We start from the raw sequence: 57671 nt of genomic DNA on the forward strand, positions 1-57671 counted from the left end.
CTTCGAACCGGCTTCGCCGGATGATCCCGAAGGCGAGGATGAGCCGCCGTCCGCGCCGGGCTTGCCGCAAGCGGTCATGACGGTAACGAACATAAGTATCAAAGCGGCGAGGACCAAGACCGACTTCTTTTGTCGTTTCATTTTCTGAACCCCTCTCGATTACATCCTTGAATTCATAGCTGCAGTCTATGATGACTTGATTATAGATTCTAAGGCAGCGCTTACATAACCCGAAGGTCTTTGGAATGGTGGACTAATTTTGGGGATGCAGCGGAAGCCGAATCAAGACGCTTGTCCCCGACCCCGGCGCAGAGCTGATCGAGATGCCGTACTCCCCGCCATACATCAATTGGATTCGGGCAATCATGTTCTTGATACCGATCGAGGAGGATTCCTGATACAGAATGGCATGCACCGTATCCTCGCTCATTCCCCGCCCATTGTCGGCAATTTGGTAATGTCTGGTGTCGCCTTCGATCCAGCCGCGGATGTGAATAACGCCCCCTGTCTCCATCTGATCGAAGCCGTGCAGGATCGCATTTTCAACAAAGGGCTGAAACAGCAGGCGCGGAACCTTATATTCATACAGCTGCGGATCAATCTCATAGCTCACCGTAAACTTATCCTCAAACCGGGCCCCCATAATGTAAAAATAATTGCTCATCCACTCCGTCTCCTCCGACAAATGAACGGCTCCCCAGTCCTTACGTGAGGTGTAATGCAGCATATTGGATAAGCAGACGAGCATTTTGCTGAGCTCCTTCTGCCCGTTCTCGATGGCTGTCCAGTTCATGACGTTCAGCGTGTTGTACAGGAAATGCGGGTTCATCTGCATGCTGAGCGCCTGAATCTCCGCCTCCTGCTCCCTCAGCTTAATCTCGTAATTTTCCGTCACCAGGAGCCGGATCTGTTCGTTCATGCGGTTGAAGCGGTGCAGCAAAATGCCGAATTCGTCATTACTGTGATAAGCGACCTGGGTCTGAAAGTCGCCTCCCCCTACAGAGCGCATAGCGCCTAGCAGCTTCTTGATCGGATTTGTAATCCGGTCCGCCATAAAATAAGCAAACACCATGGCCAGGATACCCATAACGACGACCATCAGCAGGCTCGACGTCCGGATGACCGGCACCAGGCTGCTCACCAGCGTCGATTCGGGTGTCCACACTACCGAGATCCAGCCGGTAACCGACGAGCGATCGAAGCAGACAATGACCGCCTCTCCATCGAGCGTCATTCTCAGCGTGCCGCTATTTTCCAGCTGCACCTGCTCCAGCCAGGGTTCTTTATATTGCTTCGCGACCTTCCCGGGATCACTGCTTGCAACGACTTGATAATCCTCATTCATCACCAAATAGCGGGAATTTTCAGGAAAGCTCTCCTCATAGAGAGACCTTAAGGCTTCCAATTTGAAGCTGATCGTGAGGACAGGACGCTCTACCCCGGGGGGCATCTTTTCGAGTGTCGTATTATCCAGATAAGAGAAGTCCAGATACCGCGTCGCAGAGAATAAATGGCGGAAATCCAGCTTACCCTCCTGCAAATAGGGCTGATCAAACATGTCTACGAAATCATAGGTGGGATACCAGACAATTTTGCCTCCGGCCTCCTGTGCCTTGCGATAGACATCGGATCGGGTCGGATCCCCCTGCGGCAGCATCTGCCCAAAGGTGAAATAGGATGTCCATAACTGATAAGCATAGACATCCTCGTTCAACGTGAAATATTTGCTCAGCACCGAAGAGACCTGGCGGTCCGCGTCGAAAATATCCGCTTCATTGGAGGGATCCAGCTTGCTGAATACACGGAACAAGTCCTTATCTACGAAGAGGGCCAAGCTATTCTGCTCTATGATTCCCAGCTTCGTATCCATGAGCGCATTATTCTTCTTGACGATCTCATACACGTTTCGCTGCGCCTGCTCTGTCACCACTTGCAGACTCGTCCGATAATACACAACTCCGAGCAGGATGAGCGGAACCGCGATCAGAAAAATATAGCTTGCCAAAATTCGCGAACGGAAGGTTGTCTTCATTCCTTACGCTTCCTTTCCGGAAGTGAAGTATGCTTGTAAGCTTCTGGCGATATGCCGTGATGCTTCTTGAACACGCGGCAGAAATACTTTGTATCCTGATATCCGCATTCTGCGGAGATTTCGTAAATTCGGAGCTTATTCTCCGCGAGCAATTCCTTGGCCCGGCCCATTCGGATCGCCGTGACATGCTCGGAGAAGGTTCTTCCCGTCTTGCTCTTGATGAATGTGCTGAAATAAGACGGGTTAAAGAAAAAGTGCGCCGCAGCCCGCTCGAGCGTTAAATCCTCTTTTATATGCTCCCGAATCCATCTCAAGCAATTGGTGATGATGATCTCGTTCTTGTCCTGTTGGGACTGCCTTAGCGCCTGATGAACCTCCCGCAGGCTGAGCTCCAGCCGATCCATGAGCTCCTCATACGACCCGCAGGCCTGAACAAGCGCCGCTGCCGTCTGCGTAAGCTGCCTGCTTACCTTCCGGTCCACAAGCTCGTGTATTCTGCTCTTGAGCTTAACGAGCAGCAGAGAAGCCTGTTCCTTGATCAGCGCAGGCTGTGCATGACCGGCATCCGATAACCGCGCGAAGGCTGTCCTGCAGCGATTGATCGCAATCTCGGGCTCATTGTCCAGCAGCGCTTCGAATAGCCTCTCCGAATCCACCGGGATCGGTTGATGCGAGCTGCGAGGCTGATCATACAGAAACAGTCCCTCCCAGCAGGCAAAGAAGTTATGCTCATTGGCTTCCCGGGCCGCCCGGTACGCTTGAGGTCCTTCGCTCACGATTGACTCGCAATACGAGCTGACTCCATGCGTTAGCCGGCCGTTTCTTGACAGCTCCGCGGAAAGGGATAAGGCGATTGAACGGATCAACGACTCCAGAGACGGAGCAGCAAGCGGAAGCGTTCGCACAATCGTTACCGCGCGGAGTGTCTGATCCTGAAAGCCGCTCCGGGGAATCGTCAACGCCTTTCCCAGCTTCGACCAGCCTTGCTCCAGACATTGCAAATAGGCGAGCTCGCCGATATTCTGTTCTTCGGCCCTGGCGGTCTTTAGCTCGGAATAGATGATCAGCCCCCCACCCTGCAGCCAGTCCATCTCGTCTATCTCCTCTTGCTCGGACGGTGTCAAGCTCCCGCTCAGCCAGGACAGATAGAGCCTGCTGCGGTAAGCCGAGGAAGCAAGGGTCAGCCGTTGCTTCAATTCCTCCGCCTCCCTGCGCTGGAGCGACTCGATACTGAGTTGAAGCTCGATCCGGTCGAGTAACCGCTCCACATTCTCGACCTCCACCGGCTTCAATAAATAATCATAAGCGCCATGGCGGATCGCCTTCTGCGCGTATTCAAACAGATTGTAAGCGGATACCATAACAACTTTAGTAAAGATCCTTTCTTCTTTAAGCTTCTCCAGAAAGGCCAATCCATCCATGCGGGGCATCCGGATATCGGTCAGGATTACCTGGGGGCAGTCCTCTCGGGCCTGCTCCAGCGCAGCGATGCCGTCCTTCGCAGCCGTGACCTCAGCATCCGGCCGCAATTGTTGAATCAGACTCATCATTCCTCTCAGATGCCTTGGCTCATCATCTACGATCAGTATTTTCAACCGCATAACCCCCAGTCTGAATTATCTGTTCGGCGTTATTATATAAGTTAAACTATTGACTGTACGCTGGAGGCAACATGTGAGAGTCTCCTAATTTAGCTTATATAAAAAAAACGCCATCACATAAGTGAGGCGTATAGGATCATTATATAATGCTGCATCCGGAATTCAACAGAGTATTAAAGTTAGAAAGGTGGATTATTTTTGTTTGATACTCCTCTATCTTGCCTTCAAAGAGCAATCGGCAGTCGGCGAAATACGGCAGCTCGCCCGGTTCGATCAGAGAAGGATCCTTGACATGATCCATCACCTTGCCTTCGATGAAGACAGAGGCTACAAACTGCGAACAGAAGAAAGCATGCTCTCTCTTGGTCGGTGTATTAAGCATGACGCCAAATAAGCCTATAAAATTGTAGCGGTACCGCTCTTGTTGAGCGGCAATGCGCTGGACATACCGATACATCCTTTGATACTGATCAGGGGTAACAGAGAGCGCGTAGACGGCACATGCCGCCTCCTTAAATAGCTCCGAATGAAGATCTTCCCGGACGAAGCCTCCTATAAAAGGATTGTATGCGACTTTCCGGCCAAAACTGTATACCTCGGTCATTTCGACATCAAAAGCGATGGAAGCATGATTATAAGGCTGTCCCGTGTAGCACTTAATCAGTCTGTTCAACACCGTCCCCGTATCCGAGAGAAGAAGATATATGGTTCGTTCCTTAGTCATCATACCCGCTACTCCTCATCCTGATATTCCAAAATATCTCCGGGCTGGCATTCCAGCGCCTGACAAATCGCCTCCAGCGTAGAGAAACGGATCGCCTTCGCCTTGCCGTTCTTCAGAATAGAAAGGTTCGCCATGGTGATTCCAACCCGCTCCGACAGCTCTGTCACGCTCATCTTCCGCTTTGCCAACATGACATCAAGATTAATTATGATCGCCATTGTCTTCACCTCAGACCGTTAAATCATTTTCGGATTTGATATCGATGGCGTTTTTCAGGAGCTTCTCAAGCACCGCCGCAAAGACCGCAATTACAAATGAGGCAAAAATGACGATCATCCCCATGAGAATAAGTCCCGGAGCATCGTCACGCTCGGCAATCAAATAGAGGAAGGGTTCGCTTGCCGCATACAAGATACTGATGGCAGCGCCGCAATACTTGATCCATCTTAAAGCCCGTACCGACAATTCCGAGAAGGCCTCGTTCTTGTCAATATAGCTTAATAGTCTATAGGCTTGAACCAGCGCCCAGAAATATGGAATGGCCGAGAGGTACATGATGACTAAAAGGGAAAATACCCAAGCGGCAGGATAAGTATCTGTCGCTTCCTTGATGATCGAAGGCAGCCCCCATGCGCACAAGGCAAGCACCGGGAGCGCAATCAAAATAATAACGGCCTTCAAAAATAGCGTTTCGCGTTTCACACAAAGCACCTCGCTTGGTTATCGTTATCTGTATAAGTTTAACTAAAGATTGTACACTAGGGGCAACGTGTGAAGTGTTCTTACGATCGCTGTTGTTCACGGATTTCTTTGACTGAACTAAGCCATCATAGAGTAGAAATCCGCTCACAAAGGCGAACGCTATCGCTTCTACAGAACACTTCTCACTTATGCCCTTTCTGTGTACTGTTCTAGTTGAACCTATATAGATTATACTTATTAGTTATCGTTTTTCAATAAATAATTATTCACTATCAATATGTATTAACTGGCAACATGTTTGGTTATTTTTCACAAATAAAGGTTTTACAGTTTTGAAAACTATCTTATGATTAGATTGGGTTGGCAACCTTCATCTTTTTGTGAACGCGCGTTTATTGCCCTGCCTATCATCCACTTTATTAGGAGGAATGGTCATGCAATACGGTTACTTTGACGAGAAAAACAAGGAATATCTCATTACAAAACCGAATACGCCTGCCCCTTGGGCGAACTACCTCGGCTCGCCGGAATACGGCGCGATTATTTCAGGCAATGCCGGAGGATACAGCTTTGTGAAGTCCGGCGCGAACGGACGGCATATCCGCTATCATTTCAATTCCAAGGATGAGCCTGGACGCTATATTTATGTGCGGGATTTGGAGAACGGCGATTATTGGTCAGGCTCCTGGCAGCCGGTAGGCAAGGATCTGGAGCAGTACAAATCGGTATGCCATCATGGAACCGGATACACGAACATCGTTGCGGAATATGACAGCATCCGGACGGAGACCTTGTATTATGTGCCCATGAACAAAACCTATGAGGTATGGCGCATGAAGGTGCGCAATGACGGCTCCAAGCCCCGGAAGCTTGCGCTCTTTGGATTCGTCGAATTCACCAACAGCAACAACTACGAACAGGACACTGTAAATCTTCAATACACATTGTTCACTTCGCGCACCTATTACAAGAACAATAAGATTCTGCAAGTCATCAATGAAAATACGCCTGAGGAGCAAAGCTGGAGATTCTTCGGTGCCGCCGGTGCAGAGGTAACGGGCTACGATGGCGATCGGGATACCTTCCTCGGCGATTACCGCGGCTATGGCAACCCGGCCTCCGTGGAGAACGGCCAATGCGCCAATTCGCTGAACTATAACACCAACTCCTGCGGGGTGCTGCAGATTAATGTAGATTTGCAGCCGGGAGAAGAGAAGGAGGTTGCCTTCCTCCTCGGTCAGTACGAAGAGCAGGGGGCATCTGAAGTTCTTAGCCATTACAAGGATTTGGCTGTGGTGGATAAGGAGCTTGAAGAGCTGAAGACCTTCTGGCACAGCAAGCTTAACCGCTTCCAGGTTCAGACGCCAAGCGATAATTTGAATAACATGATCAATACCTGGAATGCTTACCAGTGCTTCATTACCTTCATCTGGTCCCGTGCGGCTTCCTTCCAATACTGCGGCCTGCGCAACGGACTTGGCTATCGGGATACCGTGCAGGATATTCAAGGCATCATTCATCTGGATCATGAGATGGCCCTCGAACGGCTGCGCCTGATGATCTCGGCTCAGGTCTCCAACGGCGGCGGTCTGCCGCTCGTGAAATTCGACCATAATCCGGGACATGAGGGCACACCGGACGATCCGGAATATGTGCGGGAGACAGGACATCCTCATTACCGGGCCGATGATGCCCTATGGCTGTTCCCAACCGTCATCAAGTATTTAAATGAAAGCGGCAACTGGGACTTCACGGACGAAGTAATTCCTTATTCGGATCGAGGCGAAGCTACGGTGTATGAGCATTTGCGCCAGGCGCTTCAATTCAGCCTCGATCGAATGGGCGCGCACGGCATGCCTGTCGGACTTCATGCGGATTGGAACGATTGCCTGCGGCTTGGAGCTAAGGGAGAATCGCTGTTCGTTGCCTTCCAGCTGTACATGGCCTTTAAAGTGTTCATCGATATCGCGCAGAACAAGAACAAGCCTGAGGATGCTGCGTGGGCCCAGACTCTGCTCGAGGAGCTGGATGAGAACATTCAGAAGCATGCTTGGGAGAAGGATCAATTTGTCCGCGGCTTTACAGAGGATAACTATACGATCGGCTCCTGGGAGAACGATGAGGCAAAAATCTGGCTGAATCCGCAAAGCTGGGCCGTACTAAGCGGCGCTGCCCGTCCGGATCAAGCAAAGCTCGCCATGGACAAAGTCTATGAGAATCTGCGCACGGATTACGGAACCATGCTATTCTACCCGCCGTTCCGGAAATACGGCTTGCCTGTTGCGCTGATGGCCCTGTTCAATGCCTCTACCAAGGAAAATGCCGGCATTTTCAGCCAGCCGCAAGGGTGGCTCATTCTAGCGGAGACCATGATCGGCAACGGGGATCGTGCATTTGAATACTTCCTGGACTGCAGTCCGGCCAGCATGAATGATAAAGCTGAAATCCGCAAGCTGGAGCCTTATGTGCACGGACAGTTCGTCGAGTCCAAGGACAGCCCTTATCAAGGCCGGGCCCATGTCCACTGGCTCACCGGCACCGCTTCAACGGTGATGGTCTCCCTGGTCGAAGGCATCATGGGGATTCAGCCGCAATTTGACGGCTTGCGCATCAACCCGTGCGTTCCTTCGGACTGGAAGACGTTCTCCATGGTACGGGAATTCCGCGGCAAGAAGCTGAACATTCAGGTAGAGAACCAGAACGGTGTTGAGAAGGGCGTCTCCCGCCTCATCATTAACGGTAAAGAAATTCAGGGTAATCTGATTCCAGTTGCCGAAATGAAAGACGACAATCAAGTGCAGGTCTTTATGGGATAATAGGATATCTTCCCGATTAGACATCATTGCTCGCATTGAGCAGGGAAGTCACAATGCCCTGCTCGTGCGAGCTTTTCATAATGAAGCATCGCTGCTAATCCCCGATAAGGTTGCTTTCTCTGAGAAATCGGATTAACTCACTATCGTTGCTTGCTCTATTAATAATATCCGTAATAAAATCTGCTTTACCCTGCGTATAAGCTACTCTGTCATGCTTGAATTCCTGTTCCAGCTTCTTCTTTAAATGATAATACTCATTCATTGCTTCAGGATTTCTCTTCAAGTACTCCCTGAACAACACATTCTCGTTCCAATTACGACCGTGATATTTATAGATGTGTAAATGATGCGTTCCTGCTCGCCACAGACCTCTTCTGAAAAATAATCTCTCCGGAAATTCCGGCTTATAAACATATTCATAGCCGATGTCGTCCAGGCTTTTAATATAGGATTCATTCATTGAATTCAGGCTGGGTATGCCCGCCATAATATCAATCGTCGGTTTTGATCCCAAGCCCGCAACAGATGTGCTGCCGATATGCTCAATGACGACCTGAAGATCTCCTAGAGCAATTCTTATTTTATTTTTTTCTTCTTCAAATTCATTAATCCAATCCGAAGTGTATTCTGAAATAATGACTTCTTCCATGCTCACATCTCCTGTCTGCCTTATTGCCTTATTTAAAAGCTCCTCTGCCATTCGACTGGTAGGCAGCTATGATCCGTTCGGACTGATCGAGTCATCTACTTGCACAGACAACTCTCTTTGTACCTCCTCTTCAAACAGGCTGTCCGTTAATAGCTTCGCAAGAAACAAATGTGTTTTCTTCCTCAACCAGATTTGTTCCAGCTCGGATTCTTCATGAATAAACAGGGCTAGTTGAATTTGGTTTTCCTTTATATCCGTACAATAAAAAGCCTCTGTCAGAATAGAAATGGATGACCCGCCTTTATTCCCGAATTCTTTCATTTTAGTAGCATCCACAGGCTGCTCTAGCAGGCTTTTGAGCACTCCATTGATCGCATGGGGGAGCAGGGTTTCATTTTGAATGGCCCTCATCAAATTGGCGTAATCTCTTGCCGTGCCCCGAGGTTGTTTGCGGGACTCCATGAGCTGTAGCTCCCTGGCATAGCTCTTGCGTGTGTTCCATCGCTTGATTGCAGAGGAATCCTTTCCGTTGCCTAATATGTCATGAATGTTCATAGCATGGGCCATGTATTCTTCGCGGCTCATACCTTCTATGCTTAGCAGTGCTTCTTCGAAGCTAATCTTCTCCTGCTCCTGAACAAAAGAACAAATAAGTCCGGCAGACGAAAAAGGAAACAACCTGTCATGAGAGGTCATTGACAGATGCTGCAGGTTGGCATTGATAGCATCCAGCCCCAGTCTCTGCATTAAAAATTCCATATTGGCATTTGAACTTTGGATTAGCATCCCTCGTGCAATTTCAAACAGGGTGACCCTGTTCTCGATGATTTTATTTTGAGCTTTGACAGACTCCATCCATTTTTCATGGGCGCCGCCATCGGATCCCGGAATATAAAAGCGCTGAAGTTCCTCCAAGGGTATCTCTTCATCCTGATCCAGAGACTTATTCACAAGCTGGCGCGCAAATTCAACAGCTACGATTAATTTTGCCGTACTCGCCAGAGGTCTTTGTACCTCTGCATGATAGCTAATCATCTCGACTCCATTTTTGAGCATATACAACGAGGCTTTATCCGGATTGTTCTTGAGATAACTCAGAACATCATATTCTGTCTTCATCTGATTCTGACGTTTTGCTATAACCAACATAACAACAGCCAATAGAGCAATGATCATAAATGCAGCAACCACAATAACTATGAGCAATTTTTACTACTCCCCCTCTTGTCAATGGCATAATCGCCGAGTTCAATATGCAGCCCGTCCGTAAAGCCACCCTTCAATCCACGGATTTCAAAGAAGACACCATGTCGATCTTCCTTAGCTTGCCGCTCATCATTATTTTTACGGTCAACAAGCACAATAGTGTCAAACTGACCGCAATGAGATAGCTCGTGAGCTTGATATCGGGGATAATCATAACGCCTGATCCATCCGCCTAGCAAATTGAGCAAGGTGCTCTTGCTCGACCCCGAAGGACCGGGAATCACGACAAACTCTCCTTAAAGAGCTCATATGGGTTCCTCGCTTCTCCTGCCCCGTAGTCATCTACAAGTAAGTGCAAATATGCTTTTTACTTGTCAATATCCAGGGTCTATATGCAAAAAAAGCAACCCCTATCCATCTACAATGGACAAAGGTTGCTTCCCGTCTTGCTAATAAAGCTGTATCCGTGATCAGGACTGCAAATCCTCAATCGAATTTACATCCTTCATGTACGTTGGTACGGCTAATCCGGATTTCACATTAATCATGTTCGCCCCGAGGTCATCCAGGCTGTCACCATACTTGTCCCAATAATCTGCATGGGTTACCGGGAGCCAGGCCGCTACTATGGCATCCACATCCCCGTTGGAGACGCCGATCCACATCGGTCCAATCTCCACCTGCAGGGCTTGTGCCTCATATCCAAGCTTCTCATCAAGCACGTATCGAACCACGTTGGTGCTCGCAATTTCGGAATCCCATGCAACATAGCTTAGGGTAATAGCATCTCCATCCACGGGCTCCAAGCCATCCGTCCATTCCTGAACCTCGGCTTCATGCTCATCCACCCATTTCTTGGCTGCTGCTCCCGGGTCCATGCCTCCCTGAATATCGATCATCACTTCCCCCATGTCCTCAGCTGTCCAGTGGAACCGATCCAAAAACTCATAGGCTACAGGGTGATCCTCCTGTAATCCAAGTCTTGCAATCGTACGAATCTCCTCCGGCTCGCCATAAGTCAGTTTGGGGTCTTCTAGATATTTAAGGTCATAGGTATTAAACATCCAGTGCGGCGACCAAGCCACAATGACAATAGGCTCTTTGTTCTTATACGCTCTATCCAGTTCTGCAGTCATCCCGGCTGCCGAGCTCTCCAGCAGCGTCCAATCCGACAGCTCGTAATCCTGCATGGCCTGTGCCGTCAGTCTCATGAGTCCCGAGCCTGCGTCCGTTCCCGTAATCTTATAATCAACCTGCTCTCCGACAGGCTTATTCCCTTCACTCTTAGCATTATTTGCATTATTTGCAGTATTTGCATTATTCGCTGAACATGCTCCTAACAGGAACAATGCAACCAGACTAGTAAAGATCAACCACTTTCTCGTTTTCTTCATGCTGTGTTCTCCCCTTTTGTACGGTTGTTCAGATGCCAGTATTACATTCTGCAGAATTGTAAAACAACATTTGACGAGACGCGACAGTCGCTTGCCGATACAACAACGCTATGATAGCAAACAATCAAATTGATCACAAATCAAAAACAGCGTTCATTGCGTACGTACAGAAAATACTGTATAAAGTGTACTCTCATATGCTTGCTAATCCTCTTTTATCCTCTTTTTTTCTGGAAATCTACTTCAAAGATCATCGGCCGACAATTTTTTTATTTTTTTTCTGCTTTGCCTTTGTTAAAACGGTTTCATTTTATGACAGGCGTCTCCAGTCATGACCTAGTTCCCCTCTCTTCGACAACCAATAAAACATAGAAAGACCACCCTATAAGGTGGCCTCGCTTAGTCTAAATATTACTTGCCCCAATACTGCTTGGCGATTCGTTGCCCTTGGTTGATTTTTGCCCATTGCTCAGCCTCTGTCAATTCATTGCCGCCATCACAGGAGGCAAAGCCGCATTGATGAGACAGCAGCAGACGATCCTTGTCGATAATACTCGAGGCCTCATCCAGCAAACGGAGAACACGCTCTTCATCATCCAGCGTATTCGTTTTGGAGGACAGCAGACCCAATACAATTTCCGTTTCCGGCTTGTCCTTGAACACCGCCAGCGCTTCTAGCGATCCAGCACGCTCGTCGTCCCATTCCAGGAAGAATCGGTCATATTTAAGCTGCTTCAGGAACAAGTTCGCAATTTTCACATAGGAGCCGCCGCCCATATTGCGGGAATCATAGTTGCCGCGGCAGTTGTGTGTCCACATTTTCAAGCCCAGGCTATGTCCATAATCGATGACGGCATTGTTAATATCTATAAACTCAGAAGCCAAGGCCTGTACTTCCTCTTGATTGATATTCTCCCCTGTATACGGAGAGTTCGGGTTATCGTCGGCAAACAGCTCCCACAGACAGTCGTCGAATTGCAGGATTTGACCTCCGGCGGCGGCAAACTCCTCCACAAACTCCTTGTAAGCCTTGACAAGACCCGCTTTAAGCTCCTGTCTGTCCTTGTACACGGCATCCTTGCCGCCGATATTGTCCGACCAGGACAGTTCGCCGAAAATATGCGATGGAGAAGGTACACACAGCTTGGTTTCACGATCACCGGCAAGCGTTGTAAGCTTCTTGAATATCTCAATGAAATGATGGTTCTTCCCGCTCAATTCACCGGTAATCCGCAGACCAATATCCTTCCGGGTCTCATATTTCGAGCTGCCGTCCACATCACGGAAAAAGTACCCATGATCAGCAATGTAACGGCTAACCCCTTGAAATCCCCAAACAAAATCAAGATGCCACATGGATTTGGAATATTCCCCGTCCGTAATGACAGGCAAATCATGCTCAATTTGCTGTTGGACCACGTTCTCAATCGTCTTGGTCTCACACTCTTGATAGCCTTCAAATTCCTTGTAGAAAGGATAGCTGATATCATCACGATGCTCGATTTGCGTCTTATATTTCAATAGCTCAGCTGGCCGCAGCAAGCTGCCGACGGTCTGGAATTTTTTACTCATCTGGATAGCCTCCCCGATCGATATTATATGTTGTGTAAAATAATAGTCTGATTGTAGCACTGAAGTGAAGGCACCGCATAATACCCAAAAGACATATCCAGCTATAACCTGAAGCTATAGTTGAATATGTCTTTTATTAATATTGCTATAGCTCAAGTTGCAATATAATGATCTACCTCTTGCCAGCAATCCGATCAGCAAGCGCCGTTGCGGCGGTGTGGCCGGAGCTCCAGGCCCATTGCAAATTATAGCCTCCGCAGTCTCCATCCACATCCATGACCTCGCCGGCAAAATAAAGCCCGGGCACGAGCTTGGATTCCAGCGTTCCTTCCTGGAGGTCTCTCGTATCGATCCCGCCGGCTGTCGTCTGAGCGTTCGGGAAGCCGTTGGTATCGGTCACGATGAAATTCCAGCGCTTCATGAGGCCGCACAAGGCCTTCCTGGTTTTCCACGACATATCCTGACACAACAGGTTCTGATCCTCATCCATTCCCGCCTCTTTCAAAAGAACGGGGATCAGCTTCTTGTTCACGATGCCGATTAGAGAATTCGCTACCGTCCGGTGTCCGAACATTCCCCAATGCGTATCCAGAAAATCAACGACCTCTTCCTCTGTGCGGTCCGGCATCATATCAAGCGATAAGATCACCCTTTTCCCTTGTCCCAGTTGATACGCCGCCTTCCGGCTTAACTGGAGAATCGGCGGGCCAGAGGCACCATAGTTCGTAAACAATACCTCTCCATATTCACTGCGAATGACTTCACCATTTACAAGGATATGTCCCCAGCCCTCGAATTTCACACCGGACAGCTCCGCCAGATACGGGCTGTCCAGCTTCAATTGAACAATTCCAGGGACAGGATCGATCAGGGTGTGTCCAAGACGCTGAGCCAGTGTATAACCGGAGCCATCCGTTCCAGTCTTTGGAGCGGTAAGGCCGCCTGTGCAAAGGAATAGATAATCGCTCGTATAGGTGACCTCTCCCTCGTTCTCTGTCTGGCATTGGATCGAGAATCGCGGATGTCCCTCCGATACGATCACGTCCAGTACCTTGGTCTTGAAGTATATGGGAACATTCCGATCCTCCAGCGCAATCTGAAAAATATTCAGTACCGACGCAGCCTGCAGCGACATGGGATACATTCGGCCATTCTCAATGGCGATCAGCGGAAGGCCGAGCGTGTTGAAGAAATCAACGGTTTGGCGGACACCGAATTGCCGCAGCACTGGCAGCGGAAATTCCGCTTGATTGCTATGATATTTGCTCGACAAATTAAGCGCTTCGTCGGTGCCCGTCGCCGTAGATTTGTTCGTAATGTTGCAGCGCCCGTTCCCGGTGGTCAGCACCTTTTTCCCGAGTCGGTCGTTGCTTTCAATGATTGCCGTATCGATCCCCAGATCTCGCGCGGTAACGGCGGCCATAAGACCTGAAGCGCCTGCACCGATAATAAGCAGCGTATGGTGCTTGGAAGATTGAGATTTATTCATAGGTGGTGAATACATTCCTTTGTTCAATATTTTTATCTGAAAATGTGTTTCCCCAGCGCCATCGCGGCCGAATAGCCGGAGCTCCAGGCCCATTGCAGATTGTAGCCGCCGAAGTCGCCGTCGACATCCATCACCTCGCCAGCCAAATAGAGCCCCGGCACGAGCTTGGATTCCAGCGTATTCGCGTCGAGCTCCTTCGTAGCAATGCCGCCGGCTGTCGCTTGCGCAAGCTCGAAGCTTTGAGTTTCGGTTACTTTAAACTCCCAGCATTTCAATAGCTTATAAAAAATCTTTTTGGTCTTCCCTGAGAGCTCCTGGCAAAGCAGGCCCGGCTCTTGATCGATCTTCGCTTCCTTCAGCAGGACGGAGGTCAGCTTCTTGTGTAAAAAGCCGGTGAAGGATTCCGCGACCGTCCGGTGTGCGAAGGTTGCCCAGTTCGTGTCTAGAAATTCGACCACCTCTTCCTCCGTGCGGTTCGGCATCAGATCAATCTGCACGGTCACGGAGTCCCCCTTCGCCAGATGAACGGCTGCCTTCCGGCCGAGCTGTAGAATCGGCGGACCGGAGAAGCCGTAATCCGTAAAATGGATTTCGCCAGTCTCGCTGCGGACGATTTTGCCGTTCACGAGAATGTGAGCTCGTCCTTGGAGCTTGATGCCGGACAGCGACTTCTGATATGGGTATTTCACCTTCAACTGCACGATGGCTGGCACAGGCTTGACCAGGGAGTGTCCCATTTTTTGAGCAAGCGTATACCCTGACCCATCCGTTCCCGCATTCTGGCCGGTAAGGCCGCCCGTACACAGAAACAGATAATCACTGGTATAGACAACCTGTTCCTCTGTCTCGGTTCGGCATATCATCTTGAAGCGCGGATGATCCGCCGATACGGTGACGTCCAGCACCTTCCTGTTCAGGTATACCGGAATGCTCCGCTCCTCTAGAGCCAGCTCGAAAATATCCACTACCGATGCAGCCTGCATTGACATCGGATACATAAAGCCCTCTTTCAAGCTTGTAAGCGGCAGCCCGAGCACATGAAAGAAATCAATCGTCTGACGGATGCCGAATTGCTGCAGCACGGGCCGCGGAAATTCCGGCTGACTGCCATAATATTTGCGTGCTAAAGCAACCCCTGCGTCGGCCGTCCCCGTCGTAGTGGAATCGTTTGTAATGTTGCAGCGACCGTCGCCTGTCATGGAAATCTTCTTGCCTATCCTGTCGTTACCCTCCAATATGGCGGTATCGATACCCAGGTCCCGCGCAGTAACGGCGGCCATGAGTCCTGATGCTCCTGCACCGATAATAATTAGCGTGTGGTGCACGGAGTCCTGATAATCGTACATAGTTATTCAATGCATCCTTTGTCTATATAAGTTGAACTACTGAATTTTACGTTCTGAGGGCAACATGTGAAGTGTGCTTACGATCGCTGTTGTTCGCGGATTTCTCTAATTGAACTAAGTTATTATAAGGTAGAAATCCACTCACAAAGGCGAACGCTTTCGCTTCTTCAGCACACTTCACACTTATGCCCTTTCTACGTAACTTTTATAGTTCAACTTATATAATTGATTTATAAGCAAGTGTGAATTTTCTGATAATAATAATGCGCTATTTCTAATTATAGCATAAGTGCAAGCCCCGCTTGTTCCTGATCAAGGGCACCTGAACACGCTTCGTTAACAAGTAATCCCCCAAACAGCAAAAATCCACAACCTCATGCGGTTATGGATTTACACGACTCTTATCATGTGACGGTTCCCTTTGCTGTGCTTTATTTAGAGCTTCTTCTGATCAGAGCAAGTATTGGCTAAAATAGGCAGCATTTTCTCGCCTTTTTCCATAAGGGAATTACACTGGCTGCATATCGGCTGAATCAAAAAAACGAAATTGTCTCTCACCCATCCATTACACTTATCATTGGTGCATGACCATATCGTTGTCATTTCCTCCGGAAGATCCATCATCGGTCTTTTTCGTGAATAGTACAAGCAGCGTCCCTCTTTCCTATATGGAGTAATGAAGCTTAAAAAAAAGACCCCAAACACGATGTTCGGGGCCTTTTTAACGGCAATCTTACAGCTTAACAACATTCTCGGCTTGTGGGCCGCGGTTGCCTTGTACTACGTTAAATTCAACGTGTTGACCTTCGTCTAACGATTTGAAGCCTTCGCCAGTAATCGCGCTGAAATGCACGAATACGTCGTCTCCACCCTCAACCTCGATAAAACCAAAGCCTTTGTCTGCGTTAAACCATTTTACTGTACCTTTTTGCATGATCATTACCTCCATATTTTCATATTTATATGATGTTCAAAATTTCAAAAAAAATCACATATTGTACAAGGTTAAAAATCAAAATCATAACCCTCTACAATATGTGAGTTCAGATCGAAATTCCAACAATCTGATTGTAACACAACCGACACTGAATTACCAGTATTCATTTTTTGTTTTTTTCTGGAGCTGCTTGCGATTAGGATATCTTTACTTCTCCAATTGCAATTTGCCAGGCTCCAAGGACTGCTCCCGGTCAGCGATTTCTTCCAATACTTCCCGCAGACCCAGTATCATTTGATCCGTGCTTGGAGGAGCAATCCTTTTGCGGGTTCGCACCTCCATAGGATAAATCTCCTGTCAAAGCCATTCAATGCCGCCAGTATAACAGGAGTTAATTATTGAAATTTTTATATTAATTTTATATAATTCCGAGTGAACTAAATAAGGCTTGACCTTATCTTATACGAAGGAGATCTATCCATGTGGAAAGAATTTAAGGCTTTTGCACTGAAAGGGAATGTACTTGACCTTGCCGTCGGGGTTATTATCGGTGCTGCATTCGGAAAAATAGTAACCTCCCTGGTCGAGGATTTAATCATGCCGATCATCGGGTTGATTATTGGAGGTGTCGACCTCAATGGACTTCACTTCAAATACGGTGAAGCAGTCTTAAATTATGGAACCTTTCTTCAGACGGTCATAGACTTCTTAATCGTTGCGGCTTCCATTTTCCTATTCATTAAATTAATCTCTAAATTCAAGAAGAAGGAAGAAAATAAGCCGGCCGCGCCGCCTGCCCCTTCCAATGAGGAAGTGCTGCTGGGAGAGATTAGGGATTTGTTGAGGGAACAGAAGTAACGGTTAGAGGATATTCAACATTGTAGAAGTGAAATAATTAATGCAAAAACCCAACCTTATGAGGTTGGGTCAGGCCTGTAGACAAAGTTCCATCGGGAACAGGATCTGCAGGCTTTTTTGTCGAGTGTATCAGGAAAACGATGGAGGAGGTCGGATATCGGCTTTATTAACTTATTCTCATGGTCCCCTCTACAATTACTACAACGGTTTATAGCCGTAATCCGGAATAGCCGTCCAACGATTCCTTAGGTCATGAGCCGCAGCCTTCGGTTTTCGATCACGGGTAAACACGCCTTTTTTGTTGCCGTTGACTCGGCGAATATGCTGGCTGGTTGCAAAATCTGCAAAATTCCATACATGCTCGCCCACAAAGCTATCGATGCGATCAAATACCTCGTGGTTGACACGCAAATATTCGCTCTGGTATTCCTCAGTAAACAGCACTGGATTGACCTCATGGAAACCAGCGATCGTATCTGCACCATACTCTGTCATCATGATCGGCTTTCCAGGGCAACGCTTCACCCAAGCGTCGAGTTCAGCCTTAAGCATTACTTTCGCCACTTCCAGATCACCGCTATATTCATACCAGCCATAGTAGCGATTTAGTCCCAGAACATCAACGATTTCCGCAATTTTATCCTGTTCGGGACTTGAACCGATATAGGTTACAATCATGACCGGTCTCGATTGCGGGTCCATTTGTTTGGTCAAATCAACCAACGGTTTAAAATATTCATAAGCACCTTCCTCTTCAGTTGCAGCTTCATTGGCCACCGACCACATCACAACGCATGGATGATTTTTATCTCGCGCAATCATATCCATAAGTACATCCTGATGATGCTCAAACGTTTTTACTCTTGCCCAAGTACTATCTTCCTTGGCAATTGCACCCGTAGCGTGGAAATTAAAATGCACACCGACCGCAGGCGTTTCATTAATAACGACGAAGCCCTCTCTGTCAGCAAGTCGCATTAATTCTTCCGAATAAGGGTAATGGGATGTGCGGAAGGAATTGGCTCCGATCCATTTCATTAGATTGAAATCGATAATATTTACGGCTTCGGCAAATCCACGTCCGTGAATGGGCGAGTCTTCATGCTTGCCGAACCCTTTAAAGTAGAATGGCTTTTCGTTAATTAGAAATTTCCCATCCTTCACCTCTACCGTGCGGACGCCAAATGGCTCCTCGTACACATCAACGGCTTGTCCATCGCGCAGCAGTTCAATTCTCAACGTATACAGGTATGCATTTAGCGGCTCCCATAATCGAACATTTTCGAATTGAAGACTGTCTTGGGAGCCTGCTCCGCTTACAACCTCATTCCCTGCCTCATCGATGACCGTCACCTTAATCATAGCAGCTTCCCCTGCCGTATCTATCGAATAATTTACAAAAGCGCTCGTTCCTTTATAATCCGCTGTAATGACGACATCCCTAATGAATGTTTTTGGTGTGGTATACAGCTTGATCGGCCGCTGAAGCCCTGCATAGTTGAAGAAATCAAAGTTCGGCAAGTTGCGAACCACGTTTCCGAGCCCTTCAATCTCCTCTTCTTGATAAATCCCGATCGGCAAAGTAGACTCATCTAAAATATTGTTCAAAGCCACTGTAATTCGTAGTTTACTATGTTCGATATAATCATTAACTAGCACTTCAAACGGTAAAAATCCACCTTTATGCTCGATAGCAAAGGCTCCATTTAAATATACTTTAGCCAAATGAGTCGCCGAACCAAAACGAAGCACAATTCGTTCACTTTGCAACACTGCAGGGATACTTATTTCCTTCTCATACCAAACCCAACCGACATGGCTATGAATGCCCTGTTTAACCGCAATATCGTTATAGGAAGCAGGTACGGCCATCGGAATCGTCTCGGTTAATTTCTTACGGTACCATTGCTCCTGAAAACCAGCACCGTTATCCAGCTTAAACTCCCATATCCCGCTTAAATCAATTACACTTCGACTTGCAGTGTTGATTGGATATAACATGAAAAACCTCTCCTCTTCTCGCTACAAAATGAAAATCACGCTTTTCCTGTACGGCTGCCGCGCTTATATTCAATTGGCGACGCTCCAAAATACTTTTTGAATACCTTTATAAAATAGCTTTTGCTCTCGAAACCGAGCTTGTCGGCAATTTTTTCGGTACTTTCATTCGTATTGTCGATAAGCCTCTTTGCCTCTTCTATTTTCATCTGATTGACGTAATCAATGAAGTTCATTTGCGCATATTGCTTAAAAATTCTACTAAAATAGCTCGGATTTAAATGCAAGTACGCAGCGACATCGCCTAGTGTAATTTTTTTATCCAGATTCAATAACACATACTTTTGCGCTTTAATAATTTCCTCTTTCTTGGGCAAATCATGAACTTCCTTCATAGCTGCTACCGCTTTGTGCAGGCAGTCCGATAACGATTGTGCCAGTTGCTTTGCTGTTATTGCTTTTGTAATAGAGTGATTGACAACAGCTTCCATCGATCCCGATTCAACATCTTGCAGCGACTGGATCATTCTTTCCACCTCGAACAAAAGGTCCCGAGCCCATTGTTTAACCGTACTAGGCTGATACTGATGCAGAGATACGGTGCTCGTCCAGTTTTGAATCCAGGCATCCAGGCCGTGCAGATCCTCTTGCAGGATAAGCCGTTTTAGCGTTTGAACCGAATCCATAAACTGCAGGAACGGATATTCTGCCGAAAAGTGGATCTGCTTCTTCTCAACCATTGAGCCAGGCTCCAAATAAAATCTTTGCTCGGAATATTTCAGCATCGCATTGAGTTCTCCAGTTAAGCCATCCGGAAATGTGCAGTTGCTTCCAATAATCGCAGTAATGCTCAGCTTTAAAAATTTGCGCAAATTAACAGTGGCCTCTCGGAGCGCTTGCTGGATCTCTCCGTCAGCAATAACAGCGTCTCGAGCGCAGAAAATAAAAAAAGTGTCTTCCTTATAAAACAAACAAAACCCAGTTCCGACTCTACTCAACGTTTCAGCAATGACATTGTCAATCGCAAATTTGAGAGCATCCTCTGAATATCGCGTCTTTAGAAGCTGCTCGTAATCGTCAATAAACGATAAGATTGGAATGCAATATTTATAGGTCGAATTTAGCTCCAGCTCATGCTCATGCTTTTTTAACCATCCAGAAATGGCTTTGGCATCTCCCGTTATTAATCGCTCCAATAGCTTGCTTCTTAACACGCTTAAATTCTCTTTAATAAAAAACTTCATATTATTTAAAATCTGCTGGCTAGCTGCTTCCTTATCCAGCTTGTCTTTTAAGCGCAGCATTATTTGCGTAATACTTTCAGGATCAAACGTCTCTTTTAAAATATAATCAAATGAGTTCAAGCGGATTGCTGTCAGGGCGTAGCCAATATCATCATAGCAGGTTAAAAAAATTGACATTAATTTAGGGTTTATCTCAATTGCCTCTTTAATCAGCGTAATCCCGTCTTTTTTAGGCATGCCAATATCCGTCATGATGACATCAAGTTTGGTTTCGCTCATCATCGTTAGCGCTTGCTGACCGTCCTCACATAGCCCCACCACTTCGAAGCCTAATTCTTCCCACGGGATCATTTTTTTTAAATACTCAAGAACGAGGTAATCATCGTCAACTAGCATCATTTTGTACATGTGCTATACCTCCTGATTCCCTGGAATAAAAAATGTGATTTGGGTCCCGCCTGATGATGAATTCTCAATTTTCATTAGAAATTTATAGCCATAAATTAAATGCATTCGTTGATACACATTGCCAATCCCGATTCCTGTAAATGAAGATTTGTTTCGATTCTCTGTCTCAAAGGAGTCTGTAAGCTGGAGCTCAGCTTGCAATAGCTGCAGTTCATCTGGCGTTAATCCTTTGCCATTATCCGCTACGCAAATTTCCACTCCATTCCCCTCCGTTTTTGACATGATCGTAATCGTCCCGCTTTTTTGTTCAAATCCGTGCAGGATCGAATTTTCGATTAAAGGCTGCAGGAAAAAGCATGGCACCTCGAACTCCAATGTACTCGGCTCCAAATCCTCTGCTAAATCAATGCTGGAATTGCTTTTAAAATTCATTAATTTTAAATAGTGTCGGATAACCTCGATTTCCATTTTAAGCGGCACAAACTCATTTTTTCGATTAAATGTCATTCTAAGCAGCAAGGTTAAAGATTGGATCAGCTTTGAACTTGTTTGGTCTCCGTTCATTGAAATGTTTAGGCGTAAGGAATTAAGCGTGTTGAATAAAAAGTGCGGATTAATCTGCGCCTGCAGCATTTCCAGTTCTGCTTTTCGCTTGCTTTTTTCAACGGTTTTAATTTGTTCAATCATATGCTCGATCGTATCCATCATCGTGTCCAAAGAGTGGCCTAATTGCTCGATATCTCCTCTTCCCCTTAAGCCTGAACGAACATTCAAATTGCCACGCCTTACTTGCTTAATAACCTTATTCAAAGTTTTAAGCGGCTTTGTCAGCAAGCTTACAATCAGCACTAACAAGATCAAGAAAAGCAGGAAAAAGAAAAGCAGAATGAACAAGGTGTTCCCCATCACCTTTTGAATATTGCCGACCGCTGTCCTCTGCGGAACGAGACTAACCAGACTCCAATCACCATAAGAAAATGGATGGCTGACCATCAAGTAATCCTTCTGATGATATTGGACGACATGATAGCTCCCTGCTTGCTTCATTTGCTCATAATAGGGAAAGCCGCTTTCAATCAGCTCATGCTGATTATGAGACAGCACCATGCCATTGGCATCGACAAGCATAATTTCTTGCTGCGAATCGAAAGCGCGATCCTTGAGCAACGTTCGAATGTTCTCTTCATGAATGCTGATCATTTGCAAAGCTTTATGCTTTTCGGTAAGCTTGACCACTCCAGCAATGGAGATTAAATAAGGAAATTGTTCCTTCTCTGCTTCCATATAATTCGGATGCAGGCCAATCCAATGAATACCGTAACTGGACGTGTCTGCGAATTCAGCATAAAGCTGTTCCCATCGCTGATCTGCCCACCTCAAATTCGGATGATTCGTATAGGTATAGCCATGATCAAGCACGATTGCCAAATAGGAGGGAACCAATAAATTGGTCAGTCCTTCCAAATTTCTCGATATCTCAATATCATCAAGCGCATTGGACTCTGGTGTCGTTAAACCTTTTTCTGATCGTTCAATATTGCGATTTAAAATAGCTTTAATAGGCTCGCTGAATTGTATATAGTTGGACAAATACAGCAGGTTATCGAAATAATCGGACATTTGAATATCCAACACTTCCAACGTATCTTCCGACTGTGATACGGATAGCTGCACAAGCTCTTCTTGTACAAGCTTATTCATTAAAAGAAATGATAAAACTAAAGGCACCAGGATACAGAGAACAGAGGAAAGAATAAGACGCGCCCTCAAAGATCGGTTATTTAATGCTTGCATCATTTTTTTCATTTCCTCATCACGTTCTTTCCCTTTCGCCTCAAAAAATGGATAAAGAGAGAGACCGCGCTCCCTCTGTTATCCTCTATTCATTATTTATTGCGTTCAATCACTTTTTGCACGGCATCCGCAGCATTTGTCATTGTTGCATCCAGCTCCTGTTCCCCTAGCAAATACTTCTCAACTTCTGCTTTATAAGCATTGTATACTTCAGTCATATAGCCTGCAGGAAGGAATTGCTTGGTTTCCTCACCTGATTCAAGCACGTAAGCGAGAGATTCGATATCAACCGCATTTGGATTCGCGGTCGTTGCAACCAAATTGTTCAGCGCTTCTTTAACATCTGTTTGCTTCCAGGCCGGAATCGCTTTATTTTGCACAAGCATACCTTCTGTTGACATCCATCTCATAAATTTGTACGCTTCTTCTTTATGCTCAGAATTTTTGCCAAGCGCAATCATGTCGGAAGATGCAAATCGGTATTGTGTATCATCCGCTTTATCCTTTGGCCATGGAGCCCATGCAATGGTAAACTCCGGTGCAAATCCGCCCCATTCCGTAACCATATAGCTTGGGATAGGAACCATGCTTGCCTTTTCAGTGAAAAATTGCTGACGATAATTCAGCTTTTGCGAAATGATGTTTGCATATGGCTCAGAGGACTGATCGACACGCTCTAATTCATAACGCAATTGCAATGAAGCTTCTACAGCTGGGTCTGCCATATTCGATGATCCGTCTGCTTTAATCAACAAGTTGTCCTCGCCTTTGCTAAACAGCTTCAGCGTATCATAAATCGTTGACCACGTATGGAGATAAGAGCCGTAACGCTGATCGGTTGTTAACTGCTTGGCATAGGCTTTGTAGTCATCCCATGTCCAATCAGTCGGTACCGATAACCCTGCTTCATCCAAATGATCCTTGTTCATCATAATTAAGTACGTGTTATATTTCATCGGAAGCGCATAATAAGTCCCGTTTGCATCTGCTGGAGTTACGCCCATATTATAAATTTCTTCCGCATTAACGCCTTCATTATTAAGATAATCATTTAACGGATCGACCATGCCGGCAGGAATACGCTTCGCCAAATCCTCTGAGCTGGAAAACATAATTAAGTCTAGTTTATCCCCGGATGCTGCAAGCAAATCAAGCTTTTTCAAGTAGTCGCGAGCATCCATATTTTCAACCAGTGCATTTACATTAATCTTCACTCCCGGATTTGCCTCTTCATAGGCAGCAATTGTCTTTTCCCAAGAGCCGTTTTCTTCGTTAATCCAGGTATACAAGTTTAAAGTTACCGTATCCGCAGCTTCTGCCCCCTTCTCACTCTCAGTAGCTGTATCCTTGCCGCATGCAGCAAGTACAAGACTGCTTACCAGAATTACAGACAATAACGTGACCAGCCATTTTTGTTTCATAATAATCCTCCTTATATTATTATCCTTTAACGCCACCTAGCGCTATCCCCTCGATAACCTGCTTTTGCCCGACAATAAATACAACTAGCAACGGAACAATCGCTGAGACAGCAGCGGCCATCATTAATGAAAAAATAGAACCGTGCGCATCAGCAAACTGCTTAATGCCAATTTGAATCGTATACAGTGAATCTGAACGCAAGAAGATAAGCGGATTCTGGTAATCGTTCCATGTCCAGATAAATCTTAAAATTGCATAGGTGGCAATCGCCGGTCTTATTAATGGCAGAGCGATACTGAAAAACGTGCGAATATGACCTGCGCCATCCATTCTCGCCGACTCAATCACTTCATCATGAACCGATACAAAAAACTGTCTCAGCATAAAAGCACCGAAAGCACTAAAACTGTTCAGCAAGATTAAGCCCAGATGCGAATCGATCAAGCCGCTTGAAGAATAAATCAAATATTGCGGGATAACAATCGCTTGCGGTGGAATCATATACGTTGATAATACAACTAGGAAAAGCCAGTCCCTACCCTTGAAATTAATTTTTGCAAAGGCATACGCTGCAAAACATGAAAAAACAGAAGAAAAGATGGTCGTTAATACCGAAATCTTGATCGAGTTCCAGTAATATAACGCAAACGATTTTGCCCCAAACCAAACCTCGTTATAGTTTTCAACAGCATTCCATGTGGACGGAATCCACTCAATCGGATACTTGAGTACATCTGACTCTAATTTAAAGGACGAAGTAATCATCCATAGAAATGGCATGATGAAAATGAGACCCACGATTGCAAAAAAAATAGTTGCCAGTAATTTAGGCAAATGTATTCTCTTTAATGCTGACTCCACCTATCCCCCTCCTTTCTAGTAATTCACCCATTTCTTCTGTCCCATCCATTGCAAAAATGTAATCACAACTAGAATAAGGAACAGGATTACTGAAATCGCAGAAGCGTAGCCTGTTTTCAATTCCTCGAACGCCTGCTGGTACATATACAGCACCGGTATCGTGGATGAATTTGCAGGCCCGCCTTCCGTTAGCACTATAATTAAGTCAAACACCTTGAAGGTCGATACAATCCCCTGAATAAGCAGCAGGAAGGTCGTTGGCGTTACTAACGGTACTGTAATGTTTTTGAATTTGTACCACATTGAAGCTCCATCGACCTCTGCCGCTTCATACAATTGCGGCGGAATATTTTGCAGTGCAGCAATATATAAAATGACTTGAAAACCAATCTGTGTCCAAATGATAATAATCATTACGGAAACGAGCGCCCAATCTGAACTCGCAATCCAGCCAGGAACATTTTCTATCCCAAGCGACATTAAAGTCTGGTTAATGGGCCCTTGTGTGGGATGGAATAGAACCTGGAAAACCAAAGCGATCGCGACCGTACTTGAAATATAAGGCATGAAATAAATGACTTTAAAAGTATCTTTGAAATAAACTCCTTTATTGATCACTACCGCAAGAATGAGCGATAGGGTTAGCCCAATCGGAACGACTAATAACAAAATAAAGTTATTGGTAAGCCCTTTCAAAAATACCGAGTCACTAAACAGCGTGACAAAATTGTCCAATCCTACAAAATTTGCTCCCGCTAGTCCAGTTACAAAATTCCAATCTGTTAAGCTTAAAATAAATGAGGCGATAATTGGGAAAAGAATTAATACCGCACTGCCAATTAACATCGGCGCGACAAACAAATATCCCGCTACATTATCCTTCAATTGATTTTTACTCAATAACATGTTCACCTCCTTGATATGTACCCATTATAGGTTTTGCGAATTCCCCTCAACAATGGAATATCATTACGGCTTCGGAAATATCTTTACCTCTTTCTTTGACGCCGTTTGGAAAAGACAAAAACCCGCTCACAGAGCGGGCGGTACTATTTTTTGTTAAAGACCACCTGCGTCCCTTGCCGTACAGAACGACAGATAAACCAGCAGGTAATGCAACTCTTCTCGGATCCGCATCGTATTGACGACCATGTCCCATGGATCCCCAGCTTTTATACCGCCTCGGTGGAGAAGCGATTGCAGCGTATAATCGAAAAATGAGTCCTGTCAGGGCGACAGAACTCATTGAGGCTATGCGATTTTACCGATCTGCTGATTCTCTAAAACTCTCCTTAAGCAAGCCATACCTTCTCTTGTGCAAGCTGTTCCTCTTGGCGGAACTCTCCGTAATGCGGCTCAGCAGGCGCATGGAACTGGGTCTCAGCAGGCTCTGGCGACGGCTGAAGATAGGACTCGTCCACATACATGATTCTACGTTGAACCTGCATGAGCCCATTTACCACGCGAAGTGCGATCAAGAAGAGCACAAGTCCAAAGCCTTCGTATAGCAGATATTGCTGATTATAGGTCCAATCGATGTGGAAATACTGAAACAGGTTATTTTCTAAAATATCCAGCTGCATTTCATTCATCAGAATGATATGCACAACAGGCAGAGCAATAAATCCGAGTCCCAGTGAAATGGCCGTGACCATTACAGCAAAGAAGACAATCCCTGTTACAAACCGGAGAAAGACAAGCATAAGATTTCTAAAGAATAACTCACCGTCAAATCCCTTCACCATGCGCTGCAGCCAATTCTGCCCGGCTTCTGTCTGCGGCTGGCTTGGAGCCGAAGCAGGAGGAGTCGGCAAGCCCAATATATGACGAATCAGGCTTTGCTCAAACTTCACCATCCCATCCAGCATCTTAGCCACTCCAAAAAACAGCGGTATCCCGATAAATACCGGAGTCAAGCCAATCGATAGGGCAAGCCCCGTGACCGCTACTATCAAATAGATGATCCCTAACGGGAGAGATAGCAATAAGTAGAGGATCGTCGCATAGGTTTTAGGATTAAACAGGGCCCAGCTCACCTTTCCCGCCCGTGCCATTGTATTCGTATCTGCTGCCTTCAAGTTCAAACACTCCTTTAGTCTTGATAAATCACGCGCTAAGCTTATAAACTCATTATATCTGCCTTATTTGCGTGACATAACCGTCTTAAGGGGTGTCTGTGCCTAGACTTTAGGCTAGGGTCAAATCTGGATCCTCACGATCCGGACTTTACCAATTCGATGACTTCCTCTGTAGTACCGAGCTGAAGCGCCTGATTTGCCAGTTCCTTCATTTCTGAAGCAGACAGCATTGAAATTTGGCTTCTTGCCGGGAGAATAGAAGTCGCACTCATACTGAATTCATCCAGGCCTAGACCCAAAAGCAGAGGAATCGCCATAGGGTCCCCAGCCATTTCACCACACATTCCAACCCATTTCCCATTAGCGTGAGCTGCATCAATGACATTCTTAACCAAGCGCAGAATCGCCGGATTATACGGTTGGTATAAATAGGAGACCTGCTCGTTCATCCGGTCGGCAGCCATTGTATATTGAATCAGATCGTTGGTTCCAATACTAAAAAAATCGATTTCCTTAGCGAATTGGTCGGCCATCAAGGCTGTCGATGGGATCTCCACCATAATGCCAAGCTGAATCTTATCGGATACTTCATACCCTTCTTTTTGCAGCTTTTCCTTTTCCTCTACTAACAAATCACGTGCAACTCGAAATTCATCAAGCGTAGCAATCATTGGAAACATAATCCGCAAATTTCCATAGATGCTCCCCCGAAGAAGCGCTCTAAGTTGTACACGAAAGATATCCTGTCGGTCCAGGCACAGACGAATGGCACGGAAACCAAGGAACGGATTCATTTCCTTCGGCAGTTCAAGATACGGCAGCTCTTTGTCGCCTCCGATGTCCAAGGTACGAATAACCACCGGCTTCCCCTGCATCTTCTCCAGAACAGCTTTATAAGCTACAAACTGCTCTTCCTCTGTCGGCAGTCGGTCTTTGCCCATATACAGAAATTCTGTCCGGTAAAGCCCGATCGCTTCCCCTCCATTCTCTAACACACTGTTCACATCAACAGGTGCGCCTATGTTCGCGGCCAGTTCGACATGAAGACCGTCCTTCGTTACCGTAGGCTCATGAACCAGCTTCGCCCACTCCGCTTTTTGCGTTTCGTATTGCGCCTTTTTCGCTTCATATTGGGCAATCGTTTCCGGTGACGGGTCGATAATGACTTCGCCCTCCAACCCGTCGACAATCACCACGGTGCCGTGTTCAATCGTCGACGTGGCTTGCTTGGTGCCGACAACGGCCGGGATCTCCAGCGTGCGGGCCATGATCGCCGAATGGGAGGTACGTCCGCCAATATCTGTCGTAAACCCTTTTACATATCGGCGGTTTAGCCTTGCGGTATCTGAGGGTGCCAGGTCTTCAGCAATAATGACGACTTCTTCGGAAATCAAGCCGGGATCCGTAATGGACAGGCCCAATAAATGCGCAATTACCCGTTTCGTTACATCTCGGATATCTTTAGCACGCTCCCGCATATACTCACTTTCCAAGGCTTCCAGCATGGAAATAAAGTGGTCGGCTGATTCCTTCAAGGCAAATTCTGCGTTTATCCCTTCCGTTCTGATACGCTCGAAGACTGGATTTAATAGTTCCGGGTCGTTTAACACCAAGGTCTGGGCAGCGAGAATTTCTGCTTTATCGGCGCCAAGCTCACGGTTTACGTAATCTGTAATTTCTTCTATTTCCTTTTTTGCCCGGCTGATGGCCTGCCTTAATCGCTGTTCCTCGGCATCCCTATTCCCGATTCTCTGTTTAGTTACTTGCAAGTCCGGTTCAACCAGGCGGAAGGCTTTAGCTATCGCGATACCGGCTGAGGCGCCGATTCCCTTTAGATGACTTCGCATGGTTCGCCAAGCCCTTCGCTTTTCAATGCTTCTTCAATTCCTTGGATCGCCATATCCTCATCGGCACCCGCCGCGGCAATATGAATCTGCGCCCCATAAGGAACACCCAACGACATCACGCCCACAATCGATTTCAGGTTCACACTTCGGCCGTTATATTCGATGTTTACCTCCGCCTTGTATTGGCTTGCTGCTTGAACCAGAATGGAAGCCGGGCGAGTGTGAATACCTACCTCCTCAATGACTGTAAATGTTTTATTAACCATAGTCTCTTTATCTCCTCTCCTATTTATTTCTAGAGATTATTTATCTTTTTAAAGTTCAGCTTATAAATTGCTTTAAACTTGAGTAATAATTTTTCGAGCAGCATAGTTCCCGGCCCGGTGATTGCAAGGGCGATCACTGTTCCCACGCCCACGACCCCGCCTAATAAGAATCCCGCAGTTAAAAAGATCGCGTCCACACCCATTCTGCCAAGGTCATACCTGATTCTGAACTTTGACTCCGTATATCGTAAAATTGCATCTAAGGCATACATGCCATTGCCAAAATTCATCAGCAACACATAGGTCATGGAGAAACAGATGTTAGCCAGGATAACGATAATAACTTTACTGAAGAACATCAGCTCTGCCAGCTCCATACTGGCAATAAACGGATGAACCCAATTAATCAGCGGCCCTATCAAAAAGGTATACATGACGGAAGAAAACCCGATTGCTTTGCGATTTAGCAACAGACCCACGGCAAGAAAGATAATACTTAAGCTGGAGCTTGCAAAACCGACGCTGACCCCGAGGCTTTTATGCAGCCCATCCAACAAAACCGTCAGTGTATCGGACCCGATATTGCACTCGATAAATAAATTAACGGCTAGGGCGCTTAACAACGTGGCAACGACCACAATCATCAAACGCCCGCCAAATTTTACAAGGGCCGGGAGATTGCGCAGCCTCAATCCAAGTCTTCTCCATTAGTAGCGATTACTTTTTGCATCCAGTAAAAGCTGTCTTTCCGAAGGCGTTTTTGGCTGCCTTTGCCGTAATCATCCTGATCCACATAAATAAATCCGTAGCGCTTGCTCATTTCCGAAGAGGAACAGCTCACGATATCAATCGGTCCCCATGCATAGTAGCCTCTGAGATCGACTCCATCCTTGATGGCTTCTTTCATTTGCTCGATATGAGCCCGGTAATAGTCCACCCGATAAGGATCATGGATGGTATCGTCGTCTTCCAATTGGTCATGGTAGCCGATCCCGTTCTCCGTGATATAAATCGGACACTGGTACCGGTCGTAGAACAGGTTGAGGAAAGTCCGCAGACCGATCGGATCAATCGTCCAGCCCCAAGGATTGGCCGGAAGCTCGGTATTGCGGTAAGGGCCTGTCTTGTTCTTCATGCTCTCTTCATCGACAATCCGGGTGTAATAGTAGGAGAATGACATAAAGTCAGCCGTATGCTTCAATGCTTCCTCGTCACCCTCCGCAAATTCAACGGTAATCCCGTTGTCGTGAAAATAGCGGAACGCGTAACCGGGATAATATCCGCGCAGCAGCACGTCGGAGAAGAAGTACTCCATTTGATTATTGCGAACGGTGGCGAATACGTCTTCCGGTTTGCAGGTTGCCGGATAAGCCGGTCCCCCGCAGAGCATCATCCCGATTTGCAGATCCGGATTGAGGCTTTTGGCATACTTCGTGACCAGTCCGCAAGCCACAAATTCATGATGCACACCTTGATATTTGGCGGAGGTTAAATCATCCACTACATCTTCCGCAATGCCCAGATGGTTGAAGGATTCGTGAACAATTAAATTGATTTGATTAACGATAATCCAGTATTTTACTTTATGATGATAGCGATCCAGTATGACCTGACTAAAGCGGACGAAGAAATCGATCATTTCCCTGGAGTACCACCCTTTGTAGGCCAGGGTCAAATGCAGCGGCATTTCGTAATGGGACAAGGTGATCATCGGCTCCATGCCGTTCGCAATGATTTCATCAATCAGATCATCGTAAAATTTCAACCCTTCTTCATTGGGCTCCGCTTCGTCGCCATTCGGAAAAATGCGGGTCCAGTTGATCGAGGTGCGGAACGTTTTGAGTCCAAGCTCGCTGAGCAGCTTCAAGTCTTCTTTATAAGTGTGATAGAAATCAATGCCCCAGCGTTTCGGAAAAACGCGATCCTCGCTTTGCATCGCTTCCTTCACATAGTCCGTGGTCAGTTCCAAATTGTACTTTTTATCTAAAGCAACCTTATCCGTAAATTCATTAATATCCGCTACGCTTAAACCTTTTCCGTCAACATCATAAGCGCCTTCAGCCTGATTGGCGGCGATAGCTCCTCCCCATAAAAAGTCGGCCGGAAAACCTGTCGGGATGTTTTTCATTTTGAATACTTCCTTTCTTTATCAATCGCTTATTTTTTGATCATTTCCAGTTGGGCCAAACGGTGATTAAAGCTCTCGAAAATATCAATTAACCGCTTGGCGATATTGATTTCGCTATAAACCGTCATGAGCGTGTCTTGAGCATGGGCAAACAAAACCGAGTACTCTCCTTGTTCTCCCTCCGTCTCTTTCTGAATGCAATTCGTCTGCACGCGATGAGCGGTGACAATTTCCGCGTTGGCTAACTTCATCTTCTCCTTAGCACTGTCAAAATCGCTTTTTTCAATATCCTTTAAGGCATCCGTACAATGTTTTCTTGCTTCCCCTGCATGTAAAATAATTTGCATCGCATTTTGTGCTACTAGTTCTGAAGTCATAATATAAATCTCCTTTATAGAGGTTGTTCAAAAAGTCATCTTTTGATCACGAAGTAGATCAGGAAGTAGACTCGACGTCGAATCTTGAATTCAGCCGGGCCTTCCGTTGCTCACGTAGGTTTGCCTACGCTCCGCTACTCAGACCCTGGCTTCACCCAACCCTCTCGGTGCTGAAAACCTGACTTTTTGAACTCGAATGAATAGTTTAATTGGTTTGCGGTACTTCTTTTTCAAGCTCCTGCTTTTCATAGGTTTTGAAAAATGGATACCAAATCAGCGTGGCTACCGCGACACAGATCAACATCAAAATGATGCCTGTAACGGTTCCCGTTGTGATCCATGTGGAAATCGGAAACGGAGCATACCACATATCGAACACAACCTTCGGGATGGGGGCAAATTGAATAACTTTGGCTCCGATCCAAACGATCAAGGGTAAGACTAAACCGATAAGCCACATCGGCAGCATCATAATGGGATTCCATGCAATAGAACCGAATACCAAGGGCTCGTTGATATTAAAAATAGAAGGTACAAAGCAGGCACGTCCCAGCGCTTTGAGCTTGGCGCTTTTGGAGAACATATGCATAATCACCAGCGGCAGTGTACAGCCTATACCGCCAACCCACAGGTATGCCGAATAGATCGTCTCGGAGGTGACCAGATTATGCGCTCCCATGGTAGCGTTTGCGGTAATGGCCGCCAGAAGAATCGGCTTGGTGACAGGGGTCAGCACCCAACTTGAAATCCCCATAGAATACAGGAAGCAATAAACGAACATAATCAACATAAAGCCCCAAGGCGTCTCCATGACACTGGCCAACGGCATGAATATGCTTAGAATAATATTGTAAATATCAATATGAACGAGATCGACCAGCACCCAGGCCACGACGATGGTTATACCAATAGGAAGCATAGAATCGAACCATGATCTGACAAAATCCGGGATGACGGAATCCTCTTTGAAAAAGGAGAACTTTCCGAACAGGCTCATGATATAGCCGGTAAAGACCGCAGCGATGATAGCAACGAACATGCCGCCGGTACCTAAAGAACTATGAGAAAAACCAATCGTACCGTCCTTTACGACTTGAGGAGTAACGATAATCAAGAAGGTAATCAAACCGGTGCATCCGGCAATAAACCGCTGTTTTCTCAGCTTTTTCTTTTCCATTAAATTGAACGGAATCAGGAAAGCTACCAGCAAGGAGAGCATCCCCATCGTCCATCCAAACGGAACCCAGAAGTTAGGATAGTTTGGGATCTGATACACATCTCCAGGTATAGTCAGGAGACAAAATACAGATCCTAACAAAATAAACGGCAATAGTTGCATGACAGAATCCTTAAGTGTGACCACCCATACATTATTGTTAACTTTGTTCATTTTGGGAGAAAAGTCGTTTTTCAACCATTCCAGTAATTTGTTCATTTCTTCTATCCCCTTTAAATTTTCAATTCACTCAGTAAATCATTTAAAGCGGCTTCCCCGTCTAACGTGGAATAATAAGAAGGCTTCATTAAGAGCACCTTGACGTCTGTGTCTTTTGTTAACTCTTCGATATCATCAACGATATAAGCCAAGTGAGGACCGACTAACAAAGCATCGATATCATGGATATAATTTTCAATCTCCGCTTCCCCTCTGGCTTTAATATCCATGTTGAGGTTTCTCATTTTAGCCGCCTTGCGAATATTAGCAGCCATAAAGCCGGAGCTTGCTCCCGAGCCACAGACTAGCAATACGTTTAACACTTCGTTTGAGCTTCCCATGGTAGTAATCCTCCCTACTTTTATTTATAATGTTTTGACAGCGCTATCTTTATTACAACCAAACTATAATACAAACCCCAAAACGGGCTCAAATAAAAAACTGCACCCCTATGGTGCAATATTTTAAAGCGAGGGATGAAGATGAAAGCGCAGTATATCGATCTGATTCATTACCTGACTGAAAATAGCAGCGATTGGATTTCATCGCAAAGCTTGGCTGATGAATGCGGTGTGTCCAAACGCAGCATCAAATCCTATATCAGTGAGATTAATGCTATTCACCACGGGTTAATCCGATCCTCGAACAAAGGTTATAAAGTGGATACGGATAAAGTAAATAAGTTTTTGGCAAGTGAACAAGAAGCTATCCCTCAAACCCAGTCTGAGCGAACGGCATATATAATCAAGAAATTGATTCAAACCAATGACCCGATTTTTATTTACGATCTGAGCGATGCGCTGTTTATCAGCGACTCAACGCTTAGGCTTGATTTGAAGCTGATCAAAGAAAAGCTCGCCAAGAAAAACCTGGAGTTACAATTGAGCAAGGAGCATATTAGGCTGCAGGGAGCGGAAAAGGATAAGCGAAAGCTGATGAGCAGTATTTTATATGAGGAGGCCAACGGCAGCTTTATTGACATTGATAAAATAAAAGGGCTTTATAAAGAGTTAAATGTCGATTACATTCGGGAGGTTGTCGTTGAAAGCTTTTCCGCCCATCACTTTTTTACGAATGATTATTATTTGACGAATGTGATTATTCACATCACTATCGCACTGGACAGAATGAAGCATGACTTTCAGTTTTTAAATAAAACCGTAAATTATAACGTTGACAGCACCGTCTATTCGATTGCTAAAGAGATCGCTTTTAAATTGGAATCGTATTTTCATGTCACCTATACAGAAGAGGAGATTGCCGATTTAGCTATCTTAATTTTGTGCAATGGAACCAATGTTAACTTTACGCAAATTGAAGTAAGCGATCTGGAGAATATCGCCGGGAAAGCTTGTATCGATCTGGTTAGTAAAATAGCCACCGATTTGGACAAGTATTACTATATCAATATTGCTGATTCCGATTTTATTACCCGCTTTACCCTGCATATTAAGAACCTGTTAATGCGGTTAAAGAACAACCATTCAACAAAAAATCCGCTAACGAATACCATCAAAAGAGAATGTCCGCTGATTTATGACTGCGCCGTACACGCCTCCCATGTGATTAAGGAGGAAACGGGGTTTAGCATCAGTGACGATGAAATCGCTTATCTAGCCTTTCACCTGGGGTATGCTATTGATTTGCAGCGGCAATCGAATATAAAAATTTCATGCACGGTGCTGTTCCCGCTTTACTACAATATGAATGTGCAGATTATCAATAAATTACAGCAGTATTTTGGGGATGATATTTCGATTCATTCGATTGTTACGGATGAGAGCGATCTGAATCATGCAACTAGTGATTTTATTATTTCTTCCGCCCAATTGCACAAGATTCCGGAAATACCTTATGTCGTGATCACCCCGTTTTTTATCGAAAGCGATCGGGAGAAAGTGTCGGACAAAATCTTTGAATTAAAAGAACAGAAAAAGAAGAAACAATTTAAGACCCACCTGAAATACTTTTTAGATGAAAGGCATTTCTGCAGTTCAACAGCAAGGACTGAGAAAGAAGAGGTTTTACAGTATATCTGTCAGATTATGAATCAGGATGGTTATACGGACGAGGATTTTTATACGAAAATTATGGAACGGGAAGCGATCTCCTCCACCGCGTTCGGACAAGTGGCTATTCCTCATGCCATTAAAATGGAGTCCCGGAAAACGGGTATGTTCATTTATTTGAATCCGAACGGCATCAAGTGGGACCACTCTACCGTGAAAATTGTTATGCTAATCACCGTCAGCGGAGAGGATCGAAAAATATTCCGCGATGTATTCGATGCACTCGCCACCATATTGACGGACGATAAAAACGTGAATCTCTTGTCATCGGTTAATCAATTTGAAAGTTTTATCAATCAACTTATGGACTGCTGGGAATAAGCCTTAACAATACGATTTCGGAGCCGTCGATACCATTCCGGGGTCGGAACGTCCCCCCTCCGCCTGTGCCGCTGGAGTTTAGGATAAAGGGCATGAAGAAAACCATCCCGGAAAGGATGGTTTTTTTTCATAGGTGCCTTACTTACTCACGACAATCTTGTAATCCTTCTCCAAATACTGATGGATCCGCTTGAAGTCGGCTTGGGTCAGCTCGTCCAGACGTCTGCCCTGCTTCAGCTCCCGGCCTAGAATAATGCCGATCGTCTGACCGGCCAGAGCCGTCGTCGGGACGATTCGAGCACTGCCGTAGGCCTTGATGGTTGCTCCGACATTCTTGCCTGCGACAAGGACATTGTCATACGACTTCAGCATGAAGGAACGCAGCGGGATCCCGTAGCGGTCCGGCTTGCCGTAGCCGATGCCCTTCGTGACAGCCCGGGTGGCCTGCAGGTCAACGGCGTATCCGCCGATCGTAACATTATCCCAGAACATCCGGCTCGACATCAGGTCCGGGTAATCGAGCACATATTTCGTCTCATAACGGTTGTAATCCCGGATGTACAAGTACTCTGGAAGCTCGCCCAATTTGGCTTTTTCAAAACCAGGGATATTCTTCTGCATAAATGTAAGGATATACGGCGCTTCCTTCTTCGCCTTGCTCACTGCGTTCTCCACCGACTTCGGATCCGAAGGATCAACATCGTACACGAGCAGCGCGTTGATCACGACATCGCCGTCCTTCTGATACGTTGCATTGAGTCCCCGCAGCATAAACAGCTTGTCCTGCGGCTTATAATTGTACGTGATGTTGCTGAACCCGGCTGCAAAATTCCAGTCCACATAAGTGTTGGCGCCGTACTTCTTGCGCACATTGGTCAGCGGATAATCCTCCAGCACAGCCTGATGCAGCTTGCTCCAATTCACATTTTTAAAATTCAACATATATGTAGCGGCCATATAATCGGGCTTCTGCCCGTCATAGATACTCTCCATTCCCGGAATGCGGCTCTCCCCAAGCTTGCCAGTCAGCGCATTAAAGTCCGTATTCTCCACCCAGTATTCAGCCTCGACCGTAAACGGGTTACCAAGTCTGTTCTTGTAGGTCAGCGATTTCACCGTCTTATTGCTGCCCTCTCCCTGAGTCTTCACGGACTCAATGGTAATGCCGCTTTTCAGCGGAATGCCCTGGATCAGATTCTGATAAAATTTCTCAAACGAAGCCAGCTTGCGAACATTTCCTGCTTTATAATCGGCATACAGCGGCTTCAATGCCCCTTGAACCAGGCTGCGTCCCTTATTGTCGTTGGGCTCGTCCAGCACAATCATCTGACCCTGAATCAGCTCACCGCCCGGCTTGCTGCGAGGGTCAAGAATTAGAACATTCAGCCCCTGATCGCGGGCGGACTTGGCCAGAAGCACACCCTGAAGCTCGCTGCCGATAACGACCACATCATAATGAAGAACCCCATCACCGGAGGCTTTGGCCGAAGCCGCCCCCTTTGCCGCCAGAGAAATGCCAGGCACCTGCACAACCAGCGCCATAACCAGCAGCAACACCGCGTACCTTGAAATCTTTTTCATTCCCATCAACGTTTTTTCCACTCCCTATGGATAATTGGTTCACCTATATTATCGGTGGAAAAGGGGGATTTTAACAGGGAGGATTTGTATAAAAAGGGGATCCCCTATGTATAGGGCAATCCCCGTGAGTTACTATTCATGAATAGATGGATGATCGTTCCATCACTCAACGAACACTTCGACTACCATTCGTGCCCCCAGCCGAAATCCCTGCGAAAAGGATGCCGCCAATTCCATGCTCTGAAGCTTCTGATAAAGGTCAAACAATTCCTCCAGCTCGCGAAACTCATCGACGGAGAGCTTTCCTTTCCACGAATCCATGGACTCGGACACTTGTCTGCTTAGCTGGCGGTATTGCGGATCACGGGGGACATTGGCTTCATTAGGAATGAGTTCGCCGTAGTATAAGGATTCGAGGAAATTGGGCATGGGGAGACCTCCGTTGTTACGTATATGAGTACCACTAATATTATCATTTTACGATACGCTTATGCGTATAGTCAAGTTGTATATGACCTAATATGAGGTGATTAAAATGGGAAAGAAAGTTGTAATAAAAATTGCTGATTTGGTGAAGACCCATCAAATTTCTCTGAGAGAGTTATCCAGACGCGCCGATGTTAGACATGCCGCATTAAGTGAGCTTGCTAATGGTAAGAGGGAGAGCATTAATTTTAGTCATATTGAGAGAATTGCCGAAGCGCTGAATATAGAAGATATTCGGGAGATTATTGATTTGGTGGAGGAGGGATTATGAAAATTCATTTTTTTCAGAGATATCATAGCAAAGAGAACGTCGATACTGCCAATGCTATGCTGTTAATATCCAGGCTGTATTCTTATTCACCTGCAAAGTTCTTTACCTTTCTTGAAGAAGTACTTCCTGAAAATGCATCTGTTGAATTGCTATTTAATCTATAGGAGAAAGGCAAGGGAAGTGTTCCTGATGCCACAATTACGCAGGGCTATTCCAAAAGTGATACTCCTCTTATAGAATAGCCCTAGTTTTGCATTCGTTAAACGACAGAAAATGTGGCACAAATTCGTGATATAAGAATGTTAATAATTCTTATTTTAAGCAAACCATTATCTATCAAATTGTTTAAGTGAATTATAGAATTAAAGTCTTAAAATCGACTTTGGTCTATCTTTGACTCTAGATTCAAGCTGCTACTGCTTTAAACTGTAAGATGATCTTTAAACCAACTAGCGAGCTTTTCAGACATTAAGGGGGGAACAGCATTTCCTATTTGCATGAAGTTAGATGTTCTTGGTCCTTCAAAAAAATAATTATCCGGAAATGATTGTATTCTTGCAGCTTCTCTTACTGTTAATGAACGATTTTGTGTAATATCCGGATGGATGTAGTGATGACCGTCTTTTGAAATGTGAGCCACAATTGTATGTGAAAATCCTTGATTTCCAGCAACTACTTTAAAACGATCTAGGAAAGAAGTCAGATTTTTATGTGTAATTAGCTTTTCTGGAAGATCAGGATATTTTAAACGTCTGCGCTCTAAATCCCACATTTGTACTGCGATTCTATAGATATCCAAATCCCTTTGAACATGATTTCTTGCTTCATGGTGTGTAACAATATCATCATCACTTCTAATATTAGAGTCAATAAGCAACCGATTTGGGGGTAAATTATAAAGTATATTTTTTGATCTCTCACCTGCTTGAAGTTTAGGAAGATCAGAAAGCAGGTCAATAACGTTATACTTATATTGTACTGCCTCTGTACAAGGAAACTTATATTCGATATCCTTTCTCCAACCAACGATGATAATGCGCTTTCTGTCTTGAAGAACCCCAAAGTCTTTAGCGTTTAACTGCCTAGCTTGAATATTATACCCTACCCTTTTCATATAAGCCTGAATATTTTTAAATAGCGCTCCCTTAAATGCTGTTAAGATACCTGGAACATTTTCAAATACAAAAGCCTTTGGCTGATACCTTGTTAAAAAACGGACATATAATTTGTATAAATAATTTCTTGGATCCTCCTCCATACCGTTTTCATCCCGTGCTCTTCCGACTAAGGAATATGCTTGACAAGGGGGACCTCCAATAATTAAATCAATTTTCTCCTCCTGAAGATGTGCTAATCTTTCATCAATCCTCTGGAAAATATAGGGTAATGTATCATCTGATATTTCCAAATTCATTATAGGCTCTAACTTATTTTCTGGGACTGCATTTATAAGTTCGGCCCGTTCTCGATTTCTTTCAACATTAGAGGCATAGTACGACTGCTGATACTTCCTGTATCTATCCAACTGGTTTGTTCCTTTAAGATAGTAGTATATTGATCTGGTCTCTAATGTCTTACAAGCATATATATCTCTCTCAATATGGGCTACTGGGGTGAATCCTGCTCTAAGAAAACCTTCCGAAAGACCCCCGGCACCTGAGAAAATATCTAAAAAATTCATTATAATACCCCTTAACCTAGATATAATATAGTATCATACTAGGAGAGTTTCACCTTGTAACCTAGTAAATTTTTTTCCTATTAATCCAACTTTATGATCCCAATTCTTGAAATAAATGAAGACAAATGATGCTTAATTTCGTTTACAAACATTTCTCTAAATTCTAGCACTTCAAGGTTGGATTTATTTAAATATTCAGTAGGAATATTAGAAATATGATGGAAACTAAAAACAAACCTACAGTTTTCTTCTCCCACCAGTAATTCTGGTGTAGTATATAATGAATCTGATGTTTTACATTCAGACATTAGATATTGCCTCAAGGGTACTTTAACCCCATATACAATGCGCTTCCTTACTAGTTTATTTTGTGCATAATCACAAGCAGAGGAAATATCCAAGTATACTAATTCAATAGAGTTTGCTTCCTCGAAAATATTCTTAAATGCATGCTTGGTGATATCATCTTTAATAATTTTATCTTGGCATACATATAACCTCCCCGGCTTATCAGGATGTGAAGCAAGAGATTTCTGACAAAGAAGTTTGGTATTAGCAAATCCCAAAGTATACTGATACTTTTCATACAACTTTGTAATAATATCTCTGTCTGCACTTTTCACTACTTTGGCTTCTCCAATTTTTTTAAAAGTTAGAATCTCCTTCCCGTCACAATTATTGACTTTAAAACCTTTTGATGTTTTATAAATTGAATAAGTTAAACCTTTTTCTAAATGGGTAACACTTGAATTACTAGCTAATTGAAATCTATCTTCCTCAAATTTCAATTGGCTAATTTGAGTCAATAATTCGTCAGGAAGCATTTGACTTAAAGAAGAGAATGCATTCATAATATATTCATTAGTCACGACATTATTTTCTAGTGACTTTCCTCCATTTGCTAGAGCAAGTCTGAAAATAATATTTTTAATATTATTATCCCAGTCCATATCAATTGAAGATAGCCTAGCCATGTTATTAACAAGTAAATTTGCTGCTTTTGATACTGTGTTCTCCCACAATAGCAATGTTGATAACGAATTCATCTTAATTAACTCTTCGTCCAATTTTTTCAGTAAGTTTTCAACATCGAACTCTCGATCCTCAAATCCGACCGGGATATTTTCAAATATATCTAAAACTTCATCTGCTATCGAAGAATCAAGGTTAGATAGTGCACTCGCTAATTGTTCCTGTGTATCCTTGTAAATATCCTCCTCAATTCTAATGAAATTCTTTTTTTCCAAACTGGTTATTAAGTATGGTTGAGGAACCCTCACTGTTCTAATAGTCTTGCAAAATGATGCGTAATATTCACTAGTATGCTTACTCCATACACATAAAATATAAGGTCCATTATCTTGGCTGATAGCATGATTTAATAAAGTGAATAATGTTTGATTGATTATGTGAGAATCGTTTGAGCTAGTAACCCTCATATCTAGTATGACTAACCGAATGCCGCTTAAAGGCGTTTCAGGTTTTGTAGAAGATTGGGTGTCCCAAAATAAAGAATAGACACCCTTTGAGGATAACGCCTTCATAATAGGTAATGCTTCTTCAATTCGATCGTCTATTACGAGTACCTTATCTATAGATTTTAATTCCAAACTTATTCTTCCTCCTTAAAAGACAAAGCAATAATTGCACCATGCTTATATTCATTAGGTAATTCTAAATCTGAAAAGAGCGGAAAAGTAATCCTTCCATTATGCTGCTTCATAATCTCACTAACTAGGTGTAACCCCAATCCCATTCCACCAGTTTTATCAGTAATAAATGGTTTTGTTATCATATCTGTTGGAATTGTAAATCCCCTACCATTATCAGCTATAACAATGGTGACATACCCCGAAATTTCTCTTGTAATATCAAAGAGAACTTTTTTGTGAGGCTCCTCTACATAACTCAACCACCATATCGCATTATCAATAATATTAATAATATTACTGGTTATTAAATGCTCATTTCCTTTAACAACAAAATCATTTGACTTTTCGAGATATCTCCTTTCAACAGTAACATTATGTGCTTTTAATCTAAAGTCCACCAAAAATAATGCTTGATCTATTACTTTTTTAAAGTTAAATTTCTTGAAACTTCGAGATCTGACAACATTAGCATAGCCATCAGTTAAACCACCCAGTCTCTCTACTAATGATCTAACATGCTTAGAAGATTCATCTTTATCAATTGCTAACTTCAGTTCAGAAATAACCTTATCTATTTCATGTAAAACAATACTCATACTTAGACCAATACTTGAGCTTTTTTGGTAAACTTCTGTAATACGCTTGTAGTCACGTTCTATGTTGTCTAGCCGTCCGATAATTTCTCGTTGTAACTCAGTATCTGAGACCTTGGAGTTAATCTTGTCTCGTAATAAACTCACCTCTGCAATAACAGGCTCACTTTTAGATGTAGACCCATAATATTTTCTTATCAAATACTTATCTATTGCTCTGTCGTGCTCAAATTTTTCCACAGCTAAAAGTACCGCATCTCGAAATCTCTCATATACTACATTCTCTATAAAACCTTCCCGATTTGTCTTCTCCTCCAAGTCTAAACTCTTATCCCTTTCAATTTTGACACTTCCAAGTACAATATTTGTACTTATTTTATCAGCTGGGCTATTGACCCTCTTTGCATTCAGATCTAGCCAGTCACCATCTTCAGAAGGGTTCACTCTAATATTGTCTCTGTATACAAAAATTCCACCATTTGTATTTAAATACTTCTTCAACCCAGAAGTATCGGTGAATTCCCCTAGCTTTAAAAGACTTGAATCTAAATCAAAGCCCAATAATTCAATTTTAACAGGACCAATGCTATAATCTGATAGATCTACCGGGACGAAAGCCTTTTTATTCTTTCCATCCTTATCCTTAATTACGGTTTGTTTTTTTAGTTCTATTGAAGCCTCATAATGTGATCTTCTATCAAGTTTATCCAGTATCCTCCAAGGGGTAAATTTATAGTTATATTCAAGAATTTTATTTCCCTCTATAGTCATTTCCGCGTGAAAAAGTGCGCTTTCTTTTATTTGCTCAAAAGTAACTATGCCTTCCAGCCATTCTGGCCGGCTAATTTCCATTTTAACTTTAAATGAATCTAATGCCTCAAAGGGGGAATTTAGGGAAGTAATCGCCCTATGTAGGTCTCTAACTTTTCCTCTAGTCCAAGAAGACTTTAAGTGTTCAATAATTAAACGGGTCCCTGTTACACTATTATCTAAAAATAATCTTCCCGGAGGTCTTTCCACAATATCGACATTCACGTCCGATAGATAGTCATTTGAATTAAACACTGACCAGTCAATGCTTATAAAAACTTCCGGGTTATCCATAGAGCGGGTAATTAAAGTCACCTTATGACCTAATTTGTGTACACCAAATCTACCAATTCCCTTTTCTCCCATAGGTAATCTTCCTAATTTACTTTTCTCCTGTTTTTCAATCATTTCCTTTAATTTCTTTTCTTTATGATCAGTTCCGGGTTCCATCCATATATTCTTGACTATGTCATAAGTCATACCATCACCATCATCCTCAATGATAATAGTAGCTGAACTTAAATCATCAACATTTTCCATCGTAACTCTAACATTTTTTGCATCAGCATCATATGCATTTTTTACAAGTTCTAAAACTGCTATTGTCTCATCCTTAATTAATTGTTCACCGAGTTGAGACATTAATCTAGCCCTTGGCCTAAATACAACAGATTCGCGCACTGTTATCCCTCCTTAATTTAAGAGTATTATATTTCAAAGCATCATTTGCCCTTGTCTTAAAACAAATCTAAGCTACAGAAATAATACAAATTTTTAATATTTATTAGAAACGCAGTATCACTCGATAATATGGATATTCACGATTTTGACGATATAGGATTTCATGAACACTAATTGAAACTAGTTAAAGAAGATTAGGTTCCCTATCTATGTTAATAGGATGGATTTAAATCAAACACGGCTGGTCTTTGTATATCTCTTTCTTTTTCAGGAAAAATATATTTCATTAGGATCAAGGCCACGTTTAGAATTTGATCTATTCCGCAGTAGGGCTGAGCAAGAATAAGAAATGCATTCAATTACCCAACATGCTTAAATCACGTTTTCTCTGTCCCGAGTGCAAGCCTACCGCGCCAACCAATAGCTCTAATACTTTTCATTAAAGCTCCTCCTTGAAGCATTAAATTTACATCCAAGATATTAATAATAGAAACGTACGTTCCCGTTATACTAGAACAGTACAATATCAGTGAAGAATACACAACATTTCTTTAAAATATGTACTTAAGCAGGGCACTTCTAGCATTATTCGCCAAAGATGATTAATTTCCCTCCTATATTGACATTATTCTATTAGTCCCATCCTTGTTAGAGGTACAGGTTACTTTATTTGTAACTTCACTCGCTTAGTACCTATCAAAAACGGACACCGAATGGTGTCCGTCATTGATACTATATATAGAGGTAAGGAGGAGCGAATCCCAGTTCGTCCCCCATGTAACCCCTCTCTTCCAACCTACTCCAACACCATATAATAAAGATTAGTAACATCGGCCTTCGTAATACTATGTGCTCCGGCCGTAAGCGGCACGCTCACGATCCCGCCAGTCATAGCATAATTCGTTCCATCGATCTTAATTTTTGTTCCGTCGGACGAGTTAAATACCAGGGTTAACGTCGCAGCTTTCGTGGTGGTAAAGTTTATGCTGGTTGAGCTCTCGATTTTCAAACACTGGGTGAGCGTCAATCCGTTGTATGTGACGGTTCCCTTGGTTGTTGACAGGTTCCCCGCGATCGTGAAGAAGCTGCTGTTTAAGCCGGAGGCGGTAAAATTATGAACTTGCTCACCAGGCGTTGGATTAGTTCCTGGATCTGTACCAGGATCTGTTCCTGGGTCCGTACCGGGGTCTGTACCCGGATCAGAAGTTGAATTCCCCCCAACGGATACAAGCTGTGTTTTGTAGCTAGTTATTTGAGCCATTAGTGCCGTATTGAGCGAATAGGATGTGTCGTCAACGGAATCATTGAATGTCCATGTAAAGTCTCCGTTGTTCAGGCGTCCAGCCTCAGCGGTGACGATTTGTTCCACATGGCTTACGTTATCAATGTCGGAGCTGCTTACTCCGGTATCAACACTTGTATCGAAGTTATTATAAGCCGTTCCGCCCTTCAATGCTTTGTAGGAGCTTGGCACGGTTTCACTTCTCGAGGAAGCCAGGTATGCGTCGAAGGAGGTTGCATTAGCCGAAGCGGTTCCGGCATTGGAGTTGGCATAGATCAGACTGTCCGCATTCACGATAGTGTTGTTATAAGCCTTGATCACGCCCCCATTTTCGCCCGAGAATGTTCCTACTCCTAAAGCATCTGTACCTTGCAAGGAGCTGAGCATCGGATATTTGGCATGTCTAAAATAATTCGATTCCACAAAGGCCGAAGCTCCAGTGGTAACCCCGACACCGTACTTAGAGACTCCGTCATAGAAGTTATTATATATATGAACGGATGCCACTCTGATGCGCGGATGGCGGGAATCCGAATGATCAAACCAGTTATGATGGAAGGTGACGAAGAATTCCTCTGTTTCACTCAAACCGACCAGGGATGCTTTTCCCGAATCCCAGTAGTGATTGTATGAGATTGTAATGTAGGTCGAGCCCTTTTTCAGGTCCGTAGAGCCATCTCCCTTGGCTTGGTCCGCATCTCCGCCTGCGGCTCCATAGAACAGATCATTGTTATGAACCCACACATTGACATTCCCCGTATCCATCGAGATCCCGTCGTCAGGGAACAGCATGAAGCCCAGGTTTCTCACTTCTACATTCCCAACATAACGGAGAAGGAGTCCCCACCCGTAAGCGTAAGCGTCGTCTCCGATCCCTTCCAACGTGATATTCATTTCTGAATAATTATTTTTGCCTTTGACTTGAAGGTAGCCGCTGCTGTTCAGTTGTCCGCTCATGTCGTCACCCGTGACTTTTCCAATAAAGCGGATAGCAAGCGGGGTTGTATCATACCCTTTTTGTCTCAGGGTCAAAATCTCCTCGATACCAACGCCCGTCTGCACACGGCCAGAGCTATTGATCTTCACATCAAGGGTTACGGTTCGTGCAGTCTTGGAGGTTACATAAATCACTTGAGCGCCATTCTTAAGTGTTCCGTTATCATTGTAAGCCCCCGAGCCTGTCCCATATTGCGAGTTGGAGGAGAAGGCAAAGCCCGACCGATCATACGCCTTTACAGATAGATTACCGGAAACGGCATTTACCGATGAACCGTTCGCCAGCCTGGCCTCTACCTTCATCACATAACTTCCGGCCGCAAGGCCTACGGCATCCGCTCTCCAATAGGAAGGGTATTGCCGGATCAACTCATTATCTAGTTGCTGATAACTGGAATCGGATGCGCCTGCGGGCTTAACATATACATTGTATCCTTCCGCATTGCTTACAGGGGACCATTTTACATATGCCGTTTCATTCCAGCCTCCTCCATCGATAATTGACACCCCGGCAGCGAGGGCGGTTGTATTCCCCCATCCTCCTGCCAGTAAAGATAAGATCAGAGAAAACATCAAGACCATGCCGGTTACCCTAGCAATACTGTTCTTCATTTCATTTCCTCCTCTTATTTTGGTTACTAGTCAACTTGTAAACGCTTGCAATAAATTCGAGCTCTCTGCCTCCCCCTCTCACAGATGGATTTTGTGATTCAACTGTCCGGACAGCTGAAACCGGAATTTAAGGTACCTCTCCAGTTGGGCCCTTAATTAACAGAAACTCCTCTTAAAGCAGGAGATTGGATTGACATGATTAAAAACTACATTTTTTGGAATTTTTTACCCCAAGCATATCAGCCTTGAGGCAGTTCCGAAATAATCATTTTTCCATATTTGTTTTATTCTGAGTTAATGATTATTTATCAGGGAGATGATACACGCAGGCTTGCCTGGACACAAATAAAAAAGCGAACCGGTTAAGGCCGCTTTTCTGCTGCTATATTATGAGGATGGGAGGTCGTATTCTTCAAGCTTCTCCATTACACTATCAACCCAGACTTGATCATTCCAAAGCTCAGGATGATCCAGTTTTCTTGCAGCCGGGTGGCCTGTTACCGTCGTATCTACGCCATCTTTATTTCCAAAATACAAATCCACAATATTCAATGACTTTTGGTCAGCCTGAACTAATAGTTGGCAACTCATTCCGGAACCCTGGTTTGAAAAAGCCAAATTTAGACGATAAAGGTTGTCGTCCAGCTTCTCGATCTCCGCTTGCTGAAACTCATTATTCAGGCCAAAAATCACGCCAATGCCTCCTTTTAACTCCTGCCGTTGTTCTAATTCCAGCATTTTATTCGTGAAGTGGAGCAGATTCTCATTAGCGATGTAGTTGTCAAAGGACACCGTCTCCTGTTCGGCAACGGCTCCGGTATACAGATCTACGAAGGCTTTTCCAAAGCTCTTTATGGTTTCGTAATCAGCTTCACTAATCTGGTCTGTTTGGACGGAGAATTGTTGATTAGCCAAATCATTCAGGGGCTTGCCTGTCGGCTCCGGCGTTTCCACAGATGCTTCTATATTGGATAAGGACTCTTGAGTTGTTTGATGTTCCTCCTGTGTACAACCCGCAAGGACTATAGATATCATTACAGCAATACTTATCGCAAGCTTCCTCATCAGCCATCACCCTTTAAAATGAATTCTATGAAAGTTTATGCTTCTATAGTCTTTTTCCCAATATACTGATTGCTGGTTTGCCATCTTCATACGTTGTATGAAGCAGATCAAGAGAATGCTTATTGTAAAATGACAGCCCCTTGGTATTACCAGCCGCAGTACCTAAATGATAGCCCGGCACACGACGCTTTCGAAGATTTTCTTCATAGGCTGACAAAAGCATACTCCCATAGCCTGATCGCTGATACGCTGGAAGTATATTAATATGCAAATGCGCCGGATAATTGGCCAAATTAATCCCCGTTTCATGAATCCGCGTAAACAATAAAAGCTTCCGATTCTCCTCAAGGTATTCGAAGGCTTGTGCTTCAAGCTCATCAAACCGACTTTTTAGTTTGGGAAAATAAGTCTTATCGAATTCACTCTCGTATGCAATTGTATCCGTTGCACAAACGATATACCCTACTACCTTGCGGGTGTCAGGGTGCTCAAGAACATAACAATTTTGCGGCTCCGTAACAATGAATTGTCTTATCCACCGTAGTGCAAGCAATTCATGATCCGCAACAGGCGACTCCCAATGGCAAGCCATAATTACCTCTGCAATATCGTGCTCATCTGTTTGTCTGCTCTCTCTTATTATCATCTGCATAATATAATCTCAGTTCTCCTTTATGTATCTTGTCATAGGCGCAACCTCAATTGGGCCCTTTACGGTGTAGGTACAATTTTATTCTAGTACAACTTCCATAATAAGTTAACCCCACGCTAGACTCTACGGATGTAATGGCAGAATGATTCCACCCGAGTAGCCCCCATTCAAGCCATGGTTATAATTTACAGGTTCGTTTATAATGATATTATCGAATGAATGGAGGGATCACATGCGAAAGCTTTCTCTTCAAGATGTCCAAAGCAAGAAAAACAACAGTAATTCAGATGTGAATCTCGCTGTTGCAAAATTTCGAGAAAAGACGATTGAAGAGGGTTGGTCCTTATCTCGTAATCGCCCAAGATCTGTAGACGAAATAAAAGCTTTAAATTATATAGCCAGGTTTACTATTCTAAAGGGCATCCAGTCAGGCACCATTGCTTACGATAAAGAAAAGAGGGTGCTTCGGATTGAGCGATATACAAAAGGCTAAAGAAGCCCTTGCACAACTTCACGACAAATCTAAGTTTGAAAAATAGATTAGATTATATAAGGCCCTGATTGCGGACAGGGAAAAAGGCATTGACCACTAGGTTACCATCAGGTCAGTGCCTTTTTTACATATGTGTGCGGTGCTTCAGGATAGAAGACTCCCACTCTTTCGGTATGCCTTCCTTAAACACCTTATTCAGCTTTGATCTAGTTGGAGTATCACTGAATTAGCCGAGATTCCCGGACAAGACATTCATTTCTTCTTCCTAATCGTCGTTGTCACCGCTGTAACAATTCATACATTCGGTCGGCAGGTTCAGGCCCGAGCTCATATAATAGGCTGGATTCGTATCATCGAAGAGGAAAATCCGATCACATGATTGACATAACAAGAGTATGGGCTCGCGCGACTTGACGAGCAGTGATTGAGCCCGCTCCGTTAAGAGCTGTGTCCAGCCCGAATCTGTCATGGTATCCTTTTCATTCAGCGCCTGGATTACGCGTCGAATTTCCTGTTTCACTTTTATATAATCAATACTCTCCCACATCTTTAAAAACGGTATATACTTCTTATCTCCGGTACACAAAATCTTGTACAGAAACAAGAACATCACTCCTCGGTTGCGATCCTTCAAGTCTTCCATGCTGGTCGGAGTGATATGGTTCTCCAGCCAATGATTCCACGATTGTACAAGTTCCTCAGCTCGCCTTTCCTTTTCAATGGCCCAGCCAAGCGGAGTAAACACGATCATGGGAAGCTTGCCTATATATTCTTTTTCCAGATATCCCGTCCGGATCATATGATCCACTTTTTCCGTAATCTGTTCTAATGTAAGCTCCTTATAATAACCATACGATGGATTTCGATCCAACCCGAGCTCCAGCAGCTTACGAACCTTCGAGCCCTTCAAGATTTGCGAGAGCAGTGTCCTTCCCCCACTGGCAATGATATCATCTGCCGCGCGGAGAATGGCTTTAAGCTCGGCATCCGGCAACGGTTTCAATCGATTTATCTTGGGCAATCTGCATCCTCCTTCCAGTTTAACGTCAAACCTCCCACTCCTTGCAATGATCTGACGCCAAAGACACTCACAGAAATGGTTATATCATAAAATATCAATCCGATTCAGCTCATCCAAGAAAGCCGGGCGATTAGCATAACGCTGTCTTAAACTGCCCATGATTCTCTCTCCCTGTTGCCGTCCTCCAGCCCCTAGAAGCTTACGAATAATTTGGCATACCTGCTTGTACTGTTTACGGTTAGAAGCATACGCCATCGTACTTTCAATATGGTCTTCAAAAAGCTCGTATACTTCTGACGGATATTGACCGATCAGGTGCTTATAATAATCGACCACAGTGCCAGGATGACGTTGGATATATTCCAGCAGCCTTGTCGTTTCATTTTCCGCAATCAACAGCTTTGTGTACATGGAGTCGGCTCTCCAGCTTCGTTCCTTCTCCAACGCTGCCAACACTCTGGAGTATACATCAGGCCATTCTTCGGGTTCGTACAGGTCCTTCAGTTGTAAGTAGTATTCATACTCTCCCGACACAGCAAATTCCTCGGTTAATTGCTGTTGAAGCTTCAACCCGCCCGTGGAATTATAAATGTCCAACCTTAATTTCTTCCACCGGGCAACAAGCCCAGGGTACCCTTTCTTGGTATCCAGCAGCTCGCCTTCCTTGGCATAGCTCAGTGCCTCTTCAAAGCGCCCCTGTGATATCGCTTCTCTTATTGCCATTTCACGGATATCCGGTAATTCCATATGAGCTTGAAGAAATTGAGCTCCGCTCTGCTCGCCGTCGAACTGACAGATCAAGTGATATTTTAATAAGGCAACCTTTGTTGTAAAATAAGAATTCTCGTATTGTCCGTGCTCTCGCTGCTCTAGCTTCCGAACGCAATCCTCCCACTGCTGCCTGGTCTCTTTATCATTGACGAGTTCAACTGCTATTTCAAGCAATTGCAGATCCCAATCACCAAGCTTACTCTTCTGAGCTTCCTGCAGAAGCATGTGCAATAATGTTTGTTTCTCATTCGGAGAAAGTAAATCCGCTGATTCGACCAACGTCGCAGTCAATTGCAGACAGTCCTCTATGATCCCCCCTATTGTGCCGTCAGAATCATCGCTCGACTGCATTAAATCCGCCATTTCATCCATAACGCAGAAGCTTATTTGTGCCGCTAGAAGATATTTTCCCTTATCCTCAGCCTGCCAGGCCTTTTCCAGCACCTCTTCAGCTCCGACTACCGCACGGGAAACATTCCGATAGGTAACGAATCCGTCTCGTTCCGAATGCATCTTCACATAGGTGCGAATTATCTTGACGTATTGACCCATATCTTCAATTTCATTTGATTTCATGAAGTAGAGATCCAGTCTATTCTTCACTTCTCTCATCTCCAGCGCGTACTCCGTCAGAAGGGAGACCAGCTGTTCCTTACTCAAGGTGTTCAACTGCTCGGAAAGCAGCGACCTGGACGATTTGGATTTGCGATTGACTGTGGTGTCTTCCAGAACCGAACGAAGCTCCATCAATACGGCCACCTCGTGCTTACAGATCGCTTCCATGTCAAAGGGACAATCGCAGGATATGAACTGAATTTCACCGCTGGTACCGATTCGCACTGCTACTTCGTAATACTCGCTGCCTTCTACTTCCGCCCGATAAAAACGGTCATCCATCTCTTCCACATTAATGACATGATCGTTTAAATAATAATCCTTACCTCTGTTCACAATATTAGAAGAAACATATTTTTCAAAATTCTTCAGATTCACTCTTTTCTCCCCCTTCTTAACACCGTCATGACAGGCTTATAATTATTCAAAATATTCCCGCTCCATCCGCTTTCCCTGGGAATCGAAAATGATCTCGAATTTATTGCCTTTCGCATCCTCACGAATACGTCTGTTGTTCTTTATATAGTAAATGGATGCTCCCGATTGCTTGGCTTGTTGACGAGCAAGTTGATTGGACTTCCTGAGTATATTCTGAAGCTGTTCCCGATTTACCGCCATAACAAGGACCTCCTTTGCTTGCCGTTAATCGTTGCATTTTTATTATATACAATAAAAAGCCAACAACCACAACAAGGGTTGAAGGCTTTTCGTCTTGCTTCAATGGAGATGAGGAGCCGAGAAGCAAACGTAATTCTGATGTGAATCTCGCACTAGAATCCGAATCAGTAAAAAAAGACACCCTTAGGGTGTCCGCGTAGATTTACAATACTAAACCTCAAATAATGGTCGGCACCATTCCCCCATCCATGCGGATTGGAGAACCTTTGAATGCGGAGGCATAAGGGCTGCATACAAAAGTAGCAAGCCTGCCTATTTCACTTGGCCGGATGAACCGCTGAATTTCGGATTGAGGCAGGTTTGCGGCCATAAATGCTTTCTCTTTTTGCGCAAAAGTCATCTGCTCATCAGCATACACACCCTCAATGATCTGCTGAACATTTTCGGAGAGCGTGGGTCCCGGCATGATCGTGTTCACGGTAACTTCCGTTCCTTTGGTTAAATGGGACAAGCTTCTTGATAATGATAAGAGCATGGATTTGGTCATGGCGTACTGAGGCATTTGTCCTGAAGGCATAACGGCTTCTTCACTCGCAATAAAAAGAATACGGCCGAAGTCACACTTCAACATGCCGGGCAAATAAAATTTGGTTAAGGCGTTTGCAGCAAGAACATTGGTTTGAAAGTATTTATTCCATACTTCATCATCAACGTCCTCATAGGACATGATTTCATAGATGCCCATATTGTTGATCAGAATATCGACACTTGGGTAAGTCTCGAATAGGGCTTCCCTTTGGTCCCTGTCCACGAGATCAGCTGCCGCATTCAGAAGGGCGGTATCCGGAAAAGCGGATTTTATTTCATTTATAACTCGTTCTACCTCTTCGTTATTTCGTCCGTTGATTAGTACATTGACCCCTTCTTTGGCAAGTTCAATAGCAATGGCTTTCCCTATGCCTTTCGTTGATCCTGTAACTAACGCTGTTTTGCCGTTCAATCCCATATCCATCCTGCATTTCTCCTATACAAGTCATTTTCAAAGCAGTCAAATGCTTCGGATAGGGACTATAATACCTTGCCTGCATCTATAGGTAACTAGCACAATACGCCAAAGTTCTTGTTGAACACGCCAAAATAGAATCGCTGTTATTTTATTGCTTTCATTTTGACCCTAAATGTTCCGTACGCCATTGCGCAGGCGTATCTCCCTCCCACTGGCGGAAGGCGCGGTAGAATGAGTTCTGGTCTTCATATCCAATCAGAAAAGCCACCTCTTGAATATCAAGCGACGGGTCTGCCAAATACGCCCGTGCCTGCTCATGTCTGACCTCCGATAACAGATGCTTGAAGCTCGTGTTCTCGTCCGTAAGCCTGCGCTGCAAGGTGCGGTCGCTCATTCCCAGCTCCTTGGCGATGTTCTGAATGTCAGGCCGACCTCCCATAAGGCTGCGCTTCATGATCCATTTTACCTTCTCGGTGGTTGAGCGGGTGTGCTGCTGTTCATGAAGAGATTGGTCCAGGGGCGGGGTCAGGAGCTCCAGCAACTCTTCATTGTACGAGACAAAGGAGCGGTCCAGATCGCTTCGATACAAAGTCAATCGGTTACACCCGGCCCCTATCTTGATCGGGCAGCCGAAGTAAGCTTCCAGCGCTTGTACATCGCCCATGGAATCCGAGAATTCAACGAGCTTCGCTTTCAAATGTTGACCCGTGCCCCGCCGCCCCAGCTCCAGCAAGAAGGCCAGCGTGATCCCCATCAGCAAAGGCGGACCGGATTGCCCGGAATTCATCCACTCCAGTTCGATGGTACAATCCTCGCCGTCCTCGATAATGCGCAGGCTTTCCGGGGGACACAGTTGTTTGTAACGGGCCATTCGCCTTAGAGCATCGCGGTAGTCGCGAGCATGATAAGTCGCTAAGACGGGAGGCGGGTACTTTGCCGTCTCAAAGGCGGTCGCAAGCTTAATAATTCCCTTGGCGGTGTCGCCAATCAGATCGGAATAAGCCTGCCAGATTGCACAATATTGGGCGCCAGTGACAATGGGCTCCGTAATGATCGTCAGCGGCAATTGTGCTGTGCGGGCTACGTCTTGGGCTGTGATTCCAATCTGACGCAGTCCATCCCAAAATCCCGGCGGCATTTTAACGCGGTCAAAGGGTTGAGACTTCATCCTTACGGGCCTCCTTTATAAAATACAAATTGAGTCTATTATGAAGCAAATCATTAACAACGACAACTCAAGCCTCTACAGGTACAGAATTATCTAACTGCAAATCAGCTCTTATAGATTATTTTCACTATAGAACTTGTATTTTATTAATTATAGAATTAAGCTATCTATTCACGTTTACTACCTAATTGAAGGAGATTTCCGCATGAAAGAACCATTAAATATCATCCCGGAACCATGGAAAAGAACAGGGATTCTTACGATCGGCGGTCTGCTTATAGGAGCAGGATTGGCCGATTGTATGATTGCCATGAAAACATTCGATCTAAATCAAACCGCTAGAGGGTTAACGATCTTTAGTGCGGGTCTGACCATCCTAGTCGTGATGGATAACTCCAAAACACAAAAACAGACCGAAAAACTCCAAAATGAAACGCAACTCCGATTAGAAAGAATAGAAGACAAACTGAACGCCATTCATCAATCCCATCAAATCACGAACTCACAATATCTTGAAATCAAAGAGCTGGTGCGGCAACCCCATTCGGAGAACTAATATTTCATACTTTATTTTAGGTATCAAAGGAAAAACCCGCTCAGCAAGCGGGTTTCTGTATTTCTCGTGCTGACGCTATACAGGAAATTCCATAACTGCTTCTAGACCGCCTTGGTCCACGCTGCTTACAAGCTTAAGGCGGCCTTGATGTGCCTGCGCAATCCTTGCTACCATCGGAAGCCCCAGACCGTGACCTTGTTGGACAGACCTCCTTCTCCTTGATGAATAAGGCAATTCAGTAATCTCTGCCAATTGCTCCTGCGGGATTCCCCGTCCATTATCCCTTACGATAAAGCGATATTGGGAACGGTCCTCGGATAGAGAGGTTTCCAGTGTGATTTCGCACCCCTGTGGGTTATGACGCATACTGTTTTCGACAAGATTACTGATTGCCCGAAGCAGCAATTTCTCATCTCCTTTGATCTGAACCGCTTCATCGGTCATTTTCAATTCAATGACATACCGGTCATCCAACCCGTTATTTAAAAATTCCGTGGCAACCTGTCTCGCCAGAACAGCGAGCCGGATGTGCTTCAGTTGTAACGGCTGCATTTCATATTCGAGCATAGAGACCAGATTCAAATCGCTTACGAGCGAGCGCAGTTTCTCGCCTTGGCGTCGGATGATACCGGCCTGATGCCTTTGCTCCTCCGGCAGGTCCAAATTATCTTCCATTTCACTCGCATAGCCGAGAACCATCGAAAGCGGGGTTCGGATATCATGAGAGATGCCAGCGATCCAGTTGGAGCGAGCCTCATCTCGCGCCTTCAACGCGGCTGTCTTCTTCTGAAGTATAGCCGATGCGGAATTAATACTCCGGGCCAAATCGCCGAATATCTCTTTGGAGTTCAACCGGACCGGTTCCTCCCTGGCAATGCTGTGGACTCCATCCACAAGAGGACGTATCCCTCTCATGAGACGCATTCCAATCACGACAGAGATCAGCAGGGCCACTGCTGCATTAAGGAGCAACAGCATCACAAGCCGCAGGGGCAAAGAACTCATCCAGTCAGAAAGAACATCGAATTGATATTTCCAATGACTTTTCTTAGGATACCCTACCACAACCAAGCCATCCTCATGCTCCCAAATATAGACCGGATACTCCATAAGATAATACCGTGAAAACAAGGCTACATCGACCAGATTATAGGTTCGCGGAACATCATTAGGCAATCGGTAGTCCCATTGTACTTGGCCATCTTCACCGAGCAGCATAGCCCAAGCTTCATTGTGCTGCAGAAGTTCGGTGACTTGCTCGTCCAGATCATAGCTTTCGTTCTGGCTGTTCAAGCCTTGGGCCACTTGCCTGAGCACGACTTCCGGAGACGGGCGCTGGTTAATCTCCTTAAATACCAGCATGCCCAGTACCACGAAGTTAAAAATAAGTAAAAATATCGAGATGAAAATGGTCGTCGCGACAAACCCTCGTAATATGCGAATGATTCCCCTCATCAGCGTATCGCCTTCACCAGCATCTTATATCCCAGTCCTCTTACCGTTAGAAGGTGAACCGGGTTGGAGGGATCCATCTCGATTTTTTCACGTACTCGCCTGATATGGACCATTAATGTATTTTCGTAGCCATAGCTGTCATCCCCCCAGACGGCCTGGCATAAGGCATCGCTCGTGACGATTCGGCCCTGGTTCTCGTACAACTTCACAAGAATGGCATGCTCCTTTGCCGTCAATGGCAGCTCTATCTGATTCCTGTGAACTATAGCGCTGTCCAGATCAATGATATATTCCCCTAATTGAAAGGCAGATAGACGCTCCGCCACGGGGGAGGAGTAGACTCGCTTTAAAATTGCCGTCAGCCGTAGCACCAACTCGCGCGGCAGGAACGGCTTCACCATGTAGTCATCTGCCCCCAAGCCCAATCCGAGTAACCGGTCTTCATCCTCTCCCCGGGCGGATAAAAAAAGAACCGGCATGTCCAAGAACTGTTTAATAGAAGAGAGCAGTGAGAATCCGTCACCATCCGGCAGCATGACATCGAGAATCGCGATATCCGGCTTGCCCGTACGGCAGATCGACAGAGCTGAAGCGCAGTCGGCGGCGGAATAAATGCGGAAAAAGCCCTCTTTTCTTAAAAAGCTTTCAATCATTATTCTGATTTCAGGTTCATCATCCACAATTAATATTTTTTTGCTTTTTAAATTGTCCAAGCTGCATCACCTGATTTTTATTATACATAAAAATGCGAATTATCTATGTTTCCCAAACCTATTTAAGGTTGTTGTAAGGTTCTATTAAGACTGAGGAAAGATGGATTCATTACTGTTGAAACAGAGGGGAAATATCCAAGGTGAAACGGCTGTCGTCTTCCCTATATTTTCAAAAAATTTGAATGGAGCTGACTTTTCATATGAGTAGTTCTACTATTGTCCAAACGCACAACCTGTCCAAAACGTATGAGGCTGTTAATCGTGTAAATAGAGTTAATCTTCATGTTCAGGAAGGAGAAATCTACGGGTTTCTAGGTCCAAACGGTGCGGGGAAAACGACCACGCTAAAAATGCTGCTCGGACTCATCAAGCCTTCTGAAGGGACCATCCATATTTTCGGGGAAAGCCTGAGCAAACATCGCCCGTCCATTCTGCAACGTACCGGATCGCTGATAGAGTCTCCCTCCTACTATGGACATCTAACGGGGCTTGAGAATATGAAGGTCATGCAACGCCTGCGTAACGTGCCGGATAAAAACGTCGATGAGGCGCTTCGGATCGTGCGGCTGGAAAATCAGAAAGACAAAAAAGCTGAACAATACTCGCTAGGAATGAAGCAACGGCTGGGGATCGCAATGGCCCTGCTCGCCTTCCCCAAACTGCTAATCCTCGATGAGCCAACGAACGGTCTGGACCCCGCAGGCATTGGTGAAATCCGGGAGCTCATTAAATCATTACCTGCACGCTATGGAATAACTATCTTGCTCTCCAGCCACCTTCTCTCGGAGATTGAACAAATCGCCACCTCGGTGGGCATTATCAGCGAAGGGAAGCTGCTATTCCAGGGAAGTATGGCAAGCCTTCAGCATGAAAGCAGAACCTCCATCCTTCTAAAAACCGGAGACAATGTTAGAGCCGAAAAGATACTTCTCGCTAGAGCTTACAGTCCGGCCCGAATGGGCAGCCGGCTTAAGTTCGCCAATATTGCGGACACAGAGGTGGCGGAAATGAACAGACTGCTTGTTGAACATAATGTTCCAGTCACCCGGATCGAGGAGCAGAAGAAAAGTCTGGAGGATATATTTCTGGAGCTGACGGGGAAGGAGCGGAGCTTGTGATCAAAATACTAGGGCTGGAATACTTCAAAATTCGCCGCAAAAAAATATGGACCATGATTATATTATTTCTTGTCGTGGAGATGCTGTGGGCCTTCATGTCCATCAGTCGGTCTATTGCCGGCAATCCGGATCAAGCCGTCTGGGAATCTGTCTTTTTTAGCATATCGTCCATGAACGGACTTTTTATGCCGATTATTTCGG

General features: G+C 44.9%; 53 protein-coding genes (2 of these 53 only partly in view). 8 read left to right on the plus strand and 45 right to left on the minus strand.

The genetic code is table 11. From position 1 onward, the window contains the following. The 6 genes from KI362_RS05610 to KI362_RS05635 form a co-directional block, all read right to left on the minus strand. A protein-coding gene (locus tag KI362_RS05610) for an ABC transporter substrate-binding protein (RefSeq protein ID WP_301625526.1) crosses the window boundary here: on the minus strand, positions 1–141 show its beginning. The gene continues 1266 nt to the left of window position 1, outside the view; only the first 141 of its 1407 coding nucleotides appear in the window; it begins with the start codon at positions 139–141; its stop codon lies off the left edge, out of view. A gap of 112 nt (positions 142–253) precedes the next feature. Continuing rightward, positions 254–2032 carry a cache domain-containing sensor histidine kinase gene (locus KI362_RS05615; RefSeq protein ID WP_301625529.1) on the minus strand — a complete coding sequence of 593 codons (1779 nt, stop codon included), beginning with the start codon at positions 2030–2032 and terminating at the stop codon, positions 254–256. Further along, positions 2029–3627, minus strand: a complete 1599-nt coding sequence (locus KI362_RS05620) for a response regulator (RefSeq protein WP_301625531.1) — start codon at positions 3625–3627, stop codon at positions 2029–2031. The genes KI362_RS05615 and KI362_RS05620 overlap by 4 nt, the downstream gene beginning before the upstream one ends. 145 nt (positions 3628–3772) lie before the next feature. Beyond that, positions 3773–4357 (minus strand): hypothetical protein, encoded by a 585-nt coding sequence (locus KI362_RS05625; protein WP_044480881.1) that lies wholly within the window; start codon positions 4355–4357, stop codon positions 3773–3775. Positions 4358–4365: 8 nt separating this feature from the next. Continuing rightward, complete coding sequence (locus KI362_RS05630; RefSeq protein WP_044480590.1) at positions 4366–4575, minus strand: helix-turn-helix domain-containing protein; 210 nt, start codon at positions 4573–4575, stop codon at positions 4366–4368. A gap of 10 nt (positions 4576–4585) precedes the next feature. Continuing rightward, complete coding sequence (locus KI362_RS05635) at positions 4586–5059, minus strand: DUF2975 domain-containing protein (RefSeq protein WP_301625535.1); 474 nt, start codon at positions 5057–5059, stop codon at positions 4586–4588. A 434-nt stretch (positions 5060–5493) separates the two neighbouring features. Here KI362_RS05635 and KI362_RS05640 point away from each other — a divergent pair, with 434 nt between their 5' ends. Beyond that, positions 5494–7875 (plus strand): GH36-type glycosyl hydrolase domain-containing protein, encoded by a 2382-nt coding sequence (locus tag KI362_RS05640; protein WP_301625536.1) that lies wholly within the window; start codon positions 5494–5496, stop codon positions 7873–7875. Between the two features lie 94 nt (positions 7876–7969). Here the strand turns inward: KI362_RS05640 and KI362_RS05645 are convergent, their stop codons facing one another. The 10 genes from KI362_RS05645 to KI362_RS05690 form a co-directional block, all read right to left on the minus strand. Continuing rightward, positions 7970–8524 carry a GrpB family protein gene (locus tag KI362_RS05645; RefSeq protein WP_044480597.1) on the minus strand — a complete coding sequence of 185 codons (555 nt, stop codon included), beginning with the start codon at positions 8522–8524 and terminating at the stop codon, positions 7970–7972. Positions 8525–8590: 66 nt separating this feature from the next. Further along, positions 8591–9730 (minus strand): serine hydrolase, encoded by a 1140-nt coding sequence (locus tag KI362_RS05650; RefSeq protein WP_301625539.1) that lies wholly within the window; start codon positions 9728–9730, stop codon positions 8591–8593. Continuing rightward, positions 9721–10014 carry a hypothetical protein gene (locus KI362_RS05655; protein WP_301625541.1) on the minus strand — a complete coding sequence of 98 codons (294 nt, stop codon included), beginning with the start codon at positions 10012–10014 and terminating at the stop codon, positions 9721–9723. The genes KI362_RS05650 and KI362_RS05655 overlap by 10 nt, the downstream gene beginning before the upstream one ends. A 186-nt stretch (positions 10015–10200) precedes the next feature. Further along, positions 10201–11124 carry a glycine betaine ABC transporter substrate-binding protein gene (locus tag KI362_RS05660; protein WP_301625543.1) on the minus strand — a complete coding sequence of 308 codons (924 nt, stop codon included), beginning with the start codon at positions 11122–11124 and terminating at the stop codon, positions 10201–10203. 411 nt (positions 11125–11535) lie between these two features. After that, positions 11536–12696: a cobalamin-independent methionine synthase II family protein gene (locus KI362_RS05665; RefSeq protein WP_301625545.1), complete on the minus strand. Its 1161-nt coding sequence runs from the start codon at positions 12694–12696 to the stop codon at positions 11536–11538. A gap of 172 nt (positions 12697–12868) precedes the next feature. Beyond that, complete coding sequence (locus KI362_RS05670) at positions 12869–14185, minus strand: BaiN/RdsA family NAD(P)/FAD-dependent oxidoreductase (protein WP_301625546.1); 1317 nt, start codon at positions 14183–14185, stop codon at positions 12869–12871. A 32-nt stretch (positions 14186–14217) separates the two neighbouring features. Next, a complete protein-coding gene (locus KI362_RS05675; RefSeq protein ID WP_301625548.1) occupies positions 14218–15531 on the minus strand; it encodes a BaiN/RdsA family NAD(P)/FAD-dependent oxidoreductase in 1314 nt (437 codons plus the stop codon). A 435-nt stretch (positions 15532–15966) separates the two neighbouring features. Next, the gene (locus KI362_RS05680; protein ID WP_374705624.1) at positions 15967–16281 is read right to left on the minus strand and encodes a cold-shock protein; all 315 of its coding nucleotides are present in this window, start codon (positions 16279–16281) and stop codon (positions 15967–15969) included. Beyond that, positions 16265–16465, minus strand: coding sequence for a cold-shock protein (locus KI362_RS05685; RefSeq protein WP_301625552.1), 201 nt, complete (start codon positions 16463–16465; stop codon positions 16265–16267). Before KI362_RS05685 ends, KI362_RS05680 begins: the two co-directional genes overlap by 17 nt. Positions 16466–16675: 210 nt before the next feature. Continuing rightward, a complete protein-coding gene (locus KI362_RS05690; protein WP_301625554.1) occupies positions 16676–16810 on the minus strand; it encodes a hypothetical protein in 135 nt (44 codons plus the stop codon). A 138-nt stretch (positions 16811–16948) separates the two neighbouring features. Here KI362_RS05690 and mscL point away from each other — a divergent pair, with 138 nt between their 5' ends. Further along, positions 16949–17326 carry a large conductance mechanosensitive channel protein MscL gene (gene mscL / locus KI362_RS05695; protein ID WP_301625556.1) on the plus strand — a complete coding sequence of 126 codons (378 nt, stop codon included), beginning with the start codon at positions 16949–16951 and terminating at the stop codon, positions 17324–17326. Between the two features lie 198 nt (positions 17327–17524). Here mscL and uidA read toward each other — a convergent pair whose 3' ends face one another. The 14 genes from uidA to KI362_RS05765 form a co-directional block, all read right to left on the minus strand. Continuing rightward, positions 17525–19327, minus strand: coding sequence for a beta-glucuronidase (gene uidA, locus KI362_RS05700; protein ID WP_301625558.1), 1803 nt, complete (start codon positions 19325–19327; stop codon positions 17525–17527). Positions 19328–19362: 35 nt separating this feature from the next. Next, the gene (locus KI362_RS05705; RefSeq protein WP_301625560.1) at positions 19363–20976 is read right to left on the minus strand and encodes a response regulator transcription factor; all 1614 of its coding nucleotides are present in this window, start codon (positions 20974–20976) and stop codon (positions 19363–19365) included. A gap of 3 nt (positions 20977–20979) precedes the next feature. Further along, positions 20980–22677, minus strand: coding sequence for a cache domain-containing sensor histidine kinase (locus KI362_RS05710; RefSeq protein ID WP_301625562.1), 1698 nt, complete (start codon positions 22675–22677; stop codon positions 20980–20982). 185 nt (positions 22678–22862) lie between these two features. Further along, positions 22863–24191 (minus strand): ABC transporter substrate-binding protein, encoded by a 1329-nt coding sequence (locus tag KI362_RS05715; protein ID WP_301625563.1) that lies wholly within the window; start codon positions 24189–24191, stop codon positions 22863–22865. Positions 24192–24210: 19 nt separating this feature from the next. Then, entirely contained in the window at positions 24211–25053 is an 843-nt protein-coding gene (locus tag KI362_RS05720) for a carbohydrate ABC transporter permease (RefSeq protein ID WP_301625565.1), read from the minus strand. A 15-nt stretch (positions 25054–25068) separates the two neighbouring features. Beyond that, positions 25069–25959, minus strand: a complete 891-nt coding sequence (locus KI362_RS05725; protein WP_301625566.1) for a carbohydrate ABC transporter permease — start codon at positions 25957–25959, stop codon at positions 25069–25071. A gap of 386 nt (positions 25960–26345) precedes the next feature. Further along, positions 26346–27131 carry a sensor domain-containing protein gene (locus KI362_RS05730; RefSeq protein WP_301625567.1) on the minus strand — a complete coding sequence of 262 codons (786 nt, stop codon included), beginning with the start codon at positions 27129–27131 and terminating at the stop codon, positions 26346–26348. 134 nt (positions 27132–27265) lie between these two features. Further along, positions 27266–28978 carry a phosphoenolpyruvate--protein phosphotransferase gene (gene ptsP, locus KI362_RS05735; RefSeq protein WP_301625568.1) on the minus strand — a complete coding sequence of 571 codons (1713 nt, stop codon included), beginning with the start codon at positions 28976–28978 and terminating at the stop codon, positions 27266–27268. After that, positions 28963–29244: a phosphocarrier protein HPr gene (locus KI362_RS05740; protein WP_044480608.1), complete on the minus strand. Its 282-nt coding sequence runs from the start codon at positions 29242–29244 to the stop codon at positions 28963–28965. The genes ptsP and KI362_RS05740 overlap by 16 nt, the downstream gene beginning before the upstream one ends. Positions 29245–29273: 29 nt before the next feature. After that, positions 29274–29936 (minus strand): membrane protein, encoded by a 663-nt coding sequence (locus KI362_RS05745; protein WP_301625569.1) that lies wholly within the window; start codon positions 29934–29936, stop codon positions 29274–29276. Continuing rightward, positions 29933–31372, minus strand: a complete 1440-nt coding sequence (locus KI362_RS05750) for a glycoside hydrolase family 1 protein (RefSeq protein ID WP_301625570.1) — start codon at positions 31370–31372, stop codon at positions 29933–29935. Before KI362_RS05750 ends, KI362_RS05745 begins: the two co-directional genes overlap by 4 nt. Positions 31373–31401: 29 nt before the next feature. Continuing rightward, positions 31402–31749, minus strand: a complete 348-nt coding sequence (locus tag KI362_RS05755) for a PTS lactose/cellobiose transporter subunit IIA (RefSeq protein ID WP_044480611.1) — start codon at positions 31747–31749, stop codon at positions 31402–31404. A gap of 205 nt (positions 31750–31954) precedes the next feature. After that, positions 31955–33184: a PTS sugar transporter subunit IIC gene (locus KI362_RS05760; protein WP_301625571.1), complete on the minus strand. Its 1230-nt coding sequence runs from the start codon at positions 33182–33184 to the stop codon at positions 31955–31957. 14 nt (positions 33185–33198) lie between these two features. Continuing rightward, on the minus strand, positions 33199–33525 hold the full coding sequence (locus KI362_RS05765) for a PTS sugar transporter subunit IIB (RefSeq protein WP_301625572.1): 327 nt from the start codon (positions 33523–33525) through the stop codon (positions 33199–33201). Positions 33526–33666: 141 nt separating this feature from the next. Here KI362_RS05765 and KI362_RS05770 point away from each other — a divergent pair, with 141 nt between their 5' ends. Then, positions 33667–35574, plus strand: a complete 1908-nt coding sequence (locus KI362_RS05770; protein WP_301625573.1) for a BglG family transcription antiterminator — start codon at positions 33667–33669, stop codon at positions 35572–35574. Positions 35575–35712: 138 nt separating this feature from the next. Here the strand turns inward: KI362_RS05770 and KI362_RS05775 are convergent, their stop codons facing one another. Beyond that, a complete protein-coding gene (locus KI362_RS05775) occupies positions 35713–37161 on the minus strand; it encodes an FAD-dependent oxidoreductase (protein ID WP_301625796.1) in 1449 nt (482 codons plus the stop codon). A gap of 156 nt (positions 37162–37317) precedes the next feature. Then, entirely contained in the window at positions 37318–37584 is a 267-nt protein-coding gene (locus tag KI362_RS05780; RefSeq protein ID WP_301625574.1) for a DUF6809 family protein, read from the minus strand. Positions 37585–37690: 106 nt separating this feature from the next. On the opposite strand from KI362_RS05780, the gene KI362_RS05785 reads away from it, so the two are divergent. Continuing rightward, positions 37691–37912: a helix-turn-helix domain-containing protein gene (locus KI362_RS05785; RefSeq protein WP_301625575.1), complete on the plus strand. Its 222-nt coding sequence runs from the start codon at positions 37691–37693 to the stop codon at positions 37910–37912. A 421-nt stretch (positions 37913–38333) separates the two neighbouring features. Here KI362_RS05785 and KI362_RS05790 read toward each other — a convergent pair whose 3' ends face one another. From KI362_RS05790 to KI362_RS05815, 6 genes are all read right to left on the minus strand, one after another. After that, complete coding sequence (locus tag KI362_RS05790; protein WP_301625576.1) at positions 38334–39593, minus strand: DNA cytosine methyltransferase; 1260 nt, start codon at positions 39591–39593, stop codon at positions 38334–38336. 80 nt (positions 39594–39673) lie between these two features. Next, positions 39674–41203 carry a hypothetical protein gene (locus tag KI362_RS05795; protein WP_301625577.1) on the minus strand — a complete coding sequence of 510 codons (1530 nt, stop codon included), beginning with the start codon at positions 41201–41203 and terminating at the stop codon, positions 39674–39676. 2 nt (positions 41204–41205) lie between these two features. Continuing rightward, positions 41206–43329 (minus strand): ATP-binding protein, encoded by a 2124-nt coding sequence (locus KI362_RS05800; RefSeq protein ID WP_301625578.1) that lies wholly within the window; start codon positions 43327–43329, stop codon positions 41206–41208. A 796-nt stretch (positions 43330–44125) separates the two neighbouring features. Beyond that, positions 44126–46219 (minus strand): pectate lyase family protein, encoded by a 2094-nt coding sequence (locus KI362_RS05805; protein WP_301625579.1) that lies wholly within the window; start codon positions 46217–46219, stop codon positions 44126–44128. Between the two features lie 387 nt (positions 46220–46606). Then, entirely contained in the window at positions 46607–47254 is a 648-nt protein-coding gene (locus tag KI362_RS05810; protein WP_301625580.1) for a hypothetical protein, read from the minus strand. 73 nt (positions 47255–47327) lie between these two features. Continuing rightward, complete coding sequence (locus KI362_RS05815; protein WP_301625581.1) at positions 47328–47930, minus strand: GNAT family N-acetyltransferase; 603 nt, start codon at positions 47928–47930, stop codon at positions 47328–47330. A gap of 238 nt (positions 47931–48168) precedes the next feature. On the opposite strand from KI362_RS05815, the gene KI362_RS05820 reads away from it, so the two are divergent. After that, complete coding sequence (locus KI362_RS05820) at positions 48169–48429, plus strand: hypothetical protein (RefSeq protein ID WP_301625582.1); 261 nt, start codon at positions 48169–48171, stop codon at positions 48427–48429. A 265-nt stretch (positions 48430–48694) separates the two neighbouring features. Here KI362_RS05820 and KI362_RS05825 read toward each other — a convergent pair whose 3' ends face one another. The 5 genes from KI362_RS05825 to KI362_RS05845 form a co-directional block, all read right to left on the minus strand. Further along, positions 48695–49450 carry an RQC-minor-1 family DNA-binding protein gene (locus KI362_RS05825; RefSeq protein ID WP_301625583.1) on the minus strand — a complete coding sequence of 252 codons (756 nt, stop codon included), beginning with the start codon at positions 49448–49450 and terminating at the stop codon, positions 48695–48697. An 84-nt stretch (positions 49451–49534) separates the two neighbouring features. Further along, positions 49535–51214, minus strand: coding sequence for an SWIM zinc finger family protein (locus tag KI362_RS05830; RefSeq protein WP_301625584.1), 1680 nt, complete (start codon positions 51212–51214; stop codon positions 49535–49537). A gap of 42 nt (positions 51215–51256) precedes the next feature. Continuing rightward, entirely contained in the window at positions 51257–51454 is a 198-nt protein-coding gene (locus KI362_RS05835) for a hypothetical protein (protein WP_301625585.1), read from the minus strand. Between the two features lie 217 nt (positions 51455–51671). Further along, entirely contained in the window at positions 51672–52466 is a 795-nt protein-coding gene (locus tag KI362_RS05840) for an SDR family NAD(P)-dependent oxidoreductase (protein WP_301625586.1), read from the minus strand. A gap of 151 nt (positions 52467–52617) precedes the next feature. Continuing rightward, positions 52618–53628, minus strand: a complete 1011-nt coding sequence (locus tag KI362_RS05845; RefSeq protein ID WP_301625587.1) for an AraC family transcriptional regulator — start codon at positions 53626–53628, stop codon at positions 52618–52620. 205 nt (positions 53629–53833) lie between these two features. Between KI362_RS05845 and KI362_RS05850 the strand changes: the two genes are divergently transcribed. Then, positions 53834–54184 (plus strand): hypothetical protein, encoded by a 351-nt coding sequence (locus KI362_RS05850; protein ID WP_301625588.1) that lies wholly within the window; start codon positions 53834–53836, stop codon positions 54182–54184. A gap of 75 nt (positions 54185–54259) precedes the next feature. On the opposite strand, the gene KI362_RS05855 is transcribed toward KI362_RS05850, so the two are convergent. After that, the gene (locus KI362_RS05855; RefSeq protein WP_301625589.1) at positions 54260–55639 is read right to left on the minus strand and encodes a sensor histidine kinase; all 1380 of its coding nucleotides are present in this window, start codon (positions 55637–55639) and stop codon (positions 54260–54262) included. Beyond that, positions 55639–56352 carry a response regulator transcription factor gene (locus KI362_RS05860; RefSeq protein WP_301625590.1) on the minus strand — a complete coding sequence of 238 codons (714 nt, stop codon included), beginning with the start codon at positions 56350–56352 and terminating at the stop codon, positions 55639–55641. Before KI362_RS05860 ends, KI362_RS05855 begins: the two co-directional genes overlap by 1 nt. 200 nt (positions 56353–56552) lie before the next feature. Here KI362_RS05860 and KI362_RS05865 point away from each other — a divergent pair, with 200 nt between their 5' ends. Both KI362_RS05865 and KI362_RS05870 read left to right on the plus strand, forming a co-directional pair. Continuing rightward, complete coding sequence (locus KI362_RS05865; protein ID WP_301625798.1) at positions 56553–57470, plus strand: ABC transporter ATP-binding protein; 918 nt, start codon at positions 56553–56555, stop codon at positions 57468–57470. Beyond that, positions 57467–57671 carry the beginning of an ABC transporter permease gene (locus KI362_RS05870; RefSeq protein WP_301625591.1) on the plus strand. It continues 548 nt past the right edge of the window, so only the first 205 of its 753 coding nucleotides appear in the window; its start codon is at positions 57467–57469; the stop codon falls past the right edge of the window. The genes KI362_RS05865 and KI362_RS05870 overlap by 4 nt, the downstream gene beginning before the upstream one ends.

This window comes from Paenibacillus apis (assembly GCF_018333295.1).
GTDB classification, from domain to species: domain Bacteria; phylum Bacillota; class Bacilli; order Paenibacillales; family Paenibacillaceae; genus Fontibacillus; species Fontibacillus antibioticophila.

Coding starts and splice junctions, on each gene's coding strand:
- KI362_RS05615 (WP_301625529.1), bottom strand. CDS start 2,032: ATGAAGACAACCTTCCGTTCGCGAATTTTGGCAAGCTATATTTTTCTG.
- KI362_RS05625 (WP_044480881.1), bottom strand. CDS start 4,357: ATGACTAAGGAACGAACCATATATCTTCTTCTCTCGGATACGGGGACG.
- KI362_RS05630 (WP_044480590.1), bottom strand. CDS start 4,575: ATGGCGATCATAATTAATCTTGATGTCATGTTGGCAAAGCGGAAGATG.
- KI362_RS05640 (WP_301625536.1), top strand. CDS start 5,494: ATGCAATACGGTTACTTTGACGAGAAAAACAAGGAATATCTCATTACA.
- KI362_RS05645 (WP_044480597.1), bottom strand. CDS start 8,524: ATGGAAGAAGTCATTATTTCAGAATACACTTCGGATTGGATTAATGAA.
- KI362_RS05660 (WP_301625543.1), bottom strand. CDS start 11,124: ATGAAGAAAACGAGAAAGTGGTTGATCTTTACTAGTCTGGTTGCATTG.
- KI362_RS05665 (WP_301625545.1), bottom strand. CDS start 12,696: ATGAGTAAAAAATTCCAGACCGTCGGCAGCTTGCTGCGGCCAGCTGAG.
- KI362_RS05670 (WP_301625546.1), bottom strand. CDS start 14,185: ATGAATAAATCTCAATCTTCCAAGCACCATACGCTGCTTATTATCGGT.
- KI362_RS05675 (WP_301625548.1), bottom strand. CDS start 15,531: ATGTACGATTATCAGGACTCCGTGCACCACACGCTAATTATTATCGGT.
- KI362_RS05680 (WP_374705624.1), bottom strand. CDS start 16,281: ATGTTGTTAAGCTGTAAGATTGCCGTTAAAAAGGCCCCGAACATCGTG.
- KI362_RS05685 (WP_301625552.1), bottom strand. CDS start 16,465: ATGCAAAAAGGTACAGTAAAATGGTTTAACGCAGACAAAGGCTTTGGT.
- KI362_RS05690 (WP_301625554.1), bottom strand. CDS start 16,810: ATGGAGGTGCGAACCCGCAAAAGGATTGCTCCTCCAAGCACGGATCAA.
- mscL (WP_301625556.1), top strand. CDS start 16,949: ATGTGGAAAGAATTTAAGGCTTTTGCACTGAAAGGGAATGTACTTGAC.
- uidA (WP_301625558.1), bottom strand. CDS start 19,327: ATGTTATATCCAATCAACACTGCAAGTCGAAGTGTAATTGATTTAAGC.
- KI362_RS05705 (WP_301625560.1), bottom strand. CDS start 20,976: ATGTACAAAATGATGCTAGTTGACGATGATTACCTCGTTCTTGAGTAT.
- KI362_RS05710 (WP_301625562.1), bottom strand. CDS start 22,677: ATGAATAAGCTTGTACAAGAAGAGCTTGTGCAGCTATCCGTATCACAG.
- KI362_RS05715 (WP_301625563.1), bottom strand. CDS start 24,191: ATGAAACAAAAATGGCTGGTCACGTTATTGTCTGTAATTCTGGTAAGC.
- KI362_RS05725 (WP_301625566.1), bottom strand. CDS start 25,959: ATGTTATTGAGTAAAAATCAATTGAAGGATAATGTAGCGGGATATTTG.
- ptsP (WP_301625568.1), bottom strand. CDS start 28,978: ATGCGAAGTCATCTAAAGGGAATCGGCGCCTCAGCCGGTATCGCGATA.
- KI362_RS05740 (WP_044480608.1), bottom strand. CDS start 29,244: ATGGTTAATAAAACATTTACAGTCATTGAGGAGGTAGGTATTCACACT.
- KI362_RS05750 (WP_301625570.1), bottom strand. CDS start 31,372: ATGAAAAACATCCCGACAGGTTTTCCGGCCGACTTTTTATGGGGAGGA.
- KI362_RS05755 (WP_044480611.1), bottom strand. CDS start 31,749: ATGACTTCAGAACTAGTAGCACAAAATGCGATGCAAATTATTTTACAT.
- KI362_RS05760 (WP_301625571.1), bottom strand. CDS start 33,184: ATGAACAAATTACTGGAATGGTTGAAAAACGACTTTTCTCCCAAAATG.
- KI362_RS05765 (WP_301625572.1), bottom strand. CDS start 33,525: ATGGGAAGCTCAAACGAAGTGTTAAACGTATTGCTAGTCTGTGGCTCG.
- KI362_RS05770 (WP_301625573.1), top strand. CDS start 33,667: ATGAAAGCGCAGTATATCGATCTGATTCATTACCTGACTGAAAATAGC.
- KI362_RS05775 (WP_301625796.1), bottom strand. CDS start 37,161: ATGGGAATGAAAAAGATTTCAAGGTACGCGGTGTTGCTGCTGGTTATG.
- KI362_RS05780 (WP_301625574.1), bottom strand. CDS start 37,584: ATGCCCAATTTCCTCGAATCCTTATACTACGGCGAACTCATTCCTAAT.
- KI362_RS05785 (WP_301625575.1), top strand. CDS start 37,691: ATGGGAAAGAAAGTTGTAATAAAAATTGCTGATTTGGTGAAGACCCAT.
- KI362_RS05790 (WP_301625576.1), bottom strand. CDS start 39,593: ATGAATTTTTTAGATATTTTCTCAGGTGCCGGGGGTCTTTCGGAAGGT.
- KI362_RS05805 (WP_301625579.1), bottom strand. CDS start 46,219: ATGAAGAACAGTATTGCTAGGGTAACCGGCATGGTCTTGATGTTTTCT.
- KI362_RS05810 (WP_301625580.1), bottom strand. CDS start 47,254: ATGATATCTATAGTCCTTGCGGGTTGTACACAGGAGGAACATCAAACA.
- KI362_RS05815 (WP_301625581.1), bottom strand. CDS start 47,930: ATGATAATAAGAGAGAGCAGACAAACAGATGAGCACGATATTGCAGAG.
- KI362_RS05820 (WP_301625582.1), top strand. CDS start 48,169: ATGCGAAAGCTTTCTCTTCAAGATGTCCAAAGCAAGAAAAACAACAGT.
- KI362_RS05835 (WP_301625585.1), bottom strand. CDS start 51,454: ATGGCGGTAAATCGGGAACAGCTTCAGAATATACTCAGGAAGTCCAAT.
- KI362_RS05840 (WP_301625586.1), bottom strand. CDS start 52,466: ATGGATATGGGATTGAACGGCAAAACAGCGTTAGTTACAGGATCAACG.
- KI362_RS05845 (WP_301625587.1), bottom strand. CDS start 53,628: ATGAAGTCTCAACCCTTTGACCGCGTTAAAATGCCGCCGGGATTTTGG.
- KI362_RS05850 (WP_301625588.1), top strand. CDS start 53,834: ATGAAAGAACCATTAAATATCATCCCGGAACCATGGAAAAGAACAGGG.
- KI362_RS05855 (WP_301625589.1), bottom strand. CDS start 55,639: ATGAGGGGAATCATTCGCATATTACGAGGGTTTGTCGCGACGACCATT.
- KI362_RS05865 (WP_301625798.1), top strand. CDS start 56,553: ATGAGTAGTTCTACTATTGTCCAAACGCACAACCTGTCCAAAACGTAT.